We start from the raw sequence: 57,671 nt of genomic DNA, 5'->3' as shown, positions 1-57,671 counted from the left end.
GCGGATATAATGTGACTCTTTTCAATAGTTCTACTATTTTTGAGATCAATCAGTCATCTATTACCTATACATTCACTAGTCCGGGTCAACCGACTCAAACAGGGCAGTCGGCTACGTATAACAACCTTGCGCCAGGTACTTATACCTTCACAATGACAATGTCTGCGCCAGGTAAACCAGCGTGTACAACTACGCAGACTGTTACATTGGCTCCAATCCCAAATACCAGCATTCTGGTTCCGTCATTAATCTGTGTACGGGAGCCGATTACATTCTCTGCAACGGGGTACAACCCTGCGAATACATACACTTGGTTTTTTGATAGTACTTCATATGTAGCTTCCGGACAAGATGCTGTAGTTACCTATAATACAAGTGGTGTGAAGACAGTTCAGTTAAAAATCACTACTCCTAACGGATGTGTGTATGCTTCACCGGTTGTCAACATTGGTGTGAATGAAGCTTTCATTGATGGTAATATTTCCCCTACTAATGTGGTAGCTTGTGCAGGTTCTGTTCCTACACTTGTGTTTAACGCTTCTATGGGAACTGTCAGCCAATATATCTGGATGAACGGCTCACAACCAGTGCTGGGAGCACCAAATTCACCAGCTTTCACTCCTACTCAGTCAGGAACTTACTGGCCTGTATTGGTATCACCTGATGGTTGCAAAACAAGCATCATGAGTATTAAAGCAGCAACAGTGACTGTTAAAAATGCTCCATATGTAAACATCTCAGGCAAAGCTAATATCTGTGCGGGATCTTCTACGACACTTACTGGTCTTGTAACGGATAATACATTAGAATACCAATGGAAGAAAGCAGGTTCGGTAGTTGTACCATGGACTTCTGCTCCTTATCCGATCACTTTAAATACAGGATCATTACCTGCAGGTACTTACGTGTATACTCTTGAAGTAAGAACTCCGGGTACATCAGGATGTACAAGTTCTAAAAACTTTACACTTACGGTAAGCAATCCGCCATCACCGGTTACGATAGCTTACAGCCTTGTGAGTTGTCAGCCTTATAGAATTAAGCTAACTGCATCAGGACCATCTACGGGAGATTATAACTGGAGCAATGGAATGTCAGGACAGTCAATCACTGTAAATGAAGGTGGTGTATTCCAGGTTACTTATACTGCGCCAAGCGGATGTAAAGTATCCAATTATGTAGAGGTACCGTTAAGTCTTGAGAGTCTGATGTGGGTATTCCCTACAGGATGCTATGATGAATGTCTTAGAGAGAAGAATTATATCATAGGACCAAAAGGAATATTTGATCATCATGATTGGATGTTGTTCGGAAACAGTATCCAGAGTGGGAACAATGATTTCATCTTCCCATTATATATTGGAGGAGCAGGTACCTATCAATTACAGATTAACCACTTAGGGTGTCAGTATACATCCGGAACTATGAATTATTATCCGGGTAAAGATTGTGGATACGAAACAGAATGTAAGATTGAAGGAGATATTAAAGGAATGAAGTGGGTTGGAGATCATTACGCTGTGTACGGTGTTATTCATAACGCAGGTGGCCAGCCAATAAGTCTTAATGTTTCAAGTCTTAACGGATTCGGAACTTATATTCCGTCTATCATTACAATTCCGGCAGGAGGTGTGTATGATATGAATGCTAATCCATTGGCTTTCTATCCAAATCCAAACTTCCAGGGTACTGATGAGATTTTATTCTCTAATGAAACTTGTAAGTTTAGCACCAAAGCGACAGATCCTGACTGGATGGGTATGAGAAGTGCATCAAGAAGCGTTACCGCTACAGCAGTTTCTTCTCTGAAAATGATACCAAATCCTGCGAAGGAAAAAGTGAAAATCTCGTATAACACGGGCGATGAAAAATTACTGGCAAAACAGATTACAGTTTTTGATGCCATGGGCAATGTCAAATTCCGTAAAGAAGTGAAAGCGGCTTCCGGTGAGGTAGACGTGGAAGTTTCCAGCTGGCTGCAAGGTGTTTATATCGTTATTGTACAAACGGGAGATACATCATTACAAGGAAAACTAATTAAAAATTAGTAACTTATAAATCAGTGTTCTCTTCGGAGAGCACTGTTTTTTATAGTATATGATAATTAAATGAATTAATATGATACAATTAAAAAACAAACTGTGGAGATTGCTTATTATGCTTCCGGTATTAACTTTTAGCCAGACTTACCAGTGGCAATGGGCGAAACAGGCCGGTGGACAATCGGGTTCTGCCGATCCGGGGTTTAATTACCAATTTGATGAATCTATTAGGGATATTGTTGTAGATAATAATAACAATACTTATTATCTCGCAAGTGTCTGGAATGGAGATCAGAATCTGAACGGCGTATCAGTACCTAATTATGGTATTCGTGATCTTATGTTGTTTGCAACAGACTGTCAGGGTAATACATTATGGTCTACGGTTATTGGAGGATCTGAAGATGGTGAAAATGCCTGGCATATTGAAGTAGATAATAATGGCGGGTTATATGTAATGGCTACTCTTTATAATAATTCGTACAGCGGAGATCCTACTGCTATTCCAATGCATTTTGACGGTACTCACACTATGCCTTTGTATACATATTATGATCAGACGGTAGAGCCGGCGCATAAAGCGGGGTATCTGCTTAAATATAAAACTGCTGACGGAACACTGGATTGGAGCAAACCTTTGCAGGGAGATGTCAGCTATCTTAGCAGACGCTGTGATGTACAAATGATGTATATGGATTCTTCCAAAAATATTCATGCTATAGTGGGTTTCAGAGCAGGAACTCATTTAAATGGGTTGATTACAGTACCTTCAACATTCACGACATCACTTCAGTATTATCTGGTTAAATTTAACTATGATAATGGAAATATGACACCTGCAACACCTTTATTACTCCCTATTACCGGTGGAGTAACTGCGGGAGGAACAGATGGTAAAGTGAACCTGCTTTACGATGAAAGCTTAAATAGATATTATCTGGCAGGTAAAAGAATGGTGGGAAACTACACCAGCAACCTGGAAAATTTCTCGTACAATAATATTCCGTTTACAAAAAATGCATATCTGCTTGCTTTTAACGGAAGTACGGGAGCAGAGCTATGGAGAAAAGAATTTGATAACAGCTTACCGGGATTTATGGATGATGAGATTCATTCCGTTATCAAAGGTACGGGTTCTTCAGATATTTATATTTCCGGACGTTATTTTTCAGGAACAGTTCCTACAACTTTTGGCAGCTATTCTTTTCCGGTACAGAATTATCAGGGGCAGACTCCTTTTGTGATGAAGCTTAATGCAGATGGAGTAGTACAATGGGCAAAAGTTCCGGACGGGCTTACAAGCTTTTCTGCTTACCGTTTCCTGAAAGGGAAAATTGCACTTAACGGAAATGAAATAGCATTTGCTAAAGGAAGCTGGAATGAAGTTTGGGGAAGCTTTTCAATGACGCGTCCTAATTCAGATTTATCAGATCCTTTATTAGTACGTTTCAATAAAGATACAGGAGCTGTAATTGGTACGGGAGAAATTCATAGCAACTTTCAGGTTCAGGATGAATTTACGGCAATTGCTGTAGATAAAAATGGGAATTATGTATTAGGAGGTGTTTTTCATGACCAGCTTTTTACAGATTCCAATGATAATGTCAATACGATGACGGTCAATGTAACGGGGGGAAAATCCCAGTCTTTTATTACAAAATATTCTAAATCAGTATGCAGTCAGATGTCAGTAGAAGAAACAGCTGTTCAGGCAGGAATACAATTATTTCCAAATCCTGTTCAGGATGTACTTACAATCAGAAGCAAAGAGCCTTTGGTTTCTTATGAGATCTTTGGAGCTACCGGACAACTGGTACAGCAGGGAACTCTGAATATGACGCAGGAACAGATCGTATTATCTTCTCTTCAAACAGGAGTATATTATATTAAACTTAAAACAAAATCTTCAACAGTGACAGAAAAGATACTGAAGAAGTAAAAAACAAAACTGAAAATTAATAACCTTATATATAAAACAGTGTTCTCCAAATGAGAGCACTGTTTTTTTATCGTGGCTGGTTGATGGAATTGAATAACCTATTCCGTATTTTTGCACAGAATTAAGCAGCTAAACTGTTTGTTCCAACCTATGAGCACTATATTTTCTGACCATGATCAAATTGAGGTGGTTTCTTCTTTTTCTGAACTTGTGAATACCCGTTTTCATGGCGCTATGAATGCCATTTGCTGGCAAAGGAATTTAGTGGGCGACTTTAAAGAAATTGTCACAAAGCTTCAGTTGAGAGATGATATTACAGAAGTTTCCGGCGAAGATCTTTTAGCATTGGAATTGTCAGAAGAGGGAAGTGTTGCAAGAGAAATTATTTTAAATGACCTGCAGTTATTGACAGATTTTGGTGCATCTCCGGTTCTTAATTTGCTTAAATGCTATGAGCGCGATGAGGAACTCGGTTTTATTTCAACAGACGTGTACTCCTATCATGTGGACCGTTCACCTGTAGGCACAGACACTTTTCTCTGCACTTATCATGGAACGGCAAGTGATATCATCGCCAATGATCAGGTGGAACAGAAAATTTTAATTCCTGAAATCCGTGAACAGCTCAAAAAATTGCATGACGGTACTGAAGATGAATTTGAAGACTTTCTGAAAGAGTATTTCTTTGATCTTCATTATCAGCCTAAGCCCCATGCAGAACCCGTCAATTTAGGAGTGGGCCACCTTTGGCGTATTGCAGTTGATCATCCTGATCAGGAAGCATTACCTTGTGTTCACAGAGCACCTGTCGAAAATGATGGAGAGTATAGACTGCTGTTGATCTGTTAACTGATCTGTTATATCTTCAACGACACAAAAATCCAATATCAGAAAGATGTTGGATTTTTTTATGATTAATCATAAAGTAGCGTTTTTAATTGTTTTAAATGTTAAAAATAACAGGCAGTAAATCAGTTGATTGAATTTATTTTTTTTAATCCCAAGCAAGGATATGGAAATTCTGTATTTATATAGATGAGTACTCAATACAATATTTTTTAATCAAAAAATTAATTCAAAATCAAAATGAAAAAAATCAATCATGTAAAATTGATATCCATGCTTGTGATCTTACTGGCTATTCCTTTTGCTCTGGCAAGTTGCAGTAATGATGATGATGCTCCAAAACCTGATCCCATAACCATTAGTTTTGATGATCTTAACGGTGAATACACAGGAAAAGCAAGTATATCTCAGGGAACTGTGAACGGAGAAACAGCGGTTGTTTTTTCCGCCAAGAAAAACCTGATTTCCTATTCAGAATTTCCTATGAAAGAGATTATTTACTCTGTAATTTCTGATCCTGCGAAAGCCAATCAAGCCTTAACAGCCATTGGGAAAATAAAATATGACCTGGATTATACAGCAGTACTATACCAGTATAAAAAGGAAATAGAACTTAATCTTCTTCCTAAAGAATTAACTGTTCAGGTTCCTGTGGATGGGGTAAACAAAAAGGTTGTCATAACGTTCACAGCTTCCAAAAAAGGACTTTTTACCAAACAGAACACACAAAATATGAATTTTGAACTGCTTGCAAGTAAAATTACGGTTGAAGGAACCGTTGTCAATCCTTACAATCCCGTAAAATATAATTTTCAGATGCTGAAGAAGTAGCCGCAGTAGGGAATATTATACAGATGCACTTACACAAGTGCATCTGTTTTTATCTAATGTATTCATTACCATTTTATTTTTATTTTCGGAACTACTTTTTTTATTTCTTTGGCTACATTAGTTCCTGCTTTTCCCAGTTCGTTGCTTATATTTCTGACCACCTTTACTGCTTCATGATTTTTCCCGGGACCATATTGTAAATCATGAACGGTAGTATTCCATGTTTTGACGATGTCGTTATTAGGACCAAACTGACCTTTTAAAGCATCTCCAATCTGATTTAATCCTTTAACGATGGTATTGTTTTTTCCGAAACATCCATTATCACCACCTACACCGTTTGTTAAACATTTATTTAATTCACGATAAGTCAATTGGCCGCCTGCGCAGCCTGCAAATGCATAAGGCTGTCCTCCGGTACTTACCGCGCACTCAACGGCTATCTGGGCTTCTGTATTCAGATTAAGTTTACTTGCTCCATAACACACGGCAGTTCCCATAAAAGATATTTCACCACTGTTAGCCTGATCTTTAAAGCAGGAAACTAATTGCTTGAGTTCAGGATCATTTACTTTATCAGCGAAACAAAGGGGATACATTTCGTAATTGCCACCATATTCTTTATAGCATTTCAACATATCCTGAGTAATCTGCTTTTCTTTTGAACCGCCTAATATACTGAGCATACAAAGACTCTGTTCCTCCATGGTTGCTGAGTTTTTGGCACATTTATAAATTTCAAGTTCTTTCTGACCAGCCATATTCGTTACCATGCAGTCCCCGAATTTCGTCTGATTTAATGAGCCATCAAAATTCAAAGAATTCTTATAGCAGTCTACTGCCTTTTGCTCACTTGTCATCATCACATCCCCAAAAGGTCTTTGCTCGTCAATAATCTGGGTAGGTAATGGTCTCAGTCCGTCAGCTGTTTCAATTCCTATTTGATTATCATAGATAGGCTTTGGTAGATACATAACCGGCGGTGGCGGAACAGGAATATTAGAATAACCCACGACGCGGTATCCATATCTGTAATCCAACTCTATAATATTTTTATTAAAATCCAGGAAAAAAGCCTTTTGGTAAGGAACGGCAGACGGCAAGAGTAAATAATTAATTCCGGTTTGATCATATACGGCCTGGCCGGCATTTCCCGGATTGCCATCCTGAACAATCACTCCTGTATTGTACATGGTAAAAGACTGACCATAAGTAGTCAAAAACATCTGTCCGATTGGATAAACCTGAGCCAACAGGAAGGAACAGAAACTCATCAGTGAAATCAGTACACTTAAAATTGATAGTTTTTTAATAATTGTGTCCATGGTACTTATTTTTTGATAAAGTTACCGTGTAGACTATTATCGGGAAATTACCCTTTTTCGCTATTTTTGAAGTCTGCTATGCAAAGTCTCCTGATTTTGAAGATCGGATGCTTCAGGAAAGGTTGCAAATGGAGTAGGCTTGGGTATAAATATAAAGCTCACTTTCCCAAATACTTTCTTATATTAATTTTTGAATTGCTCAATCTTATGAATACAATTTTACAAATAATACTTCTTATCATTATATTTTCAAATTCCATATTTTTAATGTTGGAAAAAAATATATCGTCATTTAAAATATTTAAATTAAGTTGGATCATTGCATTAATAGATATTTTAGTAATCCTATTCTTTTTTGAACTAAAGCAATCTATTATCCTTTATATCACATTTACATCAATTATTGTTGTGTTTACTTTAGGACTAAGAAGTTTTGTAAATAGTTATAATACCAATACACTGGAAAATCATGACAATAGAAAACGACTTGTCAATTTCTTTACCTATTTTTTACTCTTCTTTTTAGTGATGCTTACAATTGGTGTTATGAAAAATCTTTTATTTGATTCTCCTTTAGAATAAATGATTTAAAATTATATTTTTCACTTAGCAAAGTCTCCTCACTTTGGGGTGATAATAAAGTCTTCCTTTATAATATATACTCCAAAGTCACGAGACTTCGGAGAGCTGAGATTTTGTAGAGTGCTTTTACATCTCCAAATAATTCCTTAATGGACAGGCTTTAGAAGTTTGAATGTTTCCATGTAGTTTTTATTTAATTTCCCACTTAAAATTTAAAGGAGTTTCTAATTTAATTTCTTGAAAATTTTCTAAAATAGTCTTCCATTCTTTAAGTGGATTCTCATCTTCTTTAAAATTATCGTAATCTTCTGCAATATTTATAAAATGTGATATTGCTTTCTTAACACAATTATACTCTTGAACATAATTATCCAATCCTTCGTTTTCAATGAACTCTTTACAAAAAATCAAATAACTAATAAAATAATCAACTACATTTTTATTTAAGTCAGAGTCATGGTATTTTTTAATGGAGTGAATACCTATTTTGTAAAAATCACTAAACGTCCCGTAGTTATTATCTGAGTGAAGTTTTTTATATTTTAATGCTTCAAATAAATTATTTCCTAAATTTCTTAAAATAACTCTAATATCTCTTTCACCCAATAATTCTCCTTCAATAATACTTTCTACTAAGTATTTATAAACTTTGTAGCAGTCCAAAGTATCTTTGTACAAACCTTTTTCTAAGGCAATTGATGAATAATAATAGCTAGTTGTTAATATATTCCAAACTAAATATCCTTTTTGATATGACCCTAAATTATTGTATTCATAAATAATATGTGAACATATTCCATCTAATCTCAAATTACATTCCTCAAATAGTTCTCGGTCACCTAATTCAATAGCAATATTCTGAATGTCGTTTATATATTTTACAATATCAATAATACCATCCCAAGTTGATGATGCTGAAAAATTTGAATCAATTCTACTATCTTTTTCATACATTATTATCAAATCCCATATATCTTCTTGCTTAGGGCAATTTTTAGTAACATTTACTCTAAATGAGTTTTCAATAACATCCAAAGCATTACTTAATGAAAGGGTATTTTTAAAATACTTATAAAGTGACTTTAAATCAAAATAAATAAATGTATGAATCTCTTGTATATGTAATAATTCTATTTTTTTATCTGCAAAATGTTGATAAATTTTATTTATTGAATCCCAAATAGTATTAAAAAATTGTGAATCATTAGACCTAATTGCCGTCTTACAATTTTCTCTCCATAACCATGTTAAAGCTCCTAATATATTATCACATGTTTCTCTATCCGCCCCATCACCAATAAATTCAAACGTTTTTTCTAAAATTTTGTCATTGACGGTTTCATAAGATTCAATTTTATTTTCGATAATATAAGAATCAACAGATTTTTTAATTTTAATAAAATTTAATTCTGAACTATGCTTTTGGAATCTATATTTTGAGGCTTGTTCAAAATCCTCTACAACTAAAGAATTGGCAAGTTCCAAAACTCCTTTTATTTGACTACTTCTATCGACAAGTTCCTTAAAGAATGGAAAAACCGAAAAAATATATAAAAGAAATAGAACCCCAATATAATACCCAATTGTGATATTTCTAGAAGTTTTAAAATCCTCTATAATAAGATAAGATAAAAAAGAAAGAAAAATGATTATTACAGAGAGATATATTGCATTTTGGATATCTTTAAATTCTATCGGATTTACAAAATTATTTTTTGTAATTCTCTCTTTAAAAAATTCGACCGACAAAATTATAACTGCCATCATAATACCAAAAATTGATGATACTGCTCCAATTATTAATCCAAAATAGTCTTGAGAATTTAATTTAGAAAAATCAAATATGTCAGGCATAAAAGCAATACCTTCTAAAGGCAAAAATATAATTAGTAGATAAATTACTACGAAAATTATTGTTACTATATAATTTTTCATTGTATTAATTTCTTCATTGAATGTAACCAAAAATTTTAAAAATATATATCATTGTTATTTTAAAACAGATTAAATTTACTGAGATTTTCTTTTAAGAAAATGACTTCAAAATTCAAATCATTATATATTGTATCTTCTTCGCTCTGGAAAATGCTTTGCAGAGTATCATTATCATAAGTGAAATATAATTTGTATCTATTTTTTAAATTTCGATTTTTATTTCTCAAAATTCTTGCAATACATTCCTTTGTAGGAAGTTTAGACCTATTTTCACCATTCGCGCTAAAAAGATAATTATTACACTCAATTAAATCATATAATTCATTATTATTATTTCCTTTGCTTCCGTGATGAGCTACTTTTACCCAATCACATTTTATTTTATTTTTCGATGAATATCCAATATTAATCAGTGATTCTACTACCTCTGATGGATGAGAATCAGCAAGCCATAATATATTTTTACCATCAATTTCTGTTAGAAATGAAATACTACTACCATTTTCAATATTATCATCTTCTTTCCAATCTTTCAAACTAAAATCAAAAATTTTTGTTTGATAATCATTCTTAACGATACCAACAGCTTCACTTATTGAATCATCTTCTATTGATTCAAAAGCCTCCATTTTAGAAATACTGTATTTGTTTCTTAAATCTTTAAGTTTGGCAATGGTTGGTGATAAAAAAGTAATATTAAGACCTGCAATATTTATTGATTTAGAATCAGTTATATAATCAACAGCTTCCATCTTGCCAATACTTTTCAAATAGTTGTAAAGTATATCTCCTTGCCCAATACTTTTTGCATTACTTACTAAAAAAGAATCTGACGAATCTGATTTATAGAATCTTGGAGCATTATAAATCCAGTTAGAAACTATGTCTTCCATTTCTCCATCTGTTATATAATCAATATATTTCTTTACACCACCAATATGGTCATCATGGATATGAGAGATAATCCAATAATCTATCTTTTCATTTTTATGAGTTAATTCTATAATCTCTTTTTTTATAATATCTCTGAAAGTACGCTCATAACCAGAATCTATAAAAATATTATGAATTTCATTATCACTTCCTAAAAATGATAATCTTGCAGCATCCCCGCATTCAGATTGATAAAATGTAATTTCCATAATTATAGTTTTTAGCGTTTTTCTTTTAAAATTAAATCTCCTAAAATATTTCCTTTATCTAGTGTATAAACACCCGAGAACTCACCAAACATATATTTACCCATTGAACTTTTATCAACTTTCGCAATTTTTTCGGCAAGAACAGTCCAAAATATTTCTAAATTATTTTCATTTAAATAAGCGGTTAATTTATCCTTCCTAATAAGAACTCCTTTACTGCTACTATTCGTAACTACTATTTCTCCAGTATTATCCTTAAAATCTCCATCTTTTGACGAATATTTTAAATTTAAGCCTTCAAAAACAGTCTTACAAGGAATGTTATATATTTCATTTGCTTTTGATTTATCTTCTTCCATTCGTCCTTTTGCTCCTGTACTTGCCACTACTATTTTGTACTTTGTATCAGGAATATTAACCCATTCTTTAAATTTATTACTTCTGGTTTCATCTATATCAGCGGGCGACCAAAATTTTTCTCGATTAATTAATGTGCTTAAAGCATCAATATTTTCCGGCATTCTTCTACCCCAAAAATGTTGACTTTTTAAGTATTTAGTAATTTTATTTTTATCATTTTTTTTACAGATATATCCTTGTATAAGATACCAAAATTCTTTTCTTTCTCTGTCATATTTATCTTGCCCAAAAGATTTAGGCTCTTTCCATTCTACATATTTTTGTAAATGCAACCATTCGTTTCCGTAAAAATCAATTTTATTAATTACGTCTTTCATTTTCGGCATATCCGCTGTGGAAATTACCCATTCTGATGGTATGTTTTCCCAATATTTATATTCTGAATCATCGTGCCATTTTTTCTCGTGGTCAGGCTCGAAATTATATTTTTCGTTTTCATAACCTTCCTCTTCATCATCGATTTCATTATCAGGGGTAATATATGCAGGGTCTATATCTCTTAAATAATTTTGCCAAGCTCCTTTGTAAAATTCATAAGGGGTTGTTCGGCTTGTTCCAGTTCGCATTTTATAATTGTCTGTAATCATCGCTAGAATTTCATACAAAGCAATCCACTGATATTTTTTACTTATTCTTTCGATGCTGTGCGATCGACTATATCCACTATAATTTGTATAAAGTAATTCGTATTCTCCATGTTTTTTCACATTATAACCCAGTTTATGGACTCGTTCAACAATCCATCTTTTGAATGGTTCTGAATCAAGATTGTGTGTATAAGACCACTTTGATTTTTGATTTTGCTTATCGAGTAAGTATGGAAGTATTTCTCTTTTGATATATTTTTTTTGTTCATCTTCAAAGTGTTCCTCAATAAATTCGTCCAATTTGTCTTTCATTAGGTCGAAACTATTTAATAATTCCTCAAATTTTTCTTTACCAAGTTGTTGAGTTATGGTATATTCTCTATCCTTAAATTTTTCTTTTTCTTCTAAATTTTTCACATAGATTTTAACAATGCTCCTTCTTTCTCTTGAAAGACTCTTAATATATTCTTTATAAATTGGTTCTTGTGTAAAACTTATAGGGTAAAAATCGTCGATTTTGTTATCTACAACATATCTACCAAAATCCCAAGTCATTGTAGATGTATACGCTTTGCCATAAAGTCGAACATTTTCGGGATTTTTTTCAAATTCTTTGCTATCGTAGTTACCTTTATATTTTTCAATATCACTTTCTATTGGAAGTTTAGGTATTTTACTGTGATAAGGCGGTCTTATATACTCAGGAATTAATTTTATTTTTAAATTTTTATAGAGTGCATATTCGATTATGTTTCTTGCATAATCCCTTAAAAGGATATGTGTTGGTGGATTTTTTCTTTTGAAAATCGTATTGTATGTATATTGTGCAAGTAACCCAATTCCTTCTTCCGAATCTGTCCTCAAAACTACTCCGTAACAAATAGCATAAAGTCTCTCCAAAATATACAAATCGTCCACCTTTTTAAATCGAGTAAGAATTGTTAGTAGAATAGCAGGTTTTTGTTCCAGAAGATTAACTAGTGCTTTTGTTACTTGGTCTCTCAATACTCTATCTGTCGTTGCTAAAACCCAAACTAAGGTTTGTGCTACTAATCTACAAGTTTCATCATTTATAGTGGCGGAAATATTTGGTTGCCAAGCAAAATCTAATAATCTTCTTACCGATTGTGTATTGTCTTCGCTATCTTTTCTTGAATGACCAATAATGAAATATTGCCAGAATCCGTCTCTATCAGACATCTTTGTACGGCTTAAAATTCTAAAGAGCCTGTCACTATTTAGCGGATGATTTTCAATACAGGATAATTCAATAATTGTATTCAAAAAATAATCATTGTTCAATAGTATCCTAAATTCTTTTGATTGAAAATGACTGGTTATTTTTTCATCATCAATACTTTCAACTTTTCTCCATTTTAAACTATCAAGCAATAAGTCATTTATGTTTTTACAATTATATCTTAGTACATATTTATCGTGATTGTCATCAGTTGAATCTTTTCCATCAAGAACAAAAAAATCATCAAAAAGCCAATTATATAACTCAAATAATTCTAACGAATATTTTTCTGGAATAATTACCGAAAGAGCCTCCAATATTCCTCGACCATCATTGTAATAATCATTAGCAATTTTTCCAAACTTACCATCTTTTTGAAAAGCTAATTTTAAATCTTCAATATTTGCATAACTTTCTAATTCATAATCGGCAATAAGAAAATCGCCCAACCTTTCGTAAGCAAAATATACTATTTCTACATTTTCTTTCTTCCTCTTGCCATCTTCATCTCTGTAATATCTTTTAATATTTTTGATAAACAATCCCTCTTCTATTAAATCCAAAAGAAGATTGGGAGTATTTGGAAAATTTTTGTTGAATAACTCTATTGCATTTTCTACGTTTAAATGTCGGTCTTCATCGTTTACACATTCTTTTGAAAAAAGATTGATTGCATCCCAAACGATTTTGGTCCTTAATCTGTATTCTCGCCTATTTGACAGTTTAGAATAAATCGAATTGACATAGAAATCAAAGACTTCACTGATACCGTTAAATCCACTTGGAAATTTCTTTTGTCCAGAATTTTTGATTCCTAAACAACACAATTTTAAAAAAAGTGGATTGGAAAACTCTGGAGACAAAATTGGAAAATTAGGTTGCTCAAGACCATAAAAATTACAAAACATTTTTAAAGCTTTATATTCGTTGCCTTTAAATGCTTCGTGTTCTATTACTGTAGAAAATTTAGAAATATCATTTGGTAATGTATAATCCCAATAAGTATCTCTAATTGTAAATGCTAAGCCAATAAATGGGAATTTTAAAACTTGAGTTATTAATCCGACAATCTGAGACTTCCACATTATTTCTCCACTGGTAGTCTCATTAATTGCATCAATCAAAATTAGAACCCGAGAATTTATTTGTTCTCCAATATTGTTTAATGTTGATAAAAAATCGGAAAAATTGCCCTCAAGCTCCAATTGTCGTAAGATGTTTTTCTCTAACGCGTCCGAATTAGTGAAGTGCTGACCAAGAAGCAATAATGTAGGTAAATCTTTCTTTAATCTATAGTTAGCAACATCTCCTAATAAATGAGACTTTCCACAACCAGCAGCACCTTTAACAATCAAAATAGGACTGTTGGCTAACTCTAAAATGACGTTATTATCAAAAGCAGATTTTAATTCGTAATTAGCATTCTCAATTTCTCTTAATCTTGAAAGTTGCTTTTCATAAGGATTTCTTTTATTATCCTTTTTTGGTTTCTTTTGCTCTTCCCAGCCTTTTTCACGAACATCATTTTCTAATTTAGAAATATTTACGTCTAATAAATCTAAATCTCTAAAAAACCAATCCAAATCAATTTTGTTATTCACTGAGATAGGATTTTGTTTCTCCCATTCAATTAGTTCCCATTTTAATTTTTCTAGTTGATTCTCAATATCTTGAATTTCAGTTAAATCTTTCGATTTCTTAATATTTCTGTTTGTTAGCCATTCGTCAAATATTTTTAGAATTCTCTTTTTAAAGATATTGTCTTTTGCCAACTCATTGAATCTATGGGCAATCGGTAATTTAAAATTAAGTTCTTCGCTGTATCTTTCGCTAAGATTTGATATTGACTTCTCTACATTTTTCTTGAAAAAATTCTGAGTCACTCCGTTTTCACCGATATAAGAATATGTCAAAGTTGGTAAATAATTAGATTGTAAAATCTCATCAATCATTTCTACAAATTGACAATAAATCACTTTCCCTTTTTCCTCGGCTCGAAATCGAGTTAAAATTCCTAAAAGAAAAACTTCATTGCTGATATTAACGAATACTCCACTTCCAGAAAAACCATTAAAATTGTATTCTGAATAATCTTCTTTCAATTCCAGATTAAATCTTTTCAATTCTGGTTCTATTTGTTTCCAAATAGGATAAATAGTGTCGATTTCTTTTCCTTTTGTAGCACGCGGAAATCCCTTAACAATAAAATTCTCTTGAGAATGTCTTTCTTTAATAATTTTTATTTCTGGTATGCTAAATTCAATTTCAGATTTGTCGATTATGATTACAGCAATATCTTTAGTAACATCTTTAAACAAAAATGATTCTTGAGGAAATAATTTTATCGAGATATATTCCTTACTTACATAATTATATACTTTTATTTCTAAAGATTTTCTCAGAATTTTGAATATATCTCCGTCTTCAAACAAACAATGGGAAGCGGTGACAAAATAAATTTTATCACCAATATTTTCTTGGTTAATTAATATTCCTGTTCCAATAGTCTCATCGCTATCAGGATTATTAATCTTTACTGTAATTCTTGTAAGAAATAAATCTAATTCTGTAGTTGTCAAGGTTAAGTTTTTTATATACAAGATAATAAAATGTACCTTATATAGTTGCAGTTATTATAATATTTTTCAAATGCGAATTAAATGATATTTTTTCATTTTCCTTTACGGGAAACCATATTGTAATAGAAGCTATATTTTGAGCTAAAATATTAACGGTGTTTCTTTTAGCAAAAAGTTCTAAAGGCTGCAGACTTGGGAGAGCGTCAGACATTGGTGAATAGACCCTAATAAATAAAAAAACAGCCTCAAAAAAGGCTGTTTTATATTTTAAACTCAAAATATGGTTGGATCTACTTCCCAATACAAAACTTAGAAAAAATATTCCCCAGCACCTCATCATTGGTAACCTCTCCGGAAATTTCTCCAAGATGTTCAAGGGCATTTCTAAGTTCATACGCCAATAATTCCGTAGAGATCTGGATAGAAATAGCCTCTTTCACTTTATCAACAGCATCCATGGATTTTCTTAAGGCTTCAAAGTGTCGTTGATTGGTGATCACAACATTATTTTCTTCAGTTTTTAAATGTTCCACATAAGAGGAAAGTTCATTTTTCAGATCCTGAATATTTTGATTTTCCACTGCTGAGATTTTAATAAAATCAAAATCATGAGAAATCGCATTTCTGAAAATATCTTCTACCGTTTCGTATTTGGTAGGAGTCACTTCATCAATTTTTGTGGCGCAGATAATCAGCTTCAGATCTTCTCTTAACAAGGATTGAATCATTTCAATATCCTCAGAAAAATCCTCAGTAGCAGCATCTGCCAGATACACCAGAATATTGGCGTTTTCTACCTTTTCTTTAGCTTTTTTCACCCCGATTGCTTCAATTTCATCCACTGTTTCACGAAGTCCCGCAGTATCAATTAATCGGAAGGCATGGCCTTTAATATGAAGAACTTCCTCAATGGTATCTCTCGTTGTTCCTGCAATATTACTCACAATCGCTCTTTCTTCCTTCAAAAGAGAGTTCAGTAGCGTGGATTTCCCGGCATTCGGCTTTCCGATGATGGCAACGGCGGTCCCGTTTTTAATGGCATTTCCGTATTGGAAGCTTTCAATCAAAGAATTTAGTTTGACTTCAATTTTATCCAATAATCCGCTTAAGGCACTTCTGTCAGCAAATTCAACATCTTCTTCCGCGAAATCAAGTTCCAGTTCAATTAAAGAAACAAAATTTAAAAGATCCGTTCTTAATACAGATATTTCGTTGGTAATTCCTCCTTTCAGCTGGTTGATCGCAACTTTTCTCGAAGCTTCATTTTCAGAAGCAATCACATCAGCAATCGCTTCCGCCTGGGAAAGGTCAATTCTGCCGTTGATAAAAGCACGAAGAGTAAATTCTCCTGCTTTAGCCATTCTCGCCCCGTTTTTGATCAGGGTTTCCAGAATACGTTTTCCGATATGCGGAGAGCCGTGAAAAGCAATCTCCACAGAATTCTCAGTGGTGAAACTTTTCGGAGCCAGGAAAATAGAAAGCATCACCTCGTCAATAGCTTCCTCCTCATCCATAAAATAACCGTAATGAATGGTATGGGATTTCTGTTTTTCCAGATTTTTGGCCGGAAAACTTTTCTGAACTACAGATAAAGCTTCATTTCCTGAAACACGGATGATGCCTAAAGCACCTATTCCATTGGCCGTAGCCAGTGCACATATCGTATCGTTATTCATGCTGCAAATTTACGGTTTTTAATGTGAATTTGAACGGACGTCTGTTATTCAGATTATCTATTGCTGTATTCAGTTAAAAACTGCGAAGATTTAAAACAGGCTATGTTTTGAGTGGCTTGTTGTATAAAAGATGTACCTGTTATATCAACAAGTGCAGAATTATTTCTATTAAACACAGAGCGAAAACACGACCTGAAATATAAAATTTTAAAAATAATTGTGTTGAATATAAACAGAATTTGAAAGGTCTGGTTTGCTGTGGTGTAACATTTATAAGTGTTTTTTGATAGCGCCGGCAATAATATATCAGGGTTAAATATCATATAAAAATGAAAAAATTAAACAGTTGTTTGGTATGTTAATTGTTGTTAGTGGGGACGATGATGTTGAAAATTTAAATATTTTTTATTTAAGCAGTAATAATTTGTTAAAGTATTATAAATGTATATGAATAACCTATTTTTTTTAAATATTAATAAAAAAATATCTTTTTTATTGATACTTGTCTTCAGTACAATGACTTATGCGCAGTGTATTCCTTATACCGGACAGGCGATCACAAGCGGAAATACCTATTGCCTCAACGGAACCCTTAGTGTAAGTACCAATATCAGCATCCCGAACGGAGCAACCCTTATCATTCAATCCGGACAATTGCAATCGAATAGTATTCAGGTAGATGGAGTATTGGAAATTGGTGATGGAGCAAGTGTTAAGTCTACAGGAACAGTGAAAGTAGGAACTTTCGGATCTCAGAAAAATTCAAAAATTAAATTAGGAGCGAAGTCTTTTCTATCCCTTGTAGGATCAGTGATTCAGGAAGACCCGTCATTTGGTGGTTTTTATCCCGGAACAACCTCGGTTATTGAGATGGGAACGAGCAGTGTAGTAGAAATTTGTGGAACCTTTACCCAGCAGTCTACCACCTATCCTTCTGTTGAATACGTAGGTATTTCTACCGGAAGGGCATATTGTATTGCAAAAGCAGACGTAAGTGGTGGAGGTGGAGCTTCCATTATCAGCGATGACAGCCAGATCGTAGCGATTGTGATGGGATCCGTAACAGGATTAGGAATGGGAAATTCCAGTTTCTGTGGACCGAATGCAACTAAAGCCATGTGTCCTTCTCTTTGGCCTGAAGGGTTATCCGAAGATAAATCAAGTTGTGGAAATGCTCCTCTGATTATTGATGAGATCGATGGGTTTTGTACAAAGCCCGGAATTTCAGGGACACCAGACGGATATACCAAATTCGGAATTACGGTACAGCAGAAAAGCGATTCGTGGCCTGAAAATATTCCTAATGGATTTCTGGCTATGGAATCAAAAAATAAAGGTTTTGTCATTACCAGAGTTCAGCATGTAAGCCAGACTCCGCAGCCTGGAGATGCCATCGCAGAACCGAAAGAAGGAATGCTTCTGTACGATATTCAGGATAAATGTGTGAAGCTTTACAATGGTACTGAATGGAAATGTGTACAAAGAAGCTGTAATGATTAATCTAACCGATAAATAGTATGAAAAATATAAAAAATATAAGTATAGCAGTTGCTTTGGTCATTTTCAACTCGGTTTTTGGTCAGGTAGCTATAGGAAAACAGGCCATTGACGGAAACAGTACGGTGCTGGATTTTGACAATGCATCAGGAAATACAAAAGGTTTAATTCTTCCCGCTATCTCCGGATTTCCTACGGGAACTTTAGAAAACGGAACATTCATTTTTGATGTAACAGATAACAAAGTGAAGGTCTACGAAAATGATGTCTGGAAATCTTTGTCAGATGCCGGAAGTTCAAGTGCAATTGCTGCTAATAATTCTGCAGAAACAGGAAAGGGAGTGATTATGGGAGATGCAACAAGTTCTGCTGATGGGGTCTTGGTTCTGGAATCTCAGAATAAAGCAATGGTCCTTCCTCAGATAGCCGCGCCACATCTTAATGTAAAAAATCCTTATCCGGGGATGATGTGTTATGATACGACCAGTAAGACACTGGCAGTATTTGACGGCTCAGTCTGGAATTACTGGAAATAAACAATAAGCTAATCCGGAATATTCCGTTTAAAATAAAAAAGCAGCTGTGTATTGTACATGGCTGCTTTTTAGTTTAAACAATCTGAGCGCTTTCCTTGATGCTGTTCATCACAAAAATACTTTTAGTTTGCCCAATTCCCTCAATTTCTGACAGTTTGTTGACAAAAAACTCATGAAATTCATCCATATTGGGGGCCAGGATCTTCAGCATAAAATCAAAATCCCCACTGATATTGTAAAACTCTACCACTTCTTTCAGCTTTCCGACTTCCTCAATAAATTTCCCCGCAGTTTTTTTATTGTGGACATTCAAAGCGATCATACAGATCACCATCATCCCTTTATTGACCTTTTTGCGGTCTACCACAGCCGTATATTCTTTAATGATTCCCTGTTTTTCCATACGTTTGATACGCTCATGCGTTGGCGTAGGACTCAAATTGATCCTTGCCGAAATATCACGCACACTCATCTTCGCGTCTTTCTGAAGCAGACGGAGAATGGATAAGTCTTTTTCATCCGGAATATAATTTTCAGTTGCCATTTTGTTCTGTTTTTATAGGTTTTTTCTGATAGATCAGATGCTTTGTTCTTTTAAATGTTTTCAATATTCAATATTGTTCCAAATTTAAGGTTAAATTTTCAAATACGTTCTGTTAATTTTAATTTTGCAGGAAATTTGAAACATGGATACAAGGAAGAATGTAATATTAATTTTAGCATCGGTAGGGACATTTGTAGAGGCGTTGGATATTGCCATTATTAATTTAACCATTCCTTCCATTCAGCAGCAGTTTCAGATTGGGGCAGAGACGGTTCAGTGGTTGCAGACGCTTTATGTGTTGTTCTTTGGAGGATTTCTGATCATTGGAGGAAAGCTTTCAGATCAGATCGGAAGAAAGAAAATGTTTCTCCTTGGAGCGCTGATTTTTATGCTGACTTCGTTAGGAGCAGGATTGTCTCAAAACTTTGAAGTGCTGGCTATATTCCGTGCTTTGCAGGGATTGGGAGCTGCGTTAGTGATGCCTTCTGCGTTGTCCATTGTGACCAATACCTTCAGAGGAGAACAGGAAAGAAACCGTGCTATCGGAATTTTCAGTTCATTTGCTGCCATTGGTTCAGGAAGTGGTCTTTCAGTAGGAGGAATTATCAGTACTTACCTGAGCTGGCACTGGGTTTTCCTGATCAATGTTCCTATTCTTTTAATCACATTGGTGTTATCGTACTATTATCTTCCGGCAGATGAGAAAAATGAAACCGCTCAGAAAACAGATATGGTTTCAGGAATATTGATGGTGCTTGGGCTTTTAAGTCTGACTTACGGAACACACGAATTGATTCATATTAAAGAACAGCCTTTCATGATAACCGGTTCTTTGGTTTTGGCATTAGTACTGCTTGTTATGGTGTACTACCGTTTAAAATCTGTTGCAGAACCTTTGGTAGATTTAAAACTGTTTAAACACAGATCTTTAGTCGTTTCCAATGCCGTATTCTTTACCCTGGGAGCATTTTTTATCGGGTTTTTATTCCTGATTTCACTGATGCTTCAGAAAGATATGGGATATAGTGCTGCTTCTGCAGGGTTAATGCTTGTCCCGTTCAGTGTTTTGTCTGCCTTGACGGCTAAATTTATTCTGCCGCACATATCAAAACGTCTGAGTTCTTCTCAAATGGGTGTTTTAGGATGGTCATTTATGCTGGCCGGAGGATTATTGCTGCTGATTTCTGTTTATGCAGGACATCCGCTAACAATTGTTTTATTGGGAGCTGCATGCATCTCCGGAGTTGGAATGACGTTTTGTTTTACCGCACTTTCAGTGATGGGAATTCAGGATGTTGAACCTGCACATTACGGATTGGCATCAAGTTTGAGCTCTACGAGTTACTTTTTGGGAGCAGGGATTGGATTGTCATTCATGACGTTGATGAGTCAGATCTTTCCGTCAGAATTATCAGTGGGAAGCTTAAATCTGATTATTTTGATCAGCTACGCTTTATTAGCACTCGGAATGTTATTCTATTTTATATTGAAAAGCGTAAAAGTGAAGCAGGCAGGAGTAGCCGTTTCATAACAAGCGGCCTTAAAAATACACAAACTATATGAGGAAAGAATCGGTGCTTAGGTGCCGGTTCTTTTTTTGATTTTTGCTATTCTGTTTCCCTTTATTACCTTTGCTGTTTACTATATATCATGAAAATACAGGTCATCAGCGATCTTCATCGGGAATTTGGAAGTAAGGAATTATGTTTTGATCACGCAGATGTGGTGGTGCTGGCAGGCGATATCAATCTGGGAAACAAAGGGATTGAATGGATTAAAGAAACAATACCCAATAAACCTGTAATCTATGTTTTGGGTAATCATGAATACTATAAAGGTTCATATCCGAAAACGCTCCGTAAGATCAGAGAAGCAGCAGTGGAATCCAATGTCCATGTGCTGGAAAATTCATTTATAGACATTGATGGTATTCGTTTTCATGGGGCAACGCTGTGGACGGATTTTTCCATCTTTGGAAATCCTGTTCAGTACGGAATGCTTTGTCAGTCCAAAATGAACGATTATAAAATGATCAAAAGAGATCCTTCTTATTCGAAAATGAGAACTTTGGATACCTTTAAAATTCATCAGCTTTCAAAACAATGGTTACAAGAAAGTCTTGAAGGCTCAAAAGGACTTAAAAATATTGTCGTTACCCATCATGCACCCAGTATACAATCCGTTCCTGAACATTACAAAGAAGATCCTTTAACAGCGGCGTATGCTTCAGATCTGGAAGATTTAATCACAAAGCATCAACCGTTATACTGGATTCATGGGCATATTCATACGCCGTGCAGATATAAGATAGGAGAAACAGAAGTGATCTGTAATCCTCATGGCTATATTGATGAAAAATATAACGGATATGATAAGGAATTGCTGATTGTTGTTTAGCAAGCAATAAAAAGTAAAATTTGATGATGGGGCTTCTTGGCGCTTTTTCCTTTTTCCACTACCTTCGTGTTTAATTTTTTTTTCAATGCCTAAAAAATCCCAATCAAAACCTGATTTTGTTTCCCAGCTGGCCTTTGATGAAGTACTTCAGCAAGTGGAGTTTGATCTTAGAATCAAGGAATTTGTAGTGATGGAAATTGATAAGGCAAACTATATTATACAACCGAATATGCCTTATCGTTCCGATTATTTCTGCATTTTTATGGTGCAGAAAGGAGGTGTTACATTCAGGTTGGATGATAAGAGCTATAGCGTGACCAAAGGCGATATTATTTTTTGTCCCATGCTGGAAACGTTTTGGCTGGATGAGATTACAGAAGATTACAATGCTAAATATATTTTCTTTTCACTGAACTTTATATCCGATGCAGGTTTTAATTATAAATCAAATAATGTCCTTAAGAGTTTATCTTCCGATCCTGCCAATATCATCAGGAATGAACCGGACGTCTACAGGAAAGTGAATTTCCATCTCGATGAGCTGAAGGTTTTGAATGATAAAGAAAAAGAGAATTATTATTTCAAAGAAATGATATGGCATCACTTTTCACTGGTGGTTTACGAAATTGATAATTATTTCAAGAAAACGGAAAGACCTCATCCGGTTACCCACAGAGAAGATGAGTTGACGACCAGTTTCTTTAAACTTGTTCAGGATCATTTCAAAGAAGAGCACAACGTTCAGTTCTATGCCGATAAACTTTTTATCAGCCGTAAATACCTTACGAAGGTGATCAATAAAACGGTCTTTAAATCCCCGAGAGATATTATCCATCAGGTATTGGCTGTAGAAGCCAGACTTCTGCTGAAAAATCCCAACCTGAATGTCAGTGAGGTCGCATCAAAGCTGAGTTTTTCAGATCAGGCGTCTTTTAGTAAATTTTTTAAAAAACATGCGGGACGGTCTCCATTGGAATATAAAAAAGATGATTTGTATTGATAATCACTAACTTGTATTTTTAAGACGTCTTTTTACCAAATTTCAACTATTATTTTGATTAATAATAGTAAATAGTGTTATTTATATTGTCTATGAATGATATTTCTCATGTTTTTTCAAAATTAGGAGTCTTTTTGACAAAACAAGGAGTTTTTCGAATAATCCTATTGAATTTTTTTCGTTCGATTTTTGTGCGGAAAATTTAAAAGGACTATTGTTATGCAAAGATTTTTTATTCAAAAATCGACTCTACTTTTCCTCTCACTGATCGTATTGGCAGGGTGCAGGAAAAATAATCAAAACCAGGGCTATCAGCAGCAGGCGCCGGAATTACCTGTGGCCAAAGTAACACAGGGAGACGCTTCTGTTTCCAGAGAATATGCAGCATCTGTAGAGGGAGTTTCCAATGTGGAAATAAGACCTCAGATAACAGGATATTTAAGCAAAATTTTTGTAGATGAAGGTGACTTTGTGAGAGCAGGGCAGCCGTTGTTCAAAATTGAAGATCAGGTCTTCCGTGAACAGCTGAAAAGTGCTCAGGCATCTTTAATTACCGCTCAGGCGAATCTCTCCACTTCCAAAATTGATCTGGACAGAAAAAAAGAACTGTTCAGAAACAAAATGGTTTCAGAAATTCAGGTAAAAGAAGCGGAAGCCGCTTATAATGCAGCACGTGGAGCGGTAAGTCAGTCTACTTCAACTATTGAATCTGCAAAAATTAATCTTAATTTCTCTACCATTAAAGCTCCGGTAAGCGGATTTATCGGAAGATTCAACTATCGTCTGGGAAGTTTGATGACACCGGGTAATCAGGATCCGATTACTTTATTGTCAGACATTCATCAGGTGTATACCTATTTCAGTCTGAGCGAAAATGATTTTAATAATTTCCAGAAACAGTACACCGGAAGCAGTATTGATGAGGTGATCAAAAATACTCCGGCAGTTTCATTATTGCTTTCAGGAGGTGAAAAATATGCTGAGACCGGAAAGATTGATGCGGTGGAAGGTCAGTTTAATAAAACAACAGGATCAATCACTTTAAGAGCAAAATTCAACAATCCCAACAATCTTTTGCGAAGCGGAAACACCGGAAAAATTGTACTGGATCAGTTCTACAGCAATGTTGTTTTACTTCCGATTGCTTCTACCAGAACCATTCAGGATAAAGTTTTTGTATTTACCATTCAGGGTGGGAAAGCAGCTATGCTGCCTGTAGAAGTGAATGGAAAAGCCGGGGACAATTTCATTGTAGCCAAAGGACTTAAGGCAGGAGATGAATATATCACTAGCGGTTTTGACCGATTACAGCCGGGAACTCCTGTCGTGGCACAAAAGAAAAATGCTCAACAGAAAAAATCCTAAGAAGAAATCATGTTAAAGAAAATTATAAAAAGACCCGTACTGGCAACGGTTATCTCCGTATTGCTTGTTATTCTCGGGATCGTCGGGATGGTAAGCCTTCCGATTACAAAATTTCCGGACATTGCGCCTCCTACCGTTATGGTAACAGCGGCTTATCCGGGAGCCAATGCTGAAACCATTGCAAGGTCCGTAGCACCACCATTGGAAAATGCCATCAATGGAGTGGAAAATATGGATTATATTACTTCCACAGCGAGCAATGACGGTACGTTGAGTATTACGGTTATTTTCAAATTAGGAACAGATCCCGATCAGGCAGCCATTAACGTTCAGAACAGAGTGGCGCAGGTGACCAATCAGCTTCCTGCAGAGGTAATTCAGGCGGGAATCACTACGGTGAAAAGACAGAACAGTATGATTGCGATGGTCTCCCTGACCAGTAAAGATGGTACCATGAGTGATCTTTTCCTTGAAAACTATGCGAAAATCAATATTGTGCCGGAACTGAAAAGGGTAAAAGGGGTAGGAGATGCCATGGTATACGGAAATAAAGACTATTCCATGCGTATCTGGCTGGATCCTAATAAACTGACCTCATACAATCTTACCCCTTCCGATGTTTCACGTGCTATTCAGACGCAAAACCTGGAAGCGGCACCCGGAAGATTGGGGGAAAGAAGTAAAGAAGTCATGGAATATGTGCTTCGCTACAAAGGAAAATTTACAGAGCCTGAGCAATATGAAAATATAACAATTAAAGCGTTGAATGATGGTTCTGTTTTAAAATTAAAAGATATCGCCAAAGTAGAATTCGGAGCGTACAGTTATACGGTTTCTTCGAATTATAACAAAAAAGCATCCGTAACGATGGCGATCTTCCAGATGGCAGGATCCAATGCCAATGAAGTACAGATCGCCCTTCAGGAAAGAATGAAGGAACTGGAAAAATCCTTCCCTGCAGGAATGGATTATGAAATTCCTTACGCTACAAAAGATGCGCTGGATCAATCTATAGAACAGGTAATTCATACCCTGATAGAAGCGTTTATTCTCGTTTTCATTGTGGTGTATATTTTCCTTCAGGATTTTCGTTCTACTTTAATTCCGGCGATTGCAGTTCCGGTATCGATTGTAGGAACATTCTTCTTTATGAAGGTTTTCGGATTTTCTATCAATATTCTGACCTTGTTTGCATTAGTGCTTGCGATTGGTATCGTTGTGGATGATGCGATTGTAGTGGTAGAAGCAGTTCATGCTAAAATGGAACATAAAAAACTCAATCCAAGAGCTGCTACGATGTCGGCCATGAGCGAGATCACAGGAGCTATTGTTTCGATTACGTTGATTATGTCTGCCGTATTCGTTCCGGTAGCTTTTATGAGTGGTTCTACGGGACTGTTCTACCAGCAGTTTGCACTTACACTGGCGATTGCGATTGTAATCTCAGCAATTAACGCATTGACGTTGAGTCCTGCTTTATGTGCTTTATTCTTAAAACAACACCATCCGGGAACGCATGAGAAAATGAATTTCAAAGACCGCTTCTTTGCAGGTTTCAATGCAAGCTTCAATAAACTGACTTTCCGTTATGGAAAAGCGGTATTATTCCTTTTAAAAAGAAAATGGGTGGCTTTGGTTATTATTGTAGCCTTCGGAGGATTGTTTGCATGGATGTCGATGACAACACCTAAAGGGTTTATTCCGGATGAAGACCAGAGTTTCATTATTGTAACCGCTAACCTTGCTCCTGGAGCTTCAAAGGATAGAACGTCCAAAGTAGTTTCTGATACGGAAGATCTTTTAATGAAAAATCCGGCCGTGGATAAAGTAATTTCAGTAGACGGATTGAACTTATTCAGTGGTTCCATGTCATCTTCGGCAGCTTCTATTTTCGTTAAATTAAAAAAAGGAGGCGAGAGAGGTGCTGTTAATAATATCAATGACATCATCGGACAAACCCAGGGAATGCTTTCTCAGGACAAAAGAGCCAATTTCCTTGTGATCAATACGCCAACGGTAGACGGTTTCGGTAATACCAGCGGAATGGAGCTTGTGCTTCAGGACCGTACCAACGGAGAACTTCAGAATCTGGGAAATATTTCCTATGGAATGATGGGTGCCTTAATGCAGAGACCGGAAGTAGCAGTGGCATTTACCACGTTTGATGTTACCTATCCGCAGTTTGAAGTGCTTGTAGATGAAGTGAAATCTGCTCAGCTGGGAGTAAATGTTTCTGATGTTTTAGGAGTGATGCAGGGCTATTATGGAAGTATTCAGGCTTCTGATTTCAACAGATTCGGGAAATATTACAGAGTATTGGTGCAGTCTACACCGGAAACAAGACAGGATAAAGAATCCCTGAACGGAATTTTCGTTAAAAATAATCTGGGCCAGATGGTTCCTGTCAATACATTGGTAAGCCTGAAACAGGTGACAGGAGCTGAGGTAGTAGATCGTTTTAACTTATTTAATTCTTCCAATTTAACCGTGATGGCAGCTCCGGGATACAGTACCGGACAGGCTATGGCAGCTATTGAAGAAGTAAGCAAGCAGGTACTTCCTCCGGGATATACTTACGATTATAAAGGAATGAGCCGTGAAGAAGCAGGTTCAAGCTCACAATCTGTTATGATCTTCGGATTATGTATTGTATTTGTATTCTTCCTTTTATCTGCGCAGTATGAAAGTTATATTCTTCCATTGGCAGTTTTGATTGCGATTCCGGTAGGACTTTCAGGAGTATTTGTAGGAATTACGTTTGCGGAACTTTCCAATAATATTTATGTACAGATTGCTTTGGTCATGCTGATTGGATTGTTAGCGAAAAATGGTATTCTGATCGTAGAATTTGCGATTCAGAGACGTAGAGCCGGGAAAAGCCTTATCGCATCTGCAGTAGAAGGAGCAAAAGCCCGTTTACGACCTATTTTAATGACTTCTCTTGCTTTTATCACTGGGTTGATTCCATTGTTGTTCGTGGTAGGTCCTTCAGCGATGGGGAACCATTCCATCGGGTATGCAGCCATTTCAGGGATGCTTTTCGGAACCATCTTAGGGATTTTTGTAGTTCCTGTTCTTTTTGTGGTATTCCAGGCATTGCATGAAAGAATCAACGGAAGGGTAGTAACCGATGCAGATTGGGAATATTAATTCAAATGATTTTAAAAATGAAAATTAAAAATATAGCATATATCGCATTTATTTCGGGAACGGCAATCTCCTGTAAAGTTCAGAAATATGAACAGCCTGAAATAAAAATGCCGGAAGCTTTCAGAGCAGACAGTATTGTGGTGGATTCTCAGGAGAATATTGCTAAAATAAGCTACAAAGACTTCTTCAAAGATCCTGTTCTGGTAGGGTTAATTGATAAAGCAATGGTGCAGAATAATGATCTTCAGGTGGCTTTAAAGCAGATAGAATTTGCATCACTGGCATATAATCAGAGCAAATGGGGCAATATCCCGACGGTAAGTGCTTCTGCCAATGCCAATATCAACCGTCCTTCAGACAACAGTATGAACGGAATGATGGCCGGACAGTTTATGGGGAAAAGGTATATGGAAGATTATACAACTTCTCTGAGCTTTTCATGGGAAGCCGATATCTGGGGTAAAATCAAAGGCAGAAAAGAACAGGCTTTGGTAGAATACCTTAAAACACAGGAAGCGGCAAAAGCGGTAAAAACACAGGTTGTATCTGCGGTTGTACAAGGATATTATAATTTATTAATGCTGGATACTCAGCTGGAAATTACAAAATCCAACCTGGCGTATGCGGATAATACTTTGAAGTTTCTGACCAAACAGCAGGAACTTGGTTTGACAACAGCCTTGGCGGTACAGCAGCAGGAAATTGTAAAAGATCAGATTCTGAAATCGATTCCAGCGATTGAAAGCTCTGTGACAACCCAGGAAAATGCTTTGAGCCTGTTAACGGGTTCTATGCCGGGAAAAATTGAAAGAAGTGCAAGCCTGAACAACGTACAGTCTCCGGATCATTTTGCTGCAGGAGTTCCTTCTGAATTATTAAGCTACAGACCGGATATTAAAACGGCAGAATTTGAAGTCAGAAAAAGTGCAGCAGCCATTCATGTGGCAAAAATGAGCATGTATCCTTCATTGAATATTACCGCGCAGGGCGGAGTGAATGCCTTCCAGATCAGCAAATGGTTCAGCGTTCCCGGATCACTTTTCGGACTGGTGGCAGGAGCTGTCGCGCAGCCAATTTTGAATGGAAAACAGTTGAAAACCCAATATGAACAGTCTAAAGTGTTGGCTGATCAGGCGGAAATCAACTTTAAGCAGTCTGTTTTAAAAGCGGTAGGCGAAGTTTCTGATGCATTGGTACAGATTCAAAAGCTGGAAGAACAGCAGAAGATTGCAGAAGGGCTGGTCGTGAAATCTGGTGAAGCAGTGAAGAAAGCGGATTTATTATTTAAATATAATTCAGCAACGTATGTAGAAGTGATTATCGCCCAAACGAATAAACTTCAGGCAGAACTGGAACTGGCTTCTCTGAAAACCCAGCGCTTGAATGCTATTACAGCACTGTACCGCTCTGTAGGAGGCGGATGGCAATAAAGTAAAATTGAATCTGTTTCGTCTCTAATGACGAAGCAGGTTTTTAATCCATTATCATTATGAAGACAAATATACAAGAGGGGATCATTCTTATTCCGGATTTCAGCGGATTTACCGAATTTGTGTTCAATACAAAATTGTACACAGGGGAGTATATTGTGAGACAATTATTGTCTACACTGATTGATGTGAACGATCAGTATTTTGAAATTTCCGAGATTGAGGGCGATGCTATTTTATTTTACCGTTATGATGAAAATCCGTCTTACCACAGTATTTCAAAAATGCTCTGGAAAATGAGAAGTGCTTTCAACAGGAAGATAGAGGAGTTGAGTAAGAATTTGAGCACCCAAATTGATCTGGCTCTTAAATTTATTGTTCATTACGGATCTTTTTCACAATACAATATTGGAAACTTCAGAAAATTATATGGAAAAACGATTGTGGAAGCCCATCAGCTTTTGAAAAACGGAGTAGCAGAACAGCCTTCCTATGCGCTTTTCAGTAATTCTTTTCTGGAAAGCAGCAAAAATAAAGAGTCAGATTTTAATCAAGACCTGCTTCGTTTGCCGGAACTAGGTGTTATCCATTATTTTGAAAATGTAAACTAGCATATATTTTTTAATATCATTCCTTGTAAATTTGCTATTGCTAGCGGCCCGGGTGAGATCCGGGCTTTTTTTTGTGGGCTATCTTTATATAAAACCGATTTATATAAAGTGGAAGTTAAATATGCATTATGGATTTAAACTTTTTTAAGTTAAATTTAAATTGTGTGTAAAATGCTTTTTTAAGAATATTTAATATGAAAGTGATTTATATTGTATGTTTTTATTGAATAATGTGTAGTGTTTTTGAATTTATGTTTAAGTTTAGTGCTTATATAGTGTTGGTAATTAAGTATTTATTTTAATTTTTTTTCTTTTTTGATGTAACGAAATTGTGAATATAGTGGTCTTATAGAAAAACTATAATTTCACATGAAAACAATTTTATTTCCCATAGCAATATTAACCGGCTCGCTAGCAATGGCTCAGCAGACTCCGGCTCCCGCAGCCAGCGATACTGTGAAAGGAAATGCAAAAGAAATAGAAGCGGTTACTCTGGTTGCCAGAAAGCCGACGGTAGAATCTAAAGTAGACAGAACTGTATTTAATGTAGCCAACAGTGCAATTCTGGCAGGAAATACAACATGGGATGTTCTGAGAATGACGCCTCTGGTAAGTATAGATAACAATGATGAGGTAAAAGCCGAAGGACAATTGGTTACCGTATACATCAATGACAGGAAATCTGTTTTTACAGGGAAAGAATTAAAGGAATATCTTAAAACAATTCCGGCTGATAACCTGATGAAAATTGAAGTGATTACCAGCCCTTCTTCCCGTTATGAAACTTCAGGATCTGTGATCAATATCGTCCTTAAAAAAAGAGATGATGAAGGATTAAAAGGAAGTATCTCTCTCAACAACAGACAGAGCACCAAAAACTCACAGTACACAAACTTCAACCTGAATTACCATAAGAAAAAGTTTACCCAGACCTTTATAGGAGGCTATAATAGCGGAAATTATGTTCAGAAAACTCAGACATGGGATAACCGTTATGAAAAGAACAAGCTTACCCGGTTCAACCTGGAAAACTTAATGCGAAATGAAAGTCCTTCACTTTCTTCTACTTCAGAATTTGAAATCAATGATAAAAATAATTTCGGACTTGTCCTGGAATACTCACAGGACAGGAATCTGCTTTCTGCAGCATCTGATGGGATGACTTCAAAAGATGGAGATCCGGGAGAATCTTTCCGTCAAACTCAAAACAACTGGGGATTTGGCCGTAATCTGGGGTCTAATGCTTTCTATAAATACTATGATAAGGAAAAGAACAGAATTTTAGATATTAATCTTGGAACCAATTACTCCGGTGATAACAATGATAATCTGATTGATAAATTAATTAATAAACAGGGGGTTGAGACGACTCAGCAGCTTGGGGTTATCAGCTCCAACCAGATGCGTAATTATTACCTGAAAGTAGATTATACACAGCCTTTTGGTAAAACAGGCGGTACTATGGAAGTGGGTGGAAAAACAGAACTGAACAATCATGTCATTTCCAACAGCCTTTATGGATTCAGTATGAATAATCCTACCCCGGAATTTGCCAATCTATCCAAAAATGACAGGTTTCATTATGAAGATCATCTGAGCTCTTTATATGCCAATTACAGCAAAACATTTTTCGGAAAACTGGAAACCAGAATCGGAATTCGCTATGAATATATTGATTATAAAGTAAGACAAGAGGTAGCAGGCACGGAGAGAAAAGATTCTTATGGCACTTTTCTTCCCAATTTATTGCTAAAATATAACTTTTCAGAGAAATTTGACTTAAGTCTTACGTATAACCGAAGCATCTGGAGACCCTGGTATTCTGAGTTTAATCCTTTCCTGATGCCGGAAATTAACGGAACGTATTCCCGTGGGAACCTTTACCTGAATCCCAATCCTAATGACCGGCTTTATATGAAATTAGGAATTCTGAAAAAATACTTTATCTCTGCAAGATATATGCACACCAATCAGGATTACTGGACAACGTATGTTACGGAAAACGGAAGAACAGTGTCATTGCCAGGGAACTTTGATGGAAAGGTTGAAAAATATTACCTTTTTGCCAATACCAATCAAAACTTCCTGAAAAATAAACTGAATGTGAATGCCGGATTTGGATGGTACTACATTAATAATAAAGATTTCAACGAGAAGAATAAATTGGGAGCGAAGGACTATATCAGCTACTGGGGAGCTTCAGCGAATATATCCTATACTAATCTGTTTAATAAAAACATTAATATAAGCGCGTGGATGGAATTGGCCAATCAGAATAACGGTAACTCATACGCCAACAATACCAATGTTTTTCATAATATTTCAGTGACTAAAATATTCCCGAAAACCCAGATGGAGCTGAGTATGCAGCTGATGAACATCTTTAAAAGACCTTATGGCGATAACACCACTTACAGTGCGGACGGAACTTTCAGAGAGTACTCAAAATGGGACTGGTATGGTGTTTCCCTTACTTTCGTAAAACGTTTCGGAAACCAGAAGGTAAAAGAAAATACAAAAACCGACGTAGAGAAAAACGGCGGCGGCGGAAAATAATTCAGGATTTGTTAGATAAAATGAAAGCAGGTTTCCAATTGGAAATCTGCTTTTTTATTTTTGGCTGAAAGCTGGAAGAGGGAAGAGGGAAGTAGTGAAAGATAATCTTTATGTTTGTCTTAAAAAAAATCTGCGAAATCTCCTAAATCTGCGAGTAACAATCTACATGTGAATTTTTGAACCATTAGGAAAACAGTAAGCTGTTAAGAGTTGTAAGAAATGTCTAAAGACATTTTTTATGCATCCTGCTTCATTCAAATTTATTTGAGCCTTCATGTTCCTTACAACCTTAATCCTGCTTAATGGTTTAAGAGATCTCTCGCAGATTTAGCAAATTGAGCAGATCTTAAAAGATCCGTGAGATCTCCGTGATCTGTGAGAAAAAGAATCTATTTTTAACGCAGAGATTTGTTAGATAAAAATGGAAGCAGGTTTCAATTCGGAATCTGCTTTTTATTTTTGGCTAGAAGCTAGAAGCTAGAAAAGGGAAATAGTTAGTACGTCCTTGATTGTCTTAAAAAATCTGCGAAATCTCTTAAATCTGCGAGAAACAATCTATATGTGAATTTTTGAACCATTAAGAAAATATTAAGCTGTTAAGAATATTAAGGGAATGTCTAAATACATTTTTATAGAGGCTGCTTCATTCAAATTTATTTGAACCTTCATGTTCCTTAAAAACTTAAACCTCCTTAATGGTTTAAAAGATCTCTCGCAGATTTAGCAAATTAAGCAGATCTTAAAAGATCCGTGAAATCCCCATGATCTGTGAGAAAAAGAATCTATTTTTAACGCAGAGATTTTATCCAAATTTCTCATTCTTTCTTAAGTAACGAAGTTGCTTTCTTAGCTTCCTTAAAAATGTTACTTTTTTTATTTAAACTTTGCGTTAGAAAAACTCTGACAAGTTCAGCACCCATCAAAAAGGAGGAATAAAAAAACAGACCCCAATCCGGGATCTGTTTCATTCAACCAAATAAATTAATATCATGTGAGATATTTTTTGAAAGTATATTCTCAAATGAATTTACCATTTATTTTAGGGTAAACTTCACTTTAGTTTTAATAGCGTCAGAAGAATTTCCAATCTGTGCTTCAAAGTCTCCCGGTTCAGCTACCCAATCGTGTTTTTGAGCATCAAAATAACTTAGAGCTGTTTTATCAATCGTGAAAGTCACTTCTTTTTGCTCTCCCGGATTCAGATATACTTTTTCAAAACCTTTCAATTCTTTTGCAGGGCGTGGAACAGAAGATTTTAAATCGCTGATATAAAGCTGGGCCACTTCTGCACCTGCTTTTTTACCTGTATTTTTAACGGTTACTGTAAATGTAATTTTACCATCCTGTGAAATAGTAGTCTGGTCTGCTTTCGCTTTTCCGAATTCAAAAGTGGTATAACTCAATCCATGTCCAAAACTGAAAAGAGGTTTTATATTCTTCGTGTCATGCCAACGATACCCTACAAAAATGCCTTCATTGTAAGTAATATTGATAGGATTTTTCTGATCTTTTCCTTTTCCTGCAGCCAACTCATCCTTTTGTCCTGGATATTCTCCCAGCTGGTGTGCTGAATTGTCTTCAAGTTTTACAGGGAAAGTAAACGGAAGCTTTCCTGATGGGTTGGCGTCTCCGGCTAAAATGGCAGCGATAGAATTTCCGGCTTCAGAACCCAGATACCAGGCTTGTACAACCGTTGGAACTTCTTTGATCCACGGCATTGCTACAGCATTTCCGGAAACTAAAACAACGGCAAGGTTTTTATTCGCTTTAGCAAGAGCAGAAATCACGTGATCCTGATTGTATGGGAGTCCGTAGCTTTTCCTATCATTTCCTTCGCTGTCCTGGAAGTCTGCTTTATTCAGTCCGCCTACGAAAATTACGTAATCCGATTTTTTAGCTAATTCTACAGCTTCATTCAGTAATTCTGCTTCAGAACGGGTATCTTTTAAATCCTGTCCGGATTTTACGCCATTGTATTCACCTCCGATATCGCCTACATAACCTCTTGCATACTGTACATCAGCTTGTTTTCCAAATCTGGTTTTGATTCCGTCTAAAGGAAGTGTTTCATACTTTACTTTTAATGAAGAAGAACCTCCACCAACAGTCATTATTTTGATGGCATTTTCTCCGATAACCGCTATTTTTTTAGCCTTATTAACATCAATAGGAAGAACATTGCCTTGATTTTTTAATAAAACAATTCCTTCTTCTCCGATTTCTTTAGCAACCGCTTTATGCTCTTCAGAAGCAATATTTCCGAAAGGCTTGTTACGGTTCATTGTTGTTTTATAGGCAAGACGAAGTAATCTGGTTACTTTGTCATCCAATTCTTTAGTTCCTACTTTTCCTGCTTTAATCAAATCAAGGTAAGGCTTTGCCAAGTAATAATTATCATAGGCATTTTTAGTTCCTGCAGAAAGTCCGTTCGTCCATGATCCGAATTCAAGGTCAAGACCATTGTGGATAGCTTGTTCTGTATTGTTTACAGCACCCCAGTCGGATACAACCACTCCTTTATAATTCCATTCTTTCTTTAAAATATCATTTAAAAGATACTGATTCTGGCTGGCATACTGACCTTTGTACATATCATAAGCTCCCATGATTGTCCATGAATCCCCTTCTGTTACAGCTGCTTTGAAAGGAGGCAGATAAATCTCATACAACGCTCTGTCATCTACATTGACATTGCTGGTATGACGGAACATTTCCTGGTTATTCAGGGCAAAATGTTTTACAGAAGTGGCTACTCCGTTAGATTGTACTCCTTTAATATAAGGAACTACCATCTTTGAAGTCAGATAAGGATCTTCGCCCATGTATTCAAAATTTCTTCCGTTCAGTGGAGTTCTGTAAATATTAACTCCAGGCCCCAGAAGAATATCTTTTTTTCTGTAGCGGGCTTCTTCACCCAACGCTTTCCCATAGTTCCATGACATTTTTTTGTTCCAGGTTGCGGATAAAGCAGTCAGGGCAGGGTAGGCGATAATAGAGTCGTTGGTCCATCCGGCCTGATCCCATTCGTCCCACATTACCTCAGGACGAACCCCGTGAGGGCCATCTGTCGTCCAGAATTCAGGAATTCCTAACCTCGGAACACCCGGAGAACTGAATTTGGACTGTGCATGAAGCATGGCCACTTTTTCTTCCAGTGTCATTCTTGATAATGCATCCTGAATACGCTGTTCTACAGGTTTTGATTCATCTAAATAAGCGGGGATAGTACTACTTGTCTGAGCCATATAAGAAGCAGAAATAAAGGTGAGTAAACTTATAATGACGGTTTTCTTTAACATAATGCCTTTCTGTTTGATTAAAAACAAAAATAGACAAAATTTTTATTATCTCAAATTGAGAAAATAAAAAAATGGCAAATAAAAAACCGTCTACCCATTTGCAGACAGTTTATTATTAAATATTTTTAATTATTACGAGAAAAAATGAAGAGAAGTTGATGGGGAAACATAAAAGTGAAAAGACTAAAAGCGAAATTGCAAAATGATAAAAAACGAATGAAGTTACTCTCGTAAACTTTCATTCAACATCTCGAATCTTACGCTCTTAACACAGTGTCTAGATTCCTGTGGAATGACAATGGGGACGTATAGGTATAACGTGTAGTTTGTCCATTCCGAAGGAATCTCACTCAAACCCTCTTACTCTCCAATCCTCCAACTAGCATCCCGAAACTCGTATCCCGAATCCAATCTCATAACTCTAATTCTCTAATACTCTCAAACCCTCAAACTCTCCCACACTAAAACCCTCTCACTCATCAATCCCATCCTTTCACAGCACCTCCTTTGAAGATCTCTTTAGCTTTCTTTTCCACTTCCGGAGACTGATAGGCTTTTACAAAGTTTTTTACTTTCTGGCTGTTTTTATTATCTGGTCTGGCAACGACTACATTCACATAAGGTGAATCTTTATCTTCCACAAGAATACCTTGTTTTTCCTGATCCAACCCTGCCTGAGCAGCAAAATTATTATTGATAATACCCACAACAACATCTCTGTCTTCCAAAACTCTTGGGATCTGAGCCCCTTCAATTTCCATGATTTTCAGCTGTTTCGGGTTTTCTGTAATATCCGTTACTTTGGGCAGAAGTCCGACACCGTCTTTCAATTTCAAAAGACCACTTTTTTGCAGAAGAAGTAAAGAACGTCCTCCGTTGGTAGGATCATTGGGTATAACAATCGTATTGCCTTCCTGTAATTGGTTGATATTAGTAATCTTTTTGGAGTAGGCAACAATAGGATAAACAAATGTATTTCCTACAGGCACAAGGTTATATCCTCTCTGTTTTGACTGTTCTGTTAAATAAGGAATATGTTGAAAGGCATTAGCATCAATATCTCCGTTGGTCAAAGCTTCGTTAGGAACTACATAATCATTGAAGGGGATCAATTCCACTTCCAGATTGTATTTGTCTTTAGCTACTTTTTTGGCCACTTCGGCAATTTCCTGTTCCGGACCATACGTAATTCCTACGCGGATAAAATTCGGATCATCTTTTCTTCCCGAGCAGGCACTGAATAATAATATTCCTGCAGCCAATACACCAAAAATCTTTATTTTTTTCATTCTATTTTTTATTTAATTACTATTGAAGCAAAAGAGTAAAAAATGATCTTATCCATTCCCATATCCCGAAACTCGCACCCCGAATCTCAAACTCTCAAACACTCCCACTCTCAAACCCTCCAACTCAAAACTATCTGTGATCAAACTTTTTTGACAATCTGTCGCCCATAAACTGGATGATGAAAACCAAAAGAACAAGCAGAATCAAAACGGTGTTCATAATAACAATATCATATCCGATATATCCGTATTGGTAACCTACCTGTCCAAGTCCGCCAGCTCCTACAGCACCACCCATTGCAGAGTAACCTACTAAGGTAATCAAAGTGATAGTCGCATTATTGATTAATGAAGGAAGTGCTTCAGGAAGTAAAACTTTTCTGATAATCTGTAATGGAGAAGCGCCCAAAGCTCTGGCTGTTTCTATAAGACCATGAGGAACTTCAATAAGACTGTTCTCTACAAGTCTTGCAATAAAAGGGGCAGCTCCCACACTTAGAGGAACCAAAGCGGCATTCACTCCAATAGAAGTGCCTGCCAGAATTCTGGTGAAAGGAATCATCCATACAATCAGAATAATGAAAGGAATGGCACGGAAAATATTAACCAAAATAGATAATCCTCTATGGTAGGCTGCATTTTCCAGCAGTTGTCCTTTTCTGGTTAAAAATAACATGATTCCTACCGGAAGTCCAAGTACAAATCCAAAAAATCCGGATAAAAATGTCATGTAAACTGTTTCCCAGGTTCCTTTTGCCAAAAGGGCAATTACCGTATCACTAAGCATATCCTTTTACTGTATTTTGAATTTTATTTTGGTTGAAATAATAGATCGCCTGTTGGTTTTCTTCGGCTTCCCCCTGAAGCTGCAAAAGTAGTTTACCGAAATTGGAATTTCCAAAATACTCTACATCCGCTTTTAACAATTTATAAGGGATTTTATATTGGTTGTATAGTGTTGAAAGAATCTGTTCAACACTGATATTTTCATTAAGTTCTATTTCGACCAGCGGAAATAAACCTTCTTTGGGTTCTTTCTGCAGTCTGCTGCTGAGTTCCTGTGGCAGGGTCATGATGTCTGAATTGATGAACTGGCGGATGATCGGGTTTTCTTTATCCGAAATAATCTCGCTTAACGTTCCTTTTGTTAATAATTTTCCTTTATCGATCACGGCAACGTGGTTGCAGACCGATTTGATGACTTCCATTTCGTGGGTAATTAAAAGGATGGTAATTCCCAGTCTCTGATTGATATCTCTTAAAAGCTGCAGAATAGATTGCGTTGTTGCCGGATCCAGTGCGCTTGTTGCTTCATCACAAAGCAGAAGGTGAGGATCATTGGCCAGAGCCCTTGCAATGGCGACTCTCTGTTTCTGTCCTCCGGAAAGGCTTTTGGGATAATCATTGGCTTTATCTTCAAGTCCTACAATCTTCAGGAGCTCGTTTACTTTTCTGTTGATTTCGTCCTTGCTGGTATGATCCAGTTCCAATGGAAGCGCTACATTATCAAAAACAGTTCTTGAAGAAAGAAGATTGAAATGCTGGAAGATCATTCCGATTTTTTTACGTTCCTCAGCCAATTGTTTGGAGCTAAGTTTGGTGAAATCTTTTCCATTAATAATAATCTGTCCTTCATCCGGTCTTTCCAATAGATTTACAGTACGGATCAGCGTACTTTTTCCTGCACCTGAGAATCCTATGATTCCAACGATATCTCCTTTATCTATATTAAGACTCACCTTATCCAGTGCTTTGAAAGACTGTTTTTTCTGATGAAATGTTTTTGATATGTTTCTGATTTCTATCATTCTGATTTTATATACTTTTTAAATAGGCTGATATCTTCTGCCTGTTCTGTTTAAAAATCTCCTTACTCTTCTGATTTTGACCTTAGCCCGTTTTGAAAGTCTGAAATACTTGGTGACATTGGTTAGAAGTACTCCCAGCAATATGATGAACAAACCATACAGCTGACCTCCATTGATGCTTTGGTTGGCAACAATCCAGCCTGCAATCACTGTTACAATAGGATTGATGTAGGTATGGGTGCTTACCAAAGCAGCGGGTTTTACGGACAGAAGCCAAATGTACGACAAATAAGCGACTATCGATCCAAAGAAGATCAAAAATAGAACCCCAAACCATGCCGATAACGGAACCGCGGAAACGGAAAAATCAGTCCATTCTTTTCTGAAAAAAGCGATGAGAAAAGAAGCTAATCCCGCTACGATAAGCTGTTGGGCAATATTCATAAAGGTAGATTGGGATGCCGGATTTTTCTTTGAATATAATGAACCGAGTACCCAGGCGATGGAACTTAATCCCAACACTACAAATGCAGTAATACGCAGGTTTCCGTCAGCAATCGCATGAGCACTGGAATTTACGCTGCCTTTTAAAAACATAATCAGCCCTACGAAACCGATCACTAATCCTATCGGAATAAATTTATCCGAAAAATAATATTTCCAGTTTTTCTTATCGATAGCAATGAACCAGAATGGTCCTGTTGCAATAGAAATGGCTGCCTCAGAAGCCGTTACATACTGCTCTCCCCAGGCAACAAGCCCGGTTCCTCCGGTAAGAATAAGAATACCGGTTATGGCATTTTTCTTCCAGTTGATCAGAGAATTTGCTTTTTCCCCTTTAGACAGAAGATAACCTATCATCAGAATTCCGGCAACCAGAAATCTTAGCCCCGAAAGAATGAATGGCGGAAAACCTTTTAAGCCAAATGAAATAGCTAAAAACGTAATTCCCCATATCACATAGATGTTTGTAAAAGCCAATGGAATTAACCATTTGTTTTTAGAATTGCTCATTTTTATTTTTTTAATGTTGTTGTGTTCAATGAAAAAAGGCTCTACCACGTGGTAAAGCCTTTGAAAATATATCTAAATAAAAGTAAGGTCAACCACAGTATTCTTGATGTATAGGCATACACATATCCTTCATCATATTTTTGATGGTATGTTTTTTCATTGAATTATATTTTAATTCTGCCTTCATTTTGTCTTATTTCCTGAATACGTTTGCAAATATATAATATAATTTTTATTAGTCCACTAAAAAAGTAGGCTTTTTAAATATTAAATTATCGTTAATGAATTAATTGGCTTTATTTCAGTGTTTTATGTATTTTTATTTTTTACTTATTTAAAACCATTTATCAATGTTTTATGCTTTTTAATTCAAATGCTATAGAAATTGACTGGTGGCTGGGGTTGTGGAAAACGTAAAATAAATTGGATTTTTTGAGAATTGTGTAAAGTTGGTTGTGGACTGTTTAAAAAATGATTTAAAATATGTTTCCGGAAACGGAGTTTTGCATTTATTAAACTAGTTAAATGCACAGGATTTCTGTTCACTGTAATTTAGCATCAAAATTAAAAGACATGGACAATAGAATTTTAGGTCTGCATCATATTACTGCTATTGCAGACAACGCGAAAAGAAATTTAGATTTTTATACCAAAGTTTTAGGCGTAAGACTGGTAAAGAAAACCGTAAATTTTGACGATCCGGGAACGTATCACTTCTATTTCGGAAATGAAAACGGAACTCCGGGAACCATTCTTACATTCTTTCCGTGGGAAGGAATAGGAAAAGGTACCAATGGAAGCGGAATGGCGACTCATATCGGATATTCTGTACCCAAAGGAACCCTTGACTTCTGGAAAAATCATTTACAAAGCCTTAATGTAACTACAGAAGAAGGCGAAATTTTTGGAGAAAAGATGATTTCTTTCAATGATCCGGATGGACTTCAGTTACAGTTGATAGAACCATTAGTTGAAGACAACAGAAAAGTATGGACAACTGATGATATTAAAGATGAAAATGCATTAAGAGGCTTTCATAATGTTACTTTAACCTTAAAAAAAGCAGATCCTACCATTAAAGTGCTGACCGATATTTTAGGGTATGATTTGCAGAAACAGGAGGGAGAAAGATATAGACTGGCAACAGATGCCATTGATACCGCTAATATTGTTGATATTATTGAAAATGATACTATTCCGGCAGGTAGAAATGCAGCGGGAACCAATCACCACATTGCATTCAGAGTAAAAGATGATAATGTGTTGATGGAATATCGTGAGAAAGCCTTATCCGCAGGACTGAGCATCACTCCGAAAATCAACAGAGATTATTTCTACTCACTGTATTTCCGTGAGCCGGGAGGTGTTTTGTTTGAAATAGCAACCGATAATCCGGGATTCACTGTAGATGAGCCTTTGGAAGAGTTGGGAACCCACCTTAAACTTCCTGTTCAATACGAAGGAATGCGTGAGAAAATACAAGGAGTATTGCCGAACTTATCATAGATCATCGGTCATATTTTATAAAGATGCTAATTTTGAATAAAGATTTAAGCATCCGGAATATAAACTTATTTTAGGTAATTGTAGCAGGAGGCTTCATCGGATCAACTTGTTGATTCCATTCTTAAGTCGACTTAAAATATGAAGGATTATTATTAAATCTTTGCGTTAAAAAAACACGATTTAATACCAAAAAAAATAAAAAATGGAAAGAACAGAAATAGTTTTAGAAGGAAGAAAAGGAGAGATTCAGCTTTTCTCAGATGATCATAAAGCAGGTAAAATGGACATATCAGTGATTGGAAAAAAACTGACTGTTTACCATACCGAAGTAAACCCAGAATACGAAGGAAAAGGTTTTGCCAAAATTTTACTGGAGAGACTGGTTTCTTACGCAAGAGAAAATGAATTAAAAATTTTACCGCTATGTCCCTATGTTCACGCACAGTTTAAGCGTCATCCGGAAGAATATAATGATGTGTGGTTGAAGGAAGAGCTGTAGGGAGTTTGAGAGTCGGGATGCGGGTTTTCGAGATTCGAGATTCGGGTTTTTGAGATTCGAGTTTGAGAGTCTGAAGGGAAGAGGGTTTGAGAATCTTGAGCTAAAAAACAGAAGATGAATAAAGTTATTCTCGAACTTATCAACTCGAATCCCGAACCCCGAAATCTCGCCTCCATCATAATAACCAATTAACAATTTTATCACAATGAAACTTATCACAGGATTGCATCACGTTACGGCAATTACCGGCAATGCACAGGAAAATATAGACTTTTATACCGGAGTTTTAGGACTTAGGTTAGTCAAAAAAACAGTCAATTTTGATTATTCAGATGTTTATCATTTTTACTTCGGTGACGAATATGGAACACCGGGAACAATAATGACTACTTTTCCTTATGGTAAAGATCTGATCAATGGCAGACATGGTAAAGGAATGCTCAATACAACAGCTTTTTCAGTTTCTATCGATGCCCTGGATTATTGGATGAACCGTCTGGAACAATTCAATATTCCCTTCAAGCAGCCGCAGCAAAGGTTCTCTGATGAAGTTTTCATTTATCTTGAAGATTTTGACGGATTGGGATTGGAATTGGTTTTTAATGATAAAGACGAAAGAAAAGGATATTACAACGGCTATATTCCAAAAGATTATGCGATCAAAGGGATTCATCATGTAGAAATCTGGCAGGATGCTTATGAAAGAACAGCAGCACTTCTGACCACTCAGATGGATCATAAAGTGATCAAAGAAAGCCCTGACCGATTGAGATTGGGAACAGAAAATATGCCGGGGAAATATGTAGATCTGCTTTCTACCCCAAATGCTTTAAAAGGATTAGCAGGAAGAGGAACAGTTCACCACGTAGCTTTTGCCACTCCCGATGCGGAATCCCAGTTGGAAATGGTAAAAAGATTAAATGCATACGGATTGGAACATACCGAAGTGAAAGACAGAAAATATTTTACTTCCGTATATTTTAAAGAACCGGGAGGCGTTTTGTTTGAAATTGCTACTTCGGGCCCAGGGTTCGATGTAGATGAAGAAGCCGCATTTTTAGGAGAAGATCTGCAATTACCGCCACAGTTTGAAAAAAGAAGAGAACGTTTGAAAGAAGTTCTTCCTAAAATAGATTATCCAACAGAAAAATTCAGATAGAAATAATGAGTCATATTTTAAATATAAAAACAGCAGGAATACCCTTAAATCAGGCAGAAAAAGCTTTAATAATGATTCATGGACGCGGAGGAAGTGCTCAGGATATTCTGAGTTTGTCCCAGCATTTAAATGTAAAAGATTATGCACTGCTGGCTCCACAGGCTTTGAATCACACCTGGTATCCTTTTTCATTTATAGCTCCCGTAGAACAAAATGAACCGTGGTTATCATCTGCTATTGAAATGGTTGAAGAAACGGTAAAAGCAGCTGTTAATGCAGGAATTAAACCTGAAAACATTTACTTCTTCGGATTTTCCCAGGGAGCCTGTCTTACCCTTGAATTTTTAGCCCGAAACGCTCAGAAGTTCGGTGGAGCAGCTGCCATTATTGGAGGTGTGATTGGAGATAAAATCAACCGTGAAAATTATAAAGGCGATTTTGCAGGAACTCCGGTTTTCCTGGGAACCAGCAATCCTGATTTTCATGTTCCGGTAGAAAGAGTATATGCTACAGCCAATATTTTAAGAGAAATGAATGCAGAGGTAACAGAAAAAGTATATGCCAATTTCGGACATTCTATTAACGAGGAAGAAATTGAAATTGCTAATTCAATACTATTTAAATAAGTATTTTAACTTTGAATGTATTTATAATTTTTAATGATCTTTTAGGTGTTTAAGTGAATTGGAGATTCATACGGAATGACAAAGTATGCGCATAATCTATCCATACAGATTGTCACTCCGTAGGAGTCTCAATAAATAAACATTCAATAGCGGCGGGCTTTAGCCCGCCTTTAAAAAAATAAATTTACCAATGGCTTTAGCCCAAACATAAATGATCAGAACCTGAAATCTAACTTCAAAAAACATGCACGAACAATTACTTTTAATATTAGGACTTTTATTACTCGTTATGCTGCTGGTCATGCTGGCACAGCGGATCAAAATAGCCTATCCTATCTTTCTGGTACTTGCCGGATTGGGGATCAGCCTTATTCCCGGAGTCCCTGTTTTAAAGCTGGATCCGGAGATTATATTTCTGATTTTCTTACCACCTCTTTTATACGAAGCAGCCTGGTACACTTCATGGAATGACTTCTGGAAATGGAAGCGTCCCATCAGTCTCTTGGCTTTCGGGTTGGTATTTCTGACTTCTTTAGTAGTTGCCTACACTTCACAAATGTTGATTCCGGGATTTACGCTGGCATTAGGATTCTTATTGGGAGGAATTGTTTCGCCGCCGGATGCTGTAGCTGCCACAACAGTTTTAAAAGGATTAAAAGTTCCCAAACGTACGATTGCCATATTGGAAGGAGAAAGTTTGATTAATGATGCTTCTTCACTGATTGTTTTCAGATTTGCTTTGGCCGCTGTAATGACAGGTGCTTTCTCAATGCATGAAGCGACTGGACAGTTTTTTCTGGTAGCAGGTATGGGTGTTGTCGTAGGGATTGCAGGAGCTCATATTTTTTATGCTATTCACCGTTTTTTACCCACTACACCCGCTATTGATGCAGCACTTACGGTAATGACGCCATATATTTTATTTCTTTCTGCGGAACATTTTCATTTTTCTGGGGTAATGGCTGTCGTGAGCGGAGGATTGTTTATGTCTTTCCGTGCTCATGAGATTTTCAAAACCGGAACTACCAGAATCAATATGACAGGAGTCTGGAACACCCTGATTTTTGTGATGAATGCTTTGGTTTTTGTATTGATTGGTCTTGAACTTCCGGATATAATCAATGGATTAGGGGACATTTCAGTAATGGAAGGTATTGAATATGGTTTGATTATAAGCCTGATCGTCATTGTGGTACGTCTTTTATGGATCTATCCAGTGGCTCATCTTCCAAGATGGTTTAGTGAAAAGGCCCGCCGTGATCCGAGTCCGGGATGGAAAAATCCTTTAATCATAGGTTGGGCAGGAATGAGAGGAGTGGTTTCCCTGGCAACAGCTTTGTCTATTCCGGTGATGATGAATTCACAAGCTGAGTTTCCGATGAGAAATCTGATTATTTTTATCACATTTGTGGTTATTTTTGTAACCTTGGTGTTTCAGGGACTTACCCTGCCTTTGATCATTAAATTAACCAAAATAGGAGAGATTGATCATATTTTGCCTTCTCACGAACAGCAGGCCGGAATTCAGATGAGACTGGATAAACTTGCCGTTCATAAACTTGATAATGAATACAATGAAGCGGTGAACAGCAATGGTCTGCTGGAGAACCTTAAAAAGGCACTGGAAAGTGATATCAAACTTCACCAGAATCATCTCAATTCTATTGAAATGTGTACCAACAGACGAAATGATATGGCAGAATATCATAAAGTAATGCTGGATATATTTGCCTTACAGCGAAAAGAACTGTTTAAAATGAAACGTGAAAAACTTTTCAGTGATGATGAAATCCGAAAAGCAGAATCACAACTGGATTTAAACGAATTGAAAATTACAGGGAATAAGCATTTGTAGCGGGTTCGGGATGCGTGATACGGGTTTGAGGGTAAGAGAGTTTGAGAGTGGGTGTGAGGTTTCGACTTTCGGATACGAGTGGGTGAGTTTGAGGATGGGTGCGTTTGAAATTGTAAGAGTGTAAATTGCTACGGAATGGACAAACTAAGCGCTTTATTTATCCACACACTATTTCATTCCGCAGGAATCTAAATCGTCCTTTTACCCTTTACATAAACAATATAAACATTAAACTCTAAACCTTGAACTTTAAACCTTAAACCTTGAATTTTAAACTTTAAACACTGAACAACATGAAAACATTACATTTTTTAGTTATAGGAAAGAATCAGGAAATTCTGGATACTTTAAAAAGAATTATAGAAAACAATGAAGGCTGGACAGCAGAAATACAAAGTGATGAAAATTTCTGCTATGAATATGTAAAAGAAAATACGGTAGATATTGTTCTTTTAAGTTCCGGCTTAGAGGAGGATTTTGAGAAAGATATAAAAATATTCTGTGCCGGTTTGGATAAGGACGTTAAAGTAATCGATCATTACGGAGGAGGAAGTGGACTTTTAAAGAATGAAGTTTACAGTCTTTTTCCTAATTTGCAGGGATAAACCTGACATTATGTTCGAAAATATCATCAAAAATATTACGCGATTTATTTCAATCACTCCGGAAGAAGAAAAAACCTTTACAGATCTGCTTGTCTGTCAGTCGTTTCCAAAGAAAACGGTTTTGCTCAGAGAAGGAGAGATCTGCCAGTTTGAAGGGTATATTCACAAAGGATGTGTGAGAATGTATTGTTTGGATGATAATGGTTCTGAAGTAACATTACTGTTTGCCATTGAAGATTGGTGGATCAGTGATATTGCATCATTTCATGAACAGAAGCCTTCTAAGGTTTTTATCGAAACACTGGAAGACTCGGAAATCTATATGCTGAATCCCACAACAAAAGAAAAATTACTGCAGGAGATTCCTAAATTTGAAAGAGTTTTCAGAATGCTGGTTCAGAGGAATCTTGCTACACTGCAGAGCCGATTGGTCAATACGATTTCCAAAACCGCATCAGACAGATATCTTGAGTTCATCAAAGTATATCCTTCAATCCCACAAAGAGTCGCACAATACTACATTGCTTCTTACCTTGGGGTTTCAAAAGAATTTGTAAGTACCATCAGAAAGCGTCTTGCTTCAAAGGAGAAATAGATCTTAGTTTTTTATACTTGCAGATTGCAGAGATTCGCATGGATTTATAGGTGTGAATATTCCTGTGAAATTATAGTCACCCATTTTATCGGAGATAAAATCCTTGCACCTTAAAAATATTTAGCTTAAAAAACAACTTGCGTCTTTGCGTTTTCCAATTATTTTTTTGCTTATCATTCATATAGAGATTCCTACGTAATGACACAGTTGAAATAACGGTCTTACCCACACAGTTTGTTATTCCGTAGAAATCTAAATAGAGTTATTCTTTAAAATATTATATCAAATTAAATAGTTCCTAAGAGTAAAAAACCTCTTGTGCTTTCCAAAAAAACAACAATCCAATATACTCATACTGCCAAATACAAAAGTATTCGGCATTTTTTTTTGCTTCAAAGTCATTTATTAAACTAGTTAAATGTGCAGGGTTTCCGGTCTCTCTAAATTTGTCCTATCAAACAAGAACAAATAACAATCTGATATGGACAGAAAAGATTTTTTAAAGAAAGGATTATTGGGAACAGGAATGTTTGTAGCATCAGCTTCTTTGGCCAGCGCTATGAAAAATGACATCGATGAGATCGAACCATTAGAACCGATCGGATACAATCATCTTCCCAATACAGAATCAAAAATAAAAGAAAACTCTGTGATCCACAGAGCAGACTCAAGAGGGAAAGCAGATCACGGATGGCTGTTGAGCCAGCACACTTTCAGTTTTGCCAATTATTACAACCCTGAAAGAATGCACTTCGGAGTATTGAGAGTCCTGAATGATGATAAAGTGGAAGCAGGAAGAGGTTTCGGAACCCACCCTCACGACAATATGGAAATCATCAGTATTCCTTTGGAAGGTGATCTTGAACACAAAGACAGCATGGGAAATACAGCCGTGATCAGAAGCGGAGATATTCAGGTCATGAGTGCAGGAACCGGAATTATGCACAGCGAATTCAATAAAAACAGTGATCAACTGGTGAAATTCCTTCAAATCTGGATTTATCCGAAAAAAAGAAATGTGACGCCAAGATATGATCAGATTACATTAGATAAAACCAAAGGTCACAATCAATTTCAACAGATTCTTTCTCCCAATGCAGATGACGAAGGTGTATGGATTCATCAGGATGCATGGTTTCACCTGGGAACTTTTGACCAGAATAAAGAAACCCATTATCAGATCAGAAAAAAAGGAAACGGAATCTATGCTTTCATCCTTAAAGGAAGCGCAGAAATAGGCGGAGAGATCATAGAAGAACGTGATGGATTCGGAGTCTGGGATATTCAGGAAATTACGATCAAATCCCTTCAAGAAGGTACGGAAATCCTTTTGATGGAAGTACCGATGACCCTATAAATAAAAAATTCAACAGAAATAACAACCCTTAAATTTTAAATTATTATGAAAAAATTAATCCTATCATTTGCAGCTGGTTTATTATCATTAACAGCATCAGCTCAAAATCCTGGAAAATCATTATTAAACCCTACCAATCATGCAGTAGTGCTTATAGACCACGAAGGACAAATGGCTTTCGCTACAAAAAGCATCAGCATGGAAGAATTAAGAAATAATGTAGCACTGGTAGCAGGTGGATCAAAAATATTCAATGTTCCTACAGTAGTAACGACGGTGGCAGAAAAGTCATTCAGCGGACCTGTTTTCCCGGAAATTTCAGAAGTATATCCTCAAGCAACAAGCGGATATGTAGACAGAACTACCATGAATACATGGGAAGATGTTAATGCTCACAAAGCCATTACAGGGAAAAATAAAAAGAAACTGGTTTTTGCCGGATTATGGACAAGTGTATGTATCGTAGGACCTGTATTATCAGCGATTGACGAAGGTTATGATGTTTACGTAGTAACCGATGCTTCAGGGGATATTTCTAAAGAAGCGCACGATCAGTCAATCACCCGTATGGTTCAGGCAGGAGCGCATCCTATCACTTCTGTTCAGTATGTATTGGAACTGCAGAGAGATTGGGCAAGAAAAGAAACCTACAAGCCGGTTAATGACCTGATGAAAAAACATGGTGGAGCTTACGGGATTGGAATTCAGTATGCTCAGGAAATGTTAAAACACTAATGGGGCTGTTTCGGCAGGCTTTCAGCCTGCCGAAACCTTCAAACTTAAATATTGAAATAATGAAACTACTGAATATACTTACACTTTCCACAGTTCTGGCAGCAGGAATTCTGAATGCTCAGAAAGCAGACATGATCATCACCAATGGAAAGATCACCACAATGGATGATAAAAATCCGGAAGCACAGGCTGTTGCCATCAAAGACCACAAAATCTTACAGGTGGGAACCAACGCCCAGATTTTAAAATTAAAAAATGGTAATACAAAAGTCATTGATGCCAAAGGAAATAGGGTGATTCCCGGATTATTTGACAGCCATTTGCATGTAATCCGAGGAGGACGATTTTACAATGCCGAACTTCGTTGGGATGGTGTAAAATCTTTAAAAAGAGCCTTGGAAATGCTGAAAGAACAGGCTCAGAGAACACCGAAAGGACAATGGGTAAGAGTAATCGGAGGCTGGAATGAATATCAGTTTGAAGAAAAAAGACTTCCCACACTGGCTGAAATTAATGAAGCTACAGGAAATGTTCCCACTTTCGTCATGTATCTCTATGGAAAAGCCTGGTTGAACAAAGCCGGATTAAAAGAACTGAACATCAATGGAGATACTCCCAATCCTGCACAAGGCTTAATTGAAAAAGACAATAACGGAGATCCTACAGGATTACTGGTGGCAGAGCCTAATGCATTTATTCTTTATTCAACATTGGCGAAACTGCCGGAGCTGAAAGAAGAAGAAAAAGTAAATTCTACCCTTCAATACATGACGGAACTTAACAGATTAGGAGTGACTGCCGTAATGGATGCAGGTGGAGGATTCCAGAATTTTCCGGACGACTACGGAACAACAGATCAGTTGAACAAACAGGGGAAAATTACCGTTCGACTTCCTTACTACTTATTTGCCCAGAAAAAAGGATCTGAACTTGCAGATTACACCAAATGGATCGGAATGGTAGAAATTGATGACCATGGTCACAATGATTTTAATGAAATCGATTATCATGTCAACGGAGGAGGAGAGAACCTCGTGTCAGACGGAGCCGATTTTGAAAACTTTCTTTTCCCAAGACCGGAACTTCCGGCTACGATGGAAAAAAACATGAAAGACGTAGTAAGTCTTCTGGTAAAAAATAAATGGCCTTTCAGAATCCATGCGACGTACAATGAAAGTATCACCAGATTTTTGAATGTTATCGAAGATGTCAATAAAGAAACTCCTTTGAACGGATTAGTATGGTTTATCGACCACGCAGAAACCGTTACCAAAGATAATATGAAAAGAATCAAAGCGTTGGGTGGAGGAATTGCAGTACAGCACAGAATGGCGTATCAGGGAGAAAGTTTCATTCACAGATATGGTAAAAAGCCGGCTTTGGCATCTCCTCCCGTGAAAAAAATGCTGGAAATGGGAATTCCGGTAGGATTGGGAACTGACGGAACAAGAGTAGCAAGTTACAATCCATGGGTGGCTTTATACTGGATCACCACAGGGAAAACAATAGGAGGAACTCAGGTGATGGGTAAAGAAAATACACTGGACAGAAAAACAGCTTTATCACTTTCTACTTACGGAGGGTACGAACTCATCAAAGACTATCAGAAAGGAAAAATACAGAAAGGATACTTTGCGGACTTGACTATTTTGGATAAAGATTATTTCACAGTCAATGATGAAGACATCAAAAATATCACTTCAAAACTGACAATCGTAGATGGGAAAGTAGTTTACGGAGATGAAACCTACAAAACAGCAGCACCCGCACCACTTCCAGTTATTCCAGACTGGTCACCGGTAAAATATTACGGAGGCTATCAGACAAAATAATTTTTTAGCCACAAAAGTTTTTAATTATCCAATTATCAACCAACGTTCCAACTGAAGGGGTGAAAATTCCCCTCCCTTGGAGGGGTGGCGAAAATTCAAAGAATTTTTGACGGGGTGGTTCTATACACAAAGAAATTACCACTATAAATACCCCCAATCATCCGTGTCAATCCGTGTAATCTGCGGTTAAAAAAAACAAAAATCATTTTAAAAATTCATTCCAATCATGAAAAAGTTAATCCATATCATCACCAATACCAATCCGGGAAGAAAATTAACAGATGTTGCCCTTCTAGCTTTCAGAGTCTTACTTTCCGTAGAATTAATCGTAGCTCACGGATTAAAAAAAATAGGAGTAGGTGTTTCAGAAGCAGAACAGGTACCCAACCCGTTGCATCTTCCCGAAGCTTTCAACAGTCTTTTCGCTGATGCAGCCAATCTGGTATTTCCGATATTTGTGATCTTTGGTTTTTTAACAAGAATTGCTGTGTTGCCGATCTTAGCGGTGACGCTTACAGGATACTTTATTCTCCATTGGAATGATGCTTTATTGGTGAAAGATACTCCCTTTATGTACAGTTTGTGTTACCTGTTTTTACTGTTTATGGGAGCGGGAAGATATTCAGTGGATCATTATTTAACAAAGAAATCATCATGAAAAAACTGATTGTCATTGTACTGTTGCTGCAGATTTTTATTCCACTTCAAATTTCTGCTCAGTTTAAGCTGATGAGGTTTGATGAAGATTATGTTTCCTATAAAGACTCTGCAAAAACTTTTTACAATTCCATCAAATACATACCCATTGCAGAAAAAAGCAACCATTATCTTTCTTTGGGAGGAGAAGCAAGACTGGAATTTGTAGACTTTAATAATGAAGATTGGGGGAGAATGGATATCGGGAGCAATCCTTTTCTGATTCAAAGATACAGTGTACATGCAGATCTGCATCTGGGTTCAAGAGTAAGAATTTTCGGGCAGGTGAGAAGTGCATGGGAAAACGGAAGAAAGAACGGTCCGAGACCTATTGATGAAGACCATTTGAATATCCAGAATCTCTTTATTGATGTTGATATTCTGAAAAATGATAAAGAAAAGTTGACCGTACGTGCCGGAAGACAGGAACTTGATTATGGAAGCGGAAGACTGATCTCAGTAAGAGAAGGTCCGAATTTAAGACTCTATTTTGATGGATTAAAATTCATGTACAAAAAAGGAAATTTCAGATCTGATGCCTTTATGATGGCCGCCAGTGAAATCAATCCGGGAGCTTTTGATAACAAGTCTTCAAAATCAATCAATCTTTGGGGAAGTTACAACACATGGATTATTCCCAGAAGCGGAAATCTGGAGCTGTATTACTTGGGAATTCATAGAAAAGAAGTACGCTTTGAAGACGGACTTTCTGATGAGAACAGACATACTTTTGGCGGAAGATTCTGGAAATATGGAGGAGGTTTTATTTACAATTTTGAGGCAGCCTATCAGTTCGGGATTTTTAATAAAGGAAATATCAGCGCATGGACGGCTTCTGCAGATATCGGATATATGTTTGAAAATGTAAAAGGAAAACCGACCATCAACCTTAGAAACGATTATATTTCAGGAGACAGCAATAAAGGAGACGGAACATTGGGAACATTCAACCCGCTGTACCCGAAAGGTGGGTATTTTGGATTTAATCCTCAGATCGGTCCGGTGAATTTAATTGATATCCATCCTTATGCAACCATTGATTTAGGTAAAAAAATAACCGTACAGGCAGACGTAGTTTTCAACTGGAGATATTCTATCCAGGACGGAATTTACAGACCCAGCGGAACATTGAACCTGGCGTCTTCCAACTCAAAAAAGAGATACATCGGAACCGCATTTTTAGGAAGCTTTAATTATAAGATCAATCCATTTTTAACCTTTAACACCGGAATACAATATTTCAATACCGGAGCCTTTATCAACGACGTAATCGACAACCACAAAGACGGACTTTTCATCAACTCCAGAATTGTATTTAAATTTTAAAAAAAAACACAGGGAATTTGAAAATCTGAAAATGAGATCATTTGAAAATAAATTGAACAATTACCCCAGATCAATGCACCTTTCCATCACAGAAACTACCTTTGAAAAAACAAATAAAAATAGCCGGAGCGAAGCGACTCGCGCCTTAACAACATAAACCTTAAAAAAACTTTGCGCTCTTGCGTTATTCTAACAAACAAAAATTAAAACCCGCAACAAAAATAACCCGCAACTCGAACCCCGAAACTCGTAACAATCAACAAAAAATAAATCAAATGAAAAATACACTAAAACAATCACTGGTAATTGCAGCTTTAGCATTATCTACCTTAAACTTTGCACAAACTACAACCACAGCTCCTGCGAAAACAACAGCCATCGGAACTTCCAAAACCTGGGGAACCGTAGACGGAATTTCCATGATAGGATTGGTACAGGGCCCATCGTCTGCCGACGCCCAGCTTCAGGTAGCCTGTGTTTTCGAATATACAGAAGGTGATATTTTCAGTCCTCAGGCATTACCCGCTAAATTGAACGGATTGGTTCACCTCGATGAGGCCTTAAAAGGAGAACTGACCAACCTTAGAAAAACAGGACAGTTTCAGGGACATTCCTTGGAAACGATTTTAATTACACCGCCTGCAGGATCGATGTCTGCAAAGAAATTATTATTGATTGGTTTAGGTGACCGTAACAAATTCACCCCCGATTTAATGACTTCCGTAGGCGAAGTGGCCGCCCGTGAAGCCATGAGATTAGGCGTTACCAATTTTGCCTTCGCCAGCGATTTGAAAGATGCCGGAATAGATTCTCCAACTGCTTTGGTAGCCGGAAATGTAGTCAGAGGAATCGTACATGCCAACCGTTCTGAAAATTACCTGAAAGAACACAAATTATCCACTACCAAAAAATTAGAAAAAGTATACCTTCTGGCTGGTCCTGCCTTCTTTGAAACCGCAGGTGGAGGAATTTCCGATGCCATTTCAGAAGTAAAAAAGAAATAATGAACTAGTTTCATTACATTGTTGATCTGGCCCTCTTTTTATAAGGGGGCTTTTTGTTATATTTATGAAATTACTTAATAGCGATGAAAAAAGACAATAGATATATCAGAAAAGAAGCGAATGGATTACTTACTAGTCAGCTAAGGCGATTGTTTTTAAATAAAAACATGAGATTAGGGGAAAATCCATCAACTGCCGATGAAGATATGGGTATAGATTATTTTTTTGAAGTTCTGGATGATACAATTCCACAAGAACCTAAGCACTTATTTTTATTCTATAATCAAAATAAAGGTACGGATAAAGAAATAAAGAAAATTAAAACAAAATCTCACGAATATTTTGGGAAGATTCCTTTTACAATATCATTGAGACATGCTGAATATTTTTATAATGAGTTGGAGGAAGGATTATTATTTACTTTGTGTGATATAAATAATAAAAATATTTATTGGTATGATATTCAAAATGATCCAATGTTACCCGAAAGAATGTTGGAACAAAAGGCTAAAGGGTCTAATTTTATACAAATCTATATTCCTGCAGATAATTTACTAAGTGAAAATACTTTTGAAAGATTATTTAAACAAATAGATTATGCAAAGTATAATCAAATACGGAAAAAAAGAATTGTTAAGAAAGATATTAATGCTGATTATTCAAAAACAAAAATTACTGATAGTAATATTCTAAATGAGATTTTGCATACTTTAAAACTGTTTGAGGGAATAAAAGTATTACCAATAAATGTAATATGTCAACTTTATCCCTTTAAAGGAAGTGACAAAACATTTTTTAATGACTGGGGTTTTTACACAGATAATGAAAAATTTTTTGATTTTATGGATTCAATTGTAATAAATGGTAATAACCTAATATCTTCAGAAAATTTAGAATATAAGAGTGATAAATTAAGAGAGGTTATTAATTTCTTTCAATATAATAAAATATTACATATAAGATGGTCAGGAAATAATAGTAAAAATCAAATTTGTATTCATAAACTATATGATTTATCTAAATGTGATTGTGAGCGATGTAATTTAGAAAAGCTTAATTTTAAAAGAACTAAGGAGCTTTTAAGAGAAGATAAATCTGATTCCAAACAAGATTTAATGAGAAAAGGTTATACTTATTATTTAATGGGTGACTATATTAAATCAAGTAAAATTTTTTTAGAAGTTTATAATGATGCAAATAAAACATTTAATCCAATAAATTATACAATTTCAAAATATAATTTAATTAAACTTAGAGGTTTTATTAAATCATTTTATTATGATGATAAAGATAAGATACTTGAACAAATAAATGATCTGGAATTTGATGATGATGAAAGATTCATTAAGCAAAACGCTCCTCATTTTGTAGATATTTATAAGAACATTAAGGAAATCCAGTTTTACGATGATGTTGAAAATAAAATCAATAATTGTTTTTTAGAAATCCAGAAAATACATTATAGAGATAGTAATGGAGGAGGACAATCAATTGATTCTTATTATAAACTAAAATCTAATTTTTTAAGATTTAATTCTTATATAGAGCATAATTTTATAATTTTCAATTATTACCAAGAATATATTGATATATCAAAAAAGGTGTTGGAAAGCTTATTTATTCTCTATTCTTTGAAAAATCCGAATTCTGAAAAATATGAAATATTTGAATGGTATGCTATAAAACTTTTAATTTTTAATGTTAATGAAGAGTTTATAAAATATCTTTTCAACAGATATGCAATATCTAATCTTAAAGTTTATGAAAATGTATTATTTAAAATAAATGAATTATTAGATAATCTCTTATTTTCATATGATGAACTTGCTGATCAAATTGATATTTTTAGACCTTTAAGGTTAGAAAAAATAATTAATAATTTGGTTATGATTTTAAGCATAATAGACGTAGAAAATAAAGAAAAAGAAAAGTTTATTTTTAAAATTTTAAAAGATTCTAAAAAGCTTTTAAAGCTTAATTTAATACCATATGATGGATTATACTTCTTTGTTGAAAAGGTAAATATAGATAAAAAAACTCTTAAAAAAATATTAGATTTATTTATTTTAAAGGAGTATAAAGGAATAGGATTCACCGATATACTAGATAAGTACGTGAAAATATGTTCAACAGACGAAATTGAGCAACTTATAAAAGATATATCTAATATTTCTGAAATTACACAATTGGCTAGGGACAATGAATATTTTGATGATTTAGTTTACGCTCTAACATTGATAAATGATGACACGAAATTGGCTTTAAAGAAAATTTTGACTGAGAAATTACATGAGAACTTTGATATCTTTTTATTTGAAACAGCAGTATTATATGAGCTCATTGATTTTGATATGGAAATGTTTGATAGTTTTTTGTCACTCATTCCTGATATGTCGAATTTTGATGAAAGTAAGGCTTACTTTAAATCATATGAAAATATTCATTTATTGAAAGCTATTAATATTGCTTTCAAATTTAAAGTAGATTTAATGCAAAAAATTAGACCACAGTTACGTAAAGTATTTAAAGGAGAGAAAGCTTATTTTATTTGGTTAACAGATTTAGATAATTTTGATTATAAAAAATTTAATTCTTATTGGATTTTAAGAGGACGAACAAAATATTTTATAGAAAAATTCAAAAATTCAAAAAAGCTCAAAGAAGAGATTGTAAAATCATTAAAGAATGATTATGTAGAAGGAGTAGCCAAAATGTATTTTAAAGAATTAGTATGAGTAATAATCATATTTAAGTAACTATAAGCAGCAATTTGCAATGTCAAAAAAAATCCCGATTTTTGCACTCCTTCAATAAACCCGAGTTCATGAAATTATGTATTGCCGAGAAACCCAGTGTTGCCAGAGATATCGCCAAAGTATTGGGCGCTACCACGCCTAAACAAGGCTATATGGAAGGAAACGGCTATTGCGTAACATGGACGTTCGGACACCTTTGTACTTTAAAAGAACCACACGACTACGGCCCACAATTCAAATCCTGGAACCTTTTTTCACTGCCGATTATTCCCAGCAGCTTTGGAATCAAGCTGATCCCTAATAAAGGTGTTGAAAATCAGTTTAAAGTCATTGAAAAATTAGTTGAAGAATGTGATGAGGTCATTAACTGCGGGGATGCCGGGCAGGAGGGAGAACTCATTCAGCGTTGGGTATTGCAGAAAGCAAAGTGCAACAAACCGGTTCAGCGTTTATGGATTTCTTCACTAACGGAAGATGCTATTAAAGAAGGATTTGCAAGCTTAAAACCTGCAGAAGACTACAAAAATCTGTATCTGGCCGGAAACGCCAGAGCCATAGGAGACTGGTTGTTGGGAATCAATGCAACGAGGCTTTTTACGAAGAAATTTGGGGGAAATAAAGCAGTTCTTTCCATTGGAAGAGTGCAGACTCCTACATTGGCGATGCTGGTGCAGCGTCAGAAAGAAATCGATGCCTTTACCACGGAAGAATATTGGGAACTGAAAACCAAATACCGTGACGTTATTTTCAATGCGGCGATCGACCGTTTAAAAACATTGGAACGCGCTGAGAAAGGATTGGAATATCTTAAAGTCAATCCATTTGAGATCGTTTCTTTCGAAATTAAAGAAGGAAAAGAAAAAAATCCACGACTTTTCGATTTGACCGGACTTCAGGTAGAAGCCAATAAAAAATACGGTTATTCGGCGGAAAATACGTTGAATTACGTGCAAAGTCTGTATGAAAAGAAGCACGTAACCTATCCGCGTGTTGATACCACCTACTTATCAGACAGTTTATATCCGAAAATTGCAGGAATCCTTCAGAAAATGTATCCGTATCAGGATCTGATTGCTCCGTTGCTGGAAGCTCCTATTCCAAAATCAAAAGCAGTTTTCGACGATACAAAAGTAACGGATCACCATGCCATCATTCCTACGGAAATTCCACCTTCTCAGAATTTGAGCAGGGAAGAAAAACTGATTTATGATCTGATTGCAAAGCGTTTCATTGCTGTTTTCTATCCGGAATGTAAAATTTCCAATACTTTAGTAGAAGGTAAAGTAGGAACTATTCCTTTCAAAACCAGCGGAAGACAGGTTCTTGAAGCAGGATGGAGAGCCGTTTACGCCAAAGAGCCTAAAGAAGAAACCACCGATAAGGAAAAAGAAAAAGAGGAAGAACAAACCATCCCTGAATTTACTGTAGGAGAAACCGGGCCCCACGATCCGATGATCCACCAGGGAAAAACAACGCCCCC

At 36.0% G+C, this 57,671-nt stretch carries 40 protein-coding genes (2 of these 40 cut by a window edge); 29 read left to right on the top strand and 11 right to left on the bottom strand.

Annotated features, from left to right (window positions below):
- The 4 genes from RAH34_RS18335 to RAH34_RS18320 all read left to right on the top strand — a co-directional run.
- On the top strand, positions 1 to 2,048 hold the 3' portion of the coding sequence (locus RAH34_RS18335; protein ID WP_306597080.1) for a PKD domain-containing protein. 2,842 nt of this gene lie to the left of the window's left edge; the window shows 2,048 of its 4,890 coding nt (coding positions 2,843-4,890); its start codon lies beyond the left edge, outside the window; it ends in the stop codon at positions 2,046 to 2,048.
- A gap of 70 nt (positions 2,049 to 2,118) precedes the next feature.
- Positions 2,119 to 3,981 (top strand): T9SS type A sorting domain-containing protein, encoded by a 1,863-nt coding sequence (locus RAH34_RS18330; RefSeq protein WP_306597079.1) that lies wholly within the window; start codon positions 2,119 to 2,121, stop codon positions 3,979 to 3,981.
- A gap of 150 nt (positions 3,982 to 4,131) precedes the next feature.
- Positions 4,132 to 4,830, top strand: coding sequence for a DUF1826 domain-containing protein (locus RAH34_RS18325; RefSeq protein WP_306597078.1), 699 nt, complete (start codon positions 4,132 to 4,134; stop codon positions 4,828 to 4,830).
- Positions 4,831 to 5,067: 237 nt separating this feature from the next.
- Positions 5,068 to 5,658 (top strand): DUF4840 domain-containing protein, encoded by a 591-nt coding sequence (locus RAH34_RS18320; RefSeq protein ID WP_114819234.1) that lies wholly within the window; start codon positions 5,068 to 5,070, stop codon positions 5,656 to 5,658.
- Positions 5,659 to 5,723: 65 nt separating this feature from the next.
- Here the strand turns inward: RAH34_RS18320 and RAH34_RS18315 are convergent, their stop codons facing one another.
- The 5 genes from RAH34_RS18315 to mnmE all read right to left on the bottom strand — a co-directional run bounded on the left by RAH34_RS18315 (position 5,724) and on the right by mnmE (position 17,144).
- The gene (locus RAH34_RS18315) at positions 5,724 to 6,983 is read right to left on the bottom strand and encodes a hypothetical protein (RefSeq protein WP_114819235.1); all 1,260 of its coding nucleotides are present in this window, start codon (positions 6,981 to 6,983) and stop codon (positions 5,724 to 5,726) included.
- Between the two features lie 771 nt (positions 6,984 to 7,754).
- On the bottom strand, positions 7,755 to 9,500 hold the full coding sequence (locus RAH34_RS18310; RefSeq protein ID WP_306597077.1) for a hypothetical protein: 1,746 nt from the start codon (positions 9,498 to 9,500) through the stop codon (positions 7,755 to 7,757).
- 59 nt (positions 9,501 to 9,559) lie between these two features.
- Positions 9,560 to 10,642 carry an MBL fold metallo-hydrolase gene (locus tag RAH34_RS18305; RefSeq protein WP_306597076.1) on the bottom strand — a complete coding sequence of 361 codons (1,083 nt, stop codon included), beginning with the start codon at positions 10,640 to 10,642 and terminating at the stop codon, positions 9,560 to 9,562.
- An 11-nt stretch (positions 10,643 to 10,653) separates the two neighbouring features.
- Complete coding sequence (avs2, locus tag RAH34_RS18300; protein ID WP_306597075.1) at positions 10,654 to 15,468, bottom strand: AVAST type 2 anti-phage system protein Avs2; 4,815 nt, start codon at positions 15,466 to 15,468, stop codon at positions 10,654 to 10,656.
- 290 nt (positions 15,469 to 15,758) lie between these two features.
- The gene (mnmE, locus tag RAH34_RS18295) at positions 15,759 to 17,144 is read right to left on the bottom strand and encodes a tRNA uridine-5-carboxymethylaminomethyl(34) synthesis GTPase MnmE (RefSeq protein ID WP_306597074.1); all 1,386 of its coding nucleotides are present in this window, start codon (positions 17,142 to 17,144) and stop codon (positions 15,759 to 15,761) included.
- Positions 17,145 to 17,639: 495 nt separating this feature from the next.
- Between mnmE and RAH34_RS18290 the strand changes: the two genes are divergently transcribed.
- Together RAH34_RS18290 and RAH34_RS18285 are read left to right on the top strand one after the other, a co-directional pair.
- Positions 17,640 to 18,644 (top strand): hypothetical protein, encoded by a 1,005-nt coding sequence (locus tag RAH34_RS18290; protein WP_306597073.1) that lies wholly within the window; start codon positions 17,640 to 17,642, stop codon positions 18,642 to 18,644.
- 17 nt (positions 18,645 to 18,661) lie between these two features.
- Complete coding sequence (locus tag RAH34_RS18285; RefSeq protein WP_306597072.1) at positions 18,662 to 19,177, top strand: hypothetical protein; 516 nt, start codon at positions 18,662 to 18,664, stop codon at positions 19,175 to 19,177.
- 73 nt (positions 19,178 to 19,250) lie between these two features.
- Here the strand turns inward: RAH34_RS18285 and RAH34_RS18280 are convergent, their stop codons facing one another.
- Positions 19,251 to 19,721 carry an Lrp/AsnC family transcriptional regulator gene (locus RAH34_RS18280; protein ID WP_034696927.1) on the bottom strand — a complete coding sequence of 157 codons (471 nt, stop codon included), beginning with the start codon at positions 19,719 to 19,721 and terminating at the stop codon, positions 19,251 to 19,253.
- 142 nt (positions 19,722 to 19,863) lie between these two features.
- On the opposite strand from RAH34_RS18280, the gene RAH34_RS18275 reads away from it, so the two are divergent.
- The 8 genes from RAH34_RS18275 to RAH34_RS18240 all read left to right on the top strand — a co-directional run bounded on the left by RAH34_RS18275 (position 19,864) and on the right by RAH34_RS18240 (position 32,230).
- Entirely contained in the window at positions 19,864 to 21,252 is a 1,389-nt protein-coding gene (locus RAH34_RS18275) for an MFS transporter (protein ID WP_306597071.1), read from the top strand.
- A 119-nt stretch (positions 21,253 to 21,371) separates the two neighbouring features.
- A complete protein-coding gene (locus RAH34_RS18270) occupies positions 21,372 to 22,118 on the top strand; it encodes a metallophosphoesterase (protein WP_306597070.1) in 747 nt (248 codons plus the stop codon).
- 85 nt (positions 22,119 to 22,203) lie between these two features.
- On the top strand, positions 22,204 to 23,118 hold the full coding sequence (locus RAH34_RS18265) for an AraC family transcriptional regulator (protein ID WP_306597069.1): 915 nt from the start codon (positions 22,204 to 22,206) through the stop codon (positions 23,116 to 23,118).
- 219 nt (positions 23,119 to 23,337) lie between these two features.
- Positions 23,338 to 24,483, top strand: a complete 1,146-nt coding sequence (locus tag RAH34_RS18260) for an efflux RND transporter periplasmic adaptor subunit (protein WP_306597068.1) — start codon at positions 23,338 to 23,340, stop codon at positions 24,481 to 24,483.
- Positions 24,484 to 24,492: 9 nt separating this feature from the next.
- Positions 24,493 to 27,633: an efflux RND transporter permease subunit gene (locus tag RAH34_RS18255; RefSeq protein WP_306597067.1), complete on the top strand. Its 3,141-nt coding sequence runs from the start codon at positions 24,493 to 24,495 to the stop codon at positions 27,631 to 27,633.
- 17 nt (positions 27,634 to 27,650) lie between these two features.
- Positions 27,651 to 29,063: an efflux transporter outer membrane subunit gene (locus tag RAH34_RS18250; protein WP_306597066.1), complete on the top strand. Its 1,413-nt coding sequence runs from the start codon at positions 27,651 to 27,653 to the stop codon at positions 29,061 to 29,063.
- A gap of 59 nt (positions 29,064 to 29,122) precedes the next feature.
- Positions 29,123 to 29,674 carry a DUF2652 domain-containing protein gene (locus RAH34_RS18245; RefSeq protein WP_114822513.1) on the top strand — a complete coding sequence of 184 codons (552 nt, stop codon included), beginning with the start codon at positions 29,123 to 29,125 and terminating at the stop codon, positions 29,672 to 29,674.
- 369 nt (positions 29,675 to 30,043) lie between these two features.
- Positions 30,044 to 32,230, top strand: a complete 2,187-nt coding sequence (locus RAH34_RS18240) for an outer membrane beta-barrel protein (protein WP_306597065.1) — start codon at positions 30,044 to 30,046, stop codon at positions 32,228 to 32,230.
- A gap of 1,034 nt (positions 32,231 to 33,264) precedes the next feature.
- On the opposite strand, the gene RAH34_RS18235 is transcribed toward RAH34_RS18240, so the two are convergent.
- The 5 genes from RAH34_RS18235 to RAH34_RS18215 all read right to left on the bottom strand — a co-directional run bounded on the left by RAH34_RS18235 (position 33,265) and on the right by RAH34_RS18215 (position 39,640).
- Entirely contained in the window at positions 33,265 to 35,529 is a 2,265-nt protein-coding gene (locus RAH34_RS18235) for a glycoside hydrolase family 3 C-terminal domain-containing protein (RefSeq protein ID WP_306597064.1), read from the bottom strand.
- A gap of 479 nt (positions 35,530 to 36,008) precedes the next feature.
- Positions 36,009 to 36,818 carry a methionine ABC transporter substrate-binding lipoprotein MetQ gene (gene metQ / locus RAH34_RS18230; RefSeq protein ID WP_114822507.1) on the bottom strand — a complete coding sequence of 270 codons (810 nt, stop codon included), beginning with the start codon at positions 36,816 to 36,818 and terminating at the stop codon, positions 36,009 to 36,011.
- A gap of 130 nt (positions 36,819 to 36,948) precedes the next feature.
- Entirely contained in the window at positions 36,949 to 37,605 is a 657-nt protein-coding gene (metI, locus tag RAH34_RS18225) for a methionine ABC transporter permease MetI (protein ID WP_114822506.1), read from the bottom strand.
- Positions 37,598 to 38,626, bottom strand: coding sequence for a methionine ABC transporter ATP-binding protein (locus RAH34_RS18220; RefSeq protein ID WP_306597063.1), 1,029 nt, complete (start codon positions 38,624 to 38,626; stop codon positions 37,598 to 37,600). The genes metI and RAH34_RS18220 overlap by 8 nt, the downstream gene beginning before the upstream one ends.
- Before the next feature lie 18 nt (positions 38,627 to 38,644).
- Positions 38,645 to 39,640: an EamA family transporter gene (locus tag RAH34_RS18215; RefSeq protein WP_306597062.1), complete on the bottom strand. Its 996-nt coding sequence runs from the start codon at positions 39,638 to 39,640 to the stop codon at positions 38,645 to 38,647.
- A 573-nt stretch (positions 39,641 to 40,213) separates the two neighbouring features.
- Between RAH34_RS18215 and RAH34_RS18210 the strand changes: the two genes are divergently transcribed.
- From RAH34_RS18210 to RAH34_RS18140, 15 genes are all read left to right on the top strand, one after another.
- Entirely contained in the window at positions 40,214 to 41,146 is a 933-nt protein-coding gene (locus tag RAH34_RS18210; RefSeq protein ID WP_306597061.1) for a ring-cleaving dioxygenase, read from the top strand.
- 202 nt (positions 41,147 to 41,348) lie between these two features.
- On the top strand, positions 41,349 to 41,645 hold the full coding sequence (locus tag RAH34_RS18205; RefSeq protein WP_034696941.1) for a GNAT family N-acetyltransferase: 297 nt from the start codon (positions 41,349 to 41,351) through the stop codon (positions 41,643 to 41,645).
- 205 nt (positions 41,646 to 41,850) lie between these two features.
- On the top strand, positions 41,851 to 42,804 hold the full coding sequence (locus RAH34_RS18200; protein WP_306597060.1) for a ring-cleaving dioxygenase: 954 nt from the start codon (positions 41,851 to 41,853) through the stop codon (positions 42,802 to 42,804).
- 5 nt (positions 42,805 to 42,809) lie between these two features.
- Positions 42,810 to 43,430: an alpha/beta hydrolase gene (locus tag RAH34_RS18195; protein WP_306597059.1), complete on the top strand. Its 621-nt coding sequence runs from the start codon at positions 42,810 to 42,812 to the stop codon at positions 43,428 to 43,430.
- 244 nt (positions 43,431 to 43,674) lie between these two features.
- Positions 43,675 to 45,285 carry a Na+/H+ antiporter gene (locus RAH34_RS18190; RefSeq protein ID WP_306597058.1) on the top strand — a complete coding sequence of 537 codons (1,611 nt, stop codon included), beginning with the start codon at positions 43,675 to 43,677 and terminating at the stop codon, positions 45,283 to 45,285.
- 293 nt (positions 45,286 to 45,578) lie between these two features.
- Positions 45,579 to 45,890 (top strand): hypothetical protein, encoded by a 312-nt coding sequence (locus RAH34_RS18185; protein WP_114822500.1) that lies wholly within the window; start codon positions 45,579 to 45,581, stop codon positions 45,888 to 45,890.
- 10 nt (positions 45,891 to 45,900) lie between these two features.
- Positions 45,901 to 46,485 (top strand): Crp/Fnr family transcriptional regulator, encoded by a 585-nt coding sequence (locus RAH34_RS18180; RefSeq protein WP_306597057.1) that lies wholly within the window; start codon positions 45,901 to 45,903, stop codon positions 46,483 to 46,485.
- Between the two features lie 481 nt (positions 46,486 to 46,966).
- Positions 46,967 to 47,842 carry a pirin family protein gene (locus RAH34_RS18175; RefSeq protein ID WP_306597056.1) on the top strand — a complete coding sequence of 292 codons (876 nt, stop codon included), beginning with the start codon at positions 46,967 to 46,969 and terminating at the stop codon, positions 47,840 to 47,842.
- Positions 47,843 to 47,887: 45 nt separating this feature from the next.
- Entirely contained in the window at positions 47,888 to 48,577 is a 690-nt protein-coding gene (locus tag RAH34_RS18170) for a hydrolase (protein ID WP_110010611.1), read from the top strand.
- Positions 48,578 to 48,636: 59 nt separating this feature from the next.
- Entirely contained in the window at positions 48,637 to 50,409 is a 1,773-nt protein-coding gene (locus RAH34_RS18165; RefSeq protein ID WP_306597055.1) for an amidohydrolase, read from the top strand.
- Positions 50,410 to 50,635: 226 nt separating this feature from the next.
- On the top strand, positions 50,636 to 51,067 hold the full coding sequence (locus RAH34_RS18160) for a DoxX family protein (protein WP_306597054.1): 432 nt from the start codon (positions 50,636 to 50,638) through the stop codon (positions 51,065 to 51,067).
- Complete coding sequence (locus tag RAH34_RS18155) at positions 51,064 to 52,431, top strand: alginate export family protein (protein WP_306597053.1); 1,368 nt, start codon at positions 51,064 to 51,066, stop codon at positions 52,429 to 52,431. Before RAH34_RS18160 ends, RAH34_RS18155 begins: the two co-directional genes overlap by 4 nt.
- Before the next feature lie 275 nt (positions 52,432 to 52,706).
- Entirely contained in the window at positions 52,707 to 53,435 is a 729-nt protein-coding gene (locus tag RAH34_RS18150) for a M17 family peptidase N-terminal domain-containing protein (RefSeq protein ID WP_120231790.1), read from the top strand.
- An 83-nt stretch (positions 53,436 to 53,518) separates the two neighbouring features.
- On the top strand, positions 53,519 to 56,170 hold the full coding sequence (locus RAH34_RS18145; protein WP_306597052.1) for a hypothetical protein: 2,652 nt from the start codon (positions 53,519 to 53,521) through the stop codon (positions 56,168 to 56,170).
- An 89-nt stretch (positions 56,171 to 56,259) separates the two neighbouring features.
- Positions 56,260 to 57,671, top strand: partial view of a type IA DNA topoisomerase gene (locus tag RAH34_RS18140; RefSeq protein WP_306597051.1) — the 5' portion only. It continues 715 nt past the right edge of the window; the window shows 1,412 of its 2,127 coding nt (coding positions 1-1,412); the start codon lies at positions 56,260 to 56,262; its stop codon lies off the right edge, out of view.

Origin of the sequence: Chryseobacterium sp. WLY505 (genome assembly GCF_030846215.1) — a bacterium.
GTDB lineage: Bacteria > Bacteroidota > Bacteroidia > Flavobacteriales > Weeksellaceae > Chryseobacterium.
Note: the sequence above shows the minus strand (reverse complement) of the source record. Positions and strands in the feature narration are given on the sequence as shown.

Excerpts from the sequence above, each read along its gene's own strand:
- RAH34_RS18160 (WP_306597054.1), top strand. The coding sequence starts at position 50,636 with ATGAAAAAGTTAATCCATATCATCACCAATACCAATCCGGGAAGAAAA.
- RAH34_RS18155 (WP_306597053.1), top strand. The coding sequence starts at position 51,064 with ATGAAAAAACTGATTGTCATTGTACTGTTGCTGCAGATTTTTATTCCA.
- RAH34_RS18215 (WP_306597062.1), bottom strand. The coding sequence starts at position 39,640 with ATGAGCAATTCTAAAAACAAATGGTTAATTCCATTGGCTTTTACAAAC.
- RAH34_RS18235 (WP_306597064.1), bottom strand. The coding sequence starts at position 35,529 with ATGTTAAAGAAAACCGTCATTATAAGTTTACTCACCTTTATTTCTGCT.
- RAH34_RS18270 (WP_306597070.1), top strand. The coding sequence starts at position 21,372 with ATGAAAATACAGGTCATCAGCGATCTTCATCGGGAATTTGGAAGTAAG.
- RAH34_RS18150 (WP_120231790.1), top strand. The coding sequence starts at position 52,707 with ATGAAAAATACACTAAAACAATCACTGGTAATTGCAGCTTTAGCATTA.
- RAH34_RS18200 (WP_306597060.1), top strand. The coding sequence starts at position 41,851 with ATGAAACTTATCACAGGATTGCATCACGTTACGGCAATTACCGGCAAT.
- RAH34_RS18170 (WP_110010611.1), top strand. The coding sequence starts at position 47,888 with ATGAAAAAATTAATCCTATCATTTGCAGCTGGTTTATTATCATTAACA.
- RAH34_RS18265 (WP_306597069.1), top strand. The coding sequence starts at position 22,204 with ATGCCTAAAAAATCCCAATCAAAACCTGATTTTGTTTCCCAGCTGGCC.
- RAH34_RS18330 (WP_306597079.1), top strand. The coding sequence starts at position 2,119 with ATGATACAATTAAAAAACAAACTGTGGAGATTGCTTATTATGCTTCCG.
- RAH34_RS18260 (WP_306597068.1), top strand. The coding sequence starts at position 23,338 with ATGCAAAGATTTTTTATTCAAAAATCGACTCTACTTTTCCTCTCACTG.
- RAH34_RS18315 (WP_114819235.1), bottom strand. The coding sequence starts at position 6,983 with ATGGACACAATTATTAAAAAACTATCAATTTTAAGTGTACTGATTTCA.
- RAH34_RS18275 (WP_306597071.1), top strand. The coding sequence starts at position 19,864 with ATGGATACAAGGAAGAATGTAATATTAATTTTAGCATCGGTAGGGACA.
- RAH34_RS18165 (WP_306597055.1), top strand. The coding sequence starts at position 48,637 with ATGAAACTACTGAATATACTTACACTTTCCACAGTTCTGGCAGCAGGA.
- RAH34_RS18205 (WP_034696941.1), top strand. The coding sequence starts at position 41,349 with ATGGAAAGAACAGAAATAGTTTTAGAAGGAAGAAAAGGAGAGATTCAG.
- RAH34_RS18285 (WP_306597072.1), top strand. The coding sequence starts at position 18,662 with ATGAAAAATATAAAAAATATAAGTATAGCAGTTGCTTTGGTCATTTTC.
- RAH34_RS18180 (WP_306597057.1), top strand. The coding sequence starts at position 45,901 with ATGTTCGAAAATATCATCAAAAATATTACGCGATTTATTTCAATCACT.
- RAH34_RS18255 (WP_306597067.1), top strand. The coding sequence starts at position 24,493 with ATGTTAAAGAAAATTATAAAAAGACCCGTACTGGCAACGGTTATCTCC.
- RAH34_RS18250 (WP_306597066.1), top strand. The coding sequence starts at position 27,651 with ATGAAAATTAAAAATATAGCATATATCGCATTTATTTCGGGAACGGCA.
- RAH34_RS18220 (WP_306597063.1), bottom strand. The coding sequence starts at position 38,626 with ATGATAGAAATCAGAAACATATCAAAAACATTTCATCAGAAAAAACAG.
- mnmE (WP_306597074.1), bottom strand. The coding sequence starts at position 17,144 with ATGAATAACGATACGATATGTGCACTGGCTACGGCCAATGGAATAGGT.
- RAH34_RS18175 (WP_306597056.1), top strand. The coding sequence starts at position 46,967 with ATGGACAGAAAAGATTTTTTAAAGAAAGGATTATTGGGAACAGGAATG.
- RAH34_RS18190 (WP_306597058.1), top strand. The coding sequence starts at position 43,675 with ATGCACGAACAATTACTTTTAATATTAGGACTTTTATTACTCGTTATG.
- metQ (WP_114822507.1), bottom strand. The coding sequence starts at position 36,818 with ATGAAAAAAATAAAGATTTTTGGTGTATTGGCTGCAGGAATATTATTA.
- RAH34_RS18210 (WP_306597061.1), top strand. The coding sequence starts at position 40,214 with ATGGACAATAGAATTTTAGGTCTGCATCATATTACTGCTATTGCAGAC.
- RAH34_RS18280 (WP_034696927.1), bottom strand. The coding sequence starts at position 19,721 with ATGGCAACTGAAAATTATATTCCGGATGAAAAAGACTTATCCATTCTC.
- RAH34_RS18145 (WP_306597052.1), top strand. The coding sequence starts at position 53,519 with ATGAAAAAAGACAATAGATATATCAGAAAAGAAGCGAATGGATTACTT.
- RAH34_RS18320 (WP_114819234.1), top strand. The coding sequence starts at position 5,068 with ATGAAAAAAATCAATCATGTAAAATTGATATCCATGCTTGTGATCTTA.
- RAH34_RS18305 (WP_306597076.1), bottom strand. The coding sequence starts at position 10,642 with ATGGAAATTACATTTTATCAATCTGAATGCGGGGATGCTGCAAGATTA.
- RAH34_RS18185 (WP_114822500.1), top strand. The coding sequence starts at position 45,579 with ATGAAAACATTACATTTTTTAGTTATAGGAAAGAATCAGGAAATTCTG.
- RAH34_RS18240 (WP_306597065.1), top strand. The coding sequence starts at position 30,044 with ATGAAAACAATTTTATTTCCCATAGCAATATTAACCGGCTCGCTAGCA.
- RAH34_RS18310 (WP_306597077.1), bottom strand. The coding sequence starts at position 9,500 with ATGAAAAATTATATAGTAACAATAATTTTCGTAGTAATTTATCTACTA.
- RAH34_RS18245 (WP_114822513.1), top strand. The coding sequence starts at position 29,123 with ATGAAGACAAATATACAAGAGGGGATCATTCTTATTCCGGATTTCAGC.
- RAH34_RS18195 (WP_306597059.1), top strand. The coding sequence starts at position 42,810 with ATGAGTCATATTTTAAATATAAAAACAGCAGGAATACCCTTAAATCAG.
- metI (WP_114822506.1), bottom strand. The coding sequence starts at position 37,605 with ATGCTTAGTGATACGGTAATTGCCCTTTTGGCAAAAGGAACCTGGGAA.
- RAH34_RS18325 (WP_306597078.1), top strand. The coding sequence starts at position 4,132 with ATGAGCACTATATTTTCTGACCATGATCAAATTGAGGTGGTTTCTTCT.